General features: G+C 40.9%; 31 protein-coding genes and 1 pseudogene (1 of these 32 running past the window's edge). 23 read left to right on the top strand and 9 right to left on the bottom strand.

What is annotated here, in order from left to right:
* From GNF10_RS02510 to GNF10_RS02460, 11 genes are all read left to right on the top strand, one after another.
* Positions 1–2,141 carry the final stretch of a non-ribosomal peptide synthetase gene (locus tag GNF10_RS02510; RefSeq protein ID WP_185583655.1) on the top strand. The gene continues 2,374 nt to the left of window position 1, outside the view, so the window shows 2,141 of its 4,515 coding nt (coding positions 2,375–4,515); its start codon lies off the left edge, out of view; the stop codon is at positions 2,139–2,141.
* A 12-nt stretch (positions 2,142–2,153) separates the two neighbouring features.
* Positions 2,154–6,818: a non-ribosomal peptide synthetase gene (locus GNF10_RS02505; protein WP_185583657.1), complete on the top strand. Its 4,665-nt coding sequence runs from the start codon at positions 2,154–2,156 to the stop codon at positions 6,816–6,818.
* A gap of 21 nt (positions 6,819–6,839) precedes the next feature.
* Positions 6,840–7,892: a TauD/TfdA family dioxygenase gene (locus GNF10_RS02500; RefSeq protein WP_185583659.1), complete on the top strand. Its 1,053-nt coding sequence runs from the start codon at positions 6,840–6,842 to the stop codon at positions 7,890–7,892.
* Between the two features lie 92 nt (positions 7,893–7,984).
* Positions 7,985–12,571 carry a non-ribosomal peptide synthetase gene (locus GNF10_RS02495; RefSeq protein ID WP_260445803.1) on the top strand — a complete coding sequence of 1,529 codons (4,587 nt, stop codon included), beginning with the start codon at positions 7,985–7,987 and terminating at the stop codon, positions 12,569–12,571.
* Positions 12,572–12,582: 11 nt separating this feature from the next.
* Positions 12,583–15,816: a non-ribosomal peptide synthetase gene (locus GNF10_RS02490; protein WP_185580375.1), complete on the top strand. Its 3,234-nt coding sequence runs from the start codon at positions 12,583–12,585 to the stop codon at positions 15,814–15,816.
* A complete protein-coding gene (locus GNF10_RS02485; protein WP_185580374.1) occupies positions 15,813–20,516 on the top strand; it encodes a non-ribosomal peptide synthetase in 4,704 nt (1,567 codons plus the stop codon). Before GNF10_RS02490 ends, GNF10_RS02485 begins: the two co-directional genes overlap by 4 nt.
* Positions 20,517–20,533: 17 nt before the next feature.
* A complete protein-coding gene (locus GNF10_RS02480; RefSeq protein WP_185580373.1) occupies positions 20,534–28,105 on the top strand; it encodes a non-ribosomal peptide synthetase in 7,572 nt (2,523 codons plus the stop codon).
* A gap of 211 nt (positions 28,106–28,316) precedes the next feature.
* Positions 28,317–29,564: an aspartate aminotransferase family protein gene (locus GNF10_RS02475; RefSeq protein WP_311774095.1), complete on the top strand. Its 1,248-nt coding sequence runs from the start codon at positions 28,317–28,319 to the stop codon at positions 29,562–29,564.
* Between the two features lie 120 nt (positions 29,565–29,684).
* The gene (locus GNF10_RS02470; protein ID WP_185580371.1) at positions 29,685–30,485 is read left to right on the top strand and encodes a cupin-like domain-containing protein; all 801 of its coding nucleotides are present in this window, start codon (positions 29,685–29,687) and stop codon (positions 30,483–30,485) included.
* A 184-nt stretch (positions 30,486–30,669) separates the two neighbouring features.
* Positions 30,670–32,013 (top strand): MFS transporter, encoded by a 1,344-nt coding sequence (locus GNF10_RS02465; RefSeq protein WP_185585901.1) that lies wholly within the window; start codon positions 30,670–30,672, stop codon positions 32,011–32,013.
* Positions 31,979–32,359 carry a hypothetical protein gene (locus GNF10_RS02460; protein WP_185585903.1) on the top strand — a complete coding sequence of 127 codons (381 nt, stop codon included), beginning with the start codon at positions 31,979–31,981 and terminating at the stop codon, positions 32,357–32,359. Before GNF10_RS02465 ends, GNF10_RS02460 begins: the two co-directional genes overlap by 35 nt.
* A gap of 57 nt (positions 32,360–32,416) precedes the next feature.
* Here the strand turns inward: GNF10_RS02460 and GNF10_RS02455 are convergent, their stop codons facing one another.
* Positions 32,417–34,522, bottom strand: a complete 2,106-nt coding sequence (locus GNF10_RS02455) for an acylase (protein WP_185585902.1) — start codon at positions 34,520–34,522, stop codon at positions 32,417–32,419.
* Between the two features lie 1,044 nt (positions 34,523–35,566).
* On the opposite strand from GNF10_RS02455, the gene GNF10_RS02450 reads away from it, so the two are divergent.
* The 3 genes from GNF10_RS02450 to GNF10_RS02440 all read left to right on the top strand — a co-directional run bounded on the left by GNF10_RS02450 (position 35,567) and on the right by GNF10_RS02440 (position 37,283).
* A complete protein-coding gene (locus GNF10_RS02450; RefSeq protein ID WP_185585290.1) occupies positions 35,567–36,010 on the top strand; it encodes a pyridoxamine 5'-phosphate oxidase family protein in 444 nt (147 codons plus the stop codon).
* 470 nt (positions 36,011–36,480) lie between these two features.
* The gene (locus tag GNF10_RS02445) at positions 36,481–36,684 is read left to right on the top strand and encodes a ChaB family protein (RefSeq protein ID WP_185585289.1); all 204 of its coding nucleotides are present in this window, start codon (positions 36,481–36,483) and stop codon (positions 36,682–36,684) included.
* 65 nt (positions 36,685–36,749) lie between these two features.
* Positions 36,750–37,283 (top strand): hypothetical protein, encoded by a 534-nt coding sequence (locus tag GNF10_RS02440; RefSeq protein ID WP_185585288.1) that lies wholly within the window; start codon positions 36,750–36,752, stop codon positions 37,281–37,283.
* Here GNF10_RS02440 and GNF10_RS02435 read toward each other — a convergent pair.
* On the bottom strand, positions 37,280–38,029 hold the full coding sequence (locus tag GNF10_RS02435; RefSeq protein ID WP_185585292.1) for a Uma2 family endonuclease: 750 nt from the start codon (positions 38,027–38,029) through the stop codon (positions 37,280–37,282). The genes GNF10_RS02440 and GNF10_RS02435 overlap by 4 nt on opposite strands.
* Positions 38,030–38,091: 62 nt before the next feature.
* Positions 38,092–38,967, bottom strand: a complete 876-nt coding sequence (locus GNF10_RS02430) for a GNAT family N-acetyltransferase (RefSeq protein WP_185585287.1) — start codon at positions 38,965–38,967, stop codon at positions 38,092–38,094.
* An 887-nt stretch (positions 38,968–39,854) separates the two neighbouring features.
* Between GNF10_RS02430 and GNF10_RS02425 the strand changes: the two genes are divergently transcribed.
* The 9 genes from GNF10_RS02425 to GNF10_RS02385 all read left to right on the top strand — a co-directional run bounded on the left by GNF10_RS02425 (position 39,855) and on the right by GNF10_RS02385 (position 52,352).
* Positions 39,855–41,747, top strand: a complete 1,893-nt coding sequence (locus tag GNF10_RS02425; RefSeq protein WP_185585286.1) for a lipoxygenase family protein — start codon at positions 39,855–39,857, stop codon at positions 41,745–41,747.
* 39 nt (positions 41,748–41,786) lie between these two features.
* On the top strand, positions 41,787–43,151 hold the full coding sequence (locus tag GNF10_RS02420; protein WP_260446084.1) for a cytochrome P450: 1,365 nt from the start codon (positions 41,787–41,789) through the stop codon (positions 43,149–43,151).
* A gap of 123 nt (positions 43,152–43,274) precedes the next feature.
* Positions 43,275–43,871 (top strand): hypothetical protein, encoded by a 597-nt coding sequence (locus GNF10_RS02415; protein ID WP_185585285.1) that lies wholly within the window; start codon positions 43,275–43,277, stop codon positions 43,869–43,871.
* 15 nt (positions 43,872–43,886) lie between these two features.
* Entirely contained in the window at positions 43,887–45,563 is a 1,677-nt protein-coding gene (locus tag GNF10_RS02410) for an alpha/beta hydrolase (protein WP_185607109.1), read from the top strand.
* A 249-nt stretch (positions 45,564–45,812) separates the two neighbouring features.
* Positions 45,813–46,142: a ShlB/FhaC/HecB family hemolysin secretion/activation protein gene (locus tag GNF10_RS39455; RefSeq protein WP_369009405.1), complete on the top strand. Its 330-nt coding sequence runs from the start codon at positions 45,813–45,815 to the stop codon at positions 46,140–46,142.
* Positions 46,143–46,505: 363 nt separating this feature from the next.
* Positions 46,506–48,977, top strand: a complete 2,472-nt coding sequence (locus GNF10_RS02400; RefSeq protein ID WP_260446272.1) for an S-layer family protein — start codon at positions 46,506–46,508, stop codon at positions 48,975–48,977.
* 81 nt (positions 48,978–49,058) lie between these two features.
* On the top strand, positions 49,059–50,360 hold the full coding sequence (locus tag GNF10_RS02395) for a response regulator (RefSeq protein ID WP_185586060.1): 1,302 nt from the start codon (positions 49,059–49,061) through the stop codon (positions 50,358–50,360).
* A 96-nt stretch (positions 50,361–50,456) separates the two neighbouring features.
* Complete coding sequence (locus GNF10_RS02390; RefSeq protein WP_185586061.1) at positions 50,457–51,941, top strand: CIA30 family protein; 1,485 nt, start codon at positions 50,457–50,459, stop codon at positions 51,939–51,941.
* Positions 51,942–52,004: 63 nt separating this feature from the next.
* Complete coding sequence (locus GNF10_RS02385; RefSeq protein WP_185586062.1) at positions 52,005–52,352, top strand: hypothetical protein; 348 nt, start codon at positions 52,005–52,007, stop codon at positions 52,350–52,352.
* Between the two features lie 51 nt (positions 52,353–52,403).
* Here GNF10_RS02385 and GNF10_RS02380 read toward each other — a convergent pair whose 3' ends face one another.
* The 6 genes and pseudogenes from GNF10_RS02380 to GNF10_RS02355 form a co-directional block, all read right to left on the bottom strand.
* A complete protein-coding gene (locus GNF10_RS02380; protein WP_185586066.1) occupies positions 52,404–53,216 on the bottom strand; it encodes an alpha/beta fold hydrolase in 813 nt (270 codons plus the stop codon).
* 58 nt (positions 53,217–53,274) lie between these two features.
* Positions 53,275–53,667 carry a carboxymuconolactone decarboxylase family protein gene (locus GNF10_RS02375; RefSeq protein WP_012412753.1) on the bottom strand — a complete coding sequence of 131 codons (393 nt, stop codon included), beginning with the start codon at positions 53,665–53,667 and terminating at the stop codon, positions 53,275–53,277.
* Positions 53,668–53,692: 25 nt separating this feature from the next.
* Positions 53,693–54,241 carry a TIGR02281 family clan AA aspartic protease gene (locus GNF10_RS02370; RefSeq protein WP_260446114.1) on the bottom strand — a complete coding sequence of 183 codons (549 nt, stop codon included), beginning with the start codon at positions 54,239–54,241 and terminating at the stop codon, positions 53,693–53,695.
* Between the two features lie 268 nt (positions 54,242–54,509).
* Positions 54,510–55,292: a nucleoside phosphorylase gene (locus tag GNF10_RS02365; protein ID WP_185586064.1), complete on the bottom strand. Its 783-nt coding sequence runs from the start codon at positions 55,290–55,292 to the stop codon at positions 54,510–54,512.
* A gap of 132 nt (positions 55,293–55,424) precedes the next feature.
* The gene (locus GNF10_RS02360) at positions 55,425–56,552 is read right to left on the bottom strand and encodes a cyclopropane-fatty-acyl-phospholipid synthase family protein (RefSeq protein ID WP_185586065.1); all 1,128 of its coding nucleotides are present in this window, start codon (positions 56,550–56,552) and stop codon (positions 55,425–55,427) included.
* Positions 56,553–56,796: 244 nt separating this feature from the next.
* Positions 56,797–57,671 (bottom strand): annotated as a pseudogene (locus tag GNF10_RS02355) (hypothetical protein); the annotation flags it as partial.

Genomic DNA, 57,671 nt, shown 5'->3' with positions numbered 1-57,671 from the left:
TTGGTGGCGCAAACTTAGCGCGGGGCTACCTCAACCGTCCTGAGTTGACTAAAGAACGGTTTATTCCCAATCCTTTTAGTGAGAGAGAAGGGAGTCGTTTGTACAAAACTGGTGATTTAGCCCGCTATTTACCTGATGGCAACATTGAATTTTTGGGACGTAGCGATCGCCAAGTAAAAATTCACGGTTTCCGCATCGAACTAGAAGAAGTGGAAGCTATCTTGCGCCAACACCCAGGCATTAAGCAAGCTGTAGCCACTGTGCGCGAGGAACGCTTAGTTGCTTATGTGGTTTCCCTGTATATCTCTAGTAGCGACCTGCGGCGCTTTATGCAGGAAAGATTACCTGAGTACATGGTGCCGACTGCGTTTGTCATCCTTAATGCCATTCCTCTAACTAAAAACGGGAAGGTAGACTACAAGGCATTACCTGCACCAGAACTGGCATCAGAACTGGAAAAAACATATATCGCACCACGCACACCTCAAGAAGAACAGCTAGCAAAAATTTGGTCAGAAATTCTCGGTTTAAAGCAAGTAGGCATTGAGGATAACTTTTTTGAGTTAGGCGGCGACTCCATCCTCAGCATTCAGGTAATATCAAAAGCGAATCAGGCGGGTTTGCAACTTACTCCCAAGCAATTGTTTGAACATCAGACAATTGCTGAGTTAGCAGCAGTAGCTGAAACAACCGAATCTATAAAGACGGAAACAGGCTTAGTAACTGGAGAAGTACCTCTAACACCGATACAACATTGGTTTTTTGCCCAGAATTTGCCTGACCCTCATCACTGGAATCAGTCAGTATTACTAGAGGTACGGCAGGATTTAGACTTCCAGATATTGGAACAAGTAATCAAGCAGTTATTACAACATCACGATGCACTGCGATCGCGTTTTCAACCTACAGAAAATGGTTGGCAACAAATTAATGCTGCGCCTGACGAGATAATACCTGTTACTAAACTGGATTTATCAGGGCAATCAGCAGCAGAACAAGAAGAGGCTATAGCATCTACTGCTACTGAGTTACAAGCTAGCCTCAACCTTTCTGCTGGGCCTTTGATGCGGGTTGCTTATTTTGACTTCGGCAAAGATAAACTAGCTAGACTGTTAATTATCATTCACCACTTAGTAGTTGATGGTGTCTCCTGGCGAATTTTATTAGAAGATTTGCAGACAGCTTACCAACAACTTAGTCAAGGTGAGGAAATACAGCTACCTGCAAAAACCACAGCCTTTAAGCAATGGGCAGAAAAATTAAGTGAATATGCTCACTCTTCTGGGTTACAATTAGAACTTGAAGACTGGCAGAATCAAACCCAGAAACAAATTACTCATCTGCCAACAGATTTTCCAGAAAATCAAGATGCAAATACAGTAGCTTCTGTACAAACTGTATCAGTTTTACTCAGCAGTGAAGAAACTCAAGCGTTGTTACAAGAAGTACCAAAGGCTTATCAAACCCAAGTTAATGATGTCTTGCTGACAGCCCTAGTTCAGGCTTGCACCCAGTGGACAGGAGATAATTCACTATTACTCACTCTCGAAGGTCACGGACGGGAAGACATTTTCCCAGATGTTAACTTATCGCGCACAGTCGGTTGGTTTACTGCCCAGTTCCCAGTTCTGTTGAGCTTAGGCGATGCTTTCTCGTCAGGAGATGCCTTAAAAACCATTAAAGAGCAGTTACGTAATATTCCTGTTAATGGCATAAACTACGGTGTTTTAAAATACTTAAGCCAGAATAGGAACCTACAACTTGCACCTCAACCTCAGTTAAAATTCAACTATTTGGGGCAATTTGACCAAGTATTATCAGATAGTTCTATTTTTCAACTTGCTGCCCAAACAACTGGTTCAAACCGTAGCTTGCAAGGAAGCCGCAGCCATTTCCTAGAAATTGACGGAATGGTGACTGATGGCAAGCTGCGATTGGATTGGACATATAGCCAGAACATTCATCACCCCACCACTATTGAACGTTTGGCTACTCATTTCATAGAAGCACTACGCCGCTTAATTGCCCACTGTCAATCACAAGAAGCAGGGGGATACACACCTTCAGACTTTCCAGAAGCAGAACTGAACCAAACAGAACTTGACACGCTGCTTGCCAAAATTAGCCAAATGAGTAGGTAGGAACTGTATTTTATGAAAGCAGAGAACATCGAAGATATATACAAACTCTCACCTACACAGCAGGGATTGCTTTTTCATACCCTCTATGCTCCTGATTCGGGTGTGTATTGTGATCAATATAGCATCACCCTCAAAGGCAATCTCAATACTTTGGCTTTTGAGCAAGCTTGGCAGCAATTAGCAAAAAGGCACGCAGTTTTGCGTACTTCTTTCCACTGGGAAGAACTAGATGAACCAATGCAAGTGGTGCATCGACAAGTAAAATTACCACTAGAGCAACAAGACTGGCGGGGGATAAATTCAGGACAACAGCAGCAGCGACTAGAGTCTTTTTTGAAAACAGAGCAAAAGCGCGGCTTTGAACTTTCGCATCCGCCTTTAATGCGGTTAGTGTTGATTCAGTTAACTGATGACGTTTACCAATTCATCTGGAGTAACCATCACATACTGTGGGATGGCTGGTCGCGGGTTGTGCTGTTCAAAGAATTTCTGGAAATTTATCAAGCATTATGCACTAATCAAAATCCATATTTAAAACCTGCTTTTCCCTATCGCAAATATATTACTTGGTTGCGACAGCAAGATTTATCTCAAGCAGAGGCTTTTTGGCGAAATGCCCTCAAAGGATTTACTGCGCCTACACCCTTGGTTGTAGATAAATTTGTCGCCAATACATCCAGCCATCAAGAATATGATGAGCAAAAAATTGAGTTATCGGTAGCAACTACAGAAAAACTCAAATCTTTTGCACGCCAATATCAAATCACTGTCAATACTTTAGTACAAGGAGCTTGGGCTTTACTTCTGAGCCGATATTCTGGTGAAGATGATGTGGTTTTCGGGGCTAATACTTCTGGTCGTCCAGTTACTTTACCAGGAGTGGAATCAGCAGTTGGGTTATTTGTAAATACCTTGCCTGTGCGAGTGCGGGTGAATGGGAATGATGCTATTATTTCTTGGCTGAAAACACTTCAAACTGAACAAGCTCAAGCACGGCAGTATGAGTATAGTCCCTTGGTTCAAATTCAGGGATGGAGTGAAATCTCTAAGGGTGTACCTTTATTCCAAAGTTTCATTGCCTTTGAAAACTATCCTGTAGATTCTTCTTTACTCCAAGGCAAAGAAAACCTAGAGATTGATGGATTTAGTGCCGTTAATCGCAGCAACTATCCTCTCAGCCTCATTGTAGCCCCCCTAGTGCAGTTACAGCTTCAGATTAACAGCGATCGCCACTGCTTTGATGTTGCCACCATCACCAGAATGCTAGGACATTTGCAAACTGTGCTAGAGGGCATGGCTGCAAATCCAGAACGGCAGTTAAAAGATGTACCGTTGTTAACGGAGACTGAACAACATCAATGCCTAGTAGAGTGGAATAATACCCAAATTGAATATCCGGTAAACCTTTGCATACATCAGCTATTTGAAGCTCATGTAGAGAAAACACCAGATGCGATCGCACTCACATTTGCCGATCAACACCTAACTTACCATGAGCTAAATTGCCGTGCCAACCAACTGGCACACCACCTCCAGAAGTTAGGAGTCGGGTCAGAGGTACAGGTGGGAATTTGTGTTGAGCGTTCCTTGGAAATGGTGATTGGACTATTAGCCATCCTCAAAGCTGGTGGTGCTTATGTGCCAATAGATCCAAGTTATCCCCAGTCACGGCAAGGTTTCATCCTCAAAGATGCCCAAATTCGGGTATTACTTACCCAACAAGATGTAATAACCAAATTACCAGAACATCAAGCTCAGGTCATCTGCTTGGACTCCGACTGGATAACCATTTCCCAGGAAAGCACCAAAAATCCTGACAACAGCAATTTAACACCTGAAAACTTAGCATATATCATTTACACCTCTGGCTCTACAGGTCAGCCAAAGGGTGTATTGATACCTCATGCTAATGTTGTTCGTCTGTTACGAGCAACTCAATCATGGTTCCATTTCAACAAACATGATGTATGGACGCTTTTCCACTCATTCGCTTTCGACTTCTCAGTTTGGGAACTCTGGGGCGCTCTCTGCTATGGCGGACGAGTGGTAGTAGTTTCTTACTTGGTAAGCCGTACACCACAAGCTTTTTGTGACTTATTGTGTCAAGAGCGAGTAACTATTCTTAACCAAACACCGTCAGCTTTCCGGCAACTGATGCAGCAGGAACAATTATCTGGCAAGACCTTTGCTGATAACCTGCGCTTGGTAATCTTTGGTGGAGAAGCACTTGATATCCAAAGTTTAGCACCTTGGTTTGAGCGTCACGGAGAGCATTCTCCGCAATTGGTAAATATGTACGGTATTACTGAAACAACAGTACACGTCACCTATCGTCCCCTAACTTTAGCAGACCTGAGAACAGCAAGTGCTAGTGTCATAGGTCGTCCGATTCCAGACTTGCAAGTATATGTGCTGGATAAGCACAATTCACTACTGCCGATTGGTATTCCTGGCGAGATGTGTGTTGGTGGCGCTGGTTTAGCTAGAGGTTATCTCAACCGTCCCGAATTAACCAGCCAAAAGTTTATTCCCAACCCCTATAGTAACAAGCCAAGCGATCGCCTTTACAAATCAGGCGATTTAGCTCGCTACTTACCTAATGGAGAACTTGAATACTTAGGACGTATCGACCATCAAGTAAAAATCCGAGGCTTTCGCATTGAGCTAGGGGAAATTGAGGCACTACTGAGACAACACACAGATGTGCGAGAAACTGTAGTTTTACTCCGAGAGGATCAACTTGGTAATAAACAGTTGGTAGCTTACATTGTTGCCAACTCTGAGCAATTTCCAACAACCAGCGAATTGCGAAACTGGCTTAAAGTGCAACTGCCAGATTATATGGTACCTTCGGGATTCGTGTTGCTAGAAGCACTGCCTTTAACATCTAACGGAAAAGTTGATCGTCAGGCATTACCTACACCCAATACAGCTAGGCCAGAATTAGATGAAGCTTACATGGCTCCTTCCACGTTAGAAGAGAAGGCGCTGGTGGATATTTGGGTTCAAGTCCTTGATGTTGAACAAGTCGGCATTCACGATAACTTCTTTGCATTAGGTGGAGATTCAATTCGTAGTATCCAGGTATTAAGCAAAGCCAAGGAGCGTGGCTTGAGCCTTTCGTTACAGCAGATATTTCAACATCAAACAATTCATCAACTAGCTCAAGAACTCACAACTGCAAAAGCCAACATTGCTGTAATAGAACAAGTCCAACCGTTTAACCTGATATGTGAAGAGGATTTGTGTAAGTTACCCAACGATGTAGAGGATGCTTACCCCTTGACTATGCTCCAGGCGGGAATGCTGTTTCACAGTCAGTATAGTGTGAATACCAAAGCTTATCACAACGTTTCTAGCATTCATCTCAAAGCTCCTTTCGACTTTGAGAAATTGCATACCGCAATACAACAACTGGCAAACCGTCATCCGGTACTACGTACTTCATTTGATTTGAGTAATTTTAGCGAACCGTTGCAGTTAATCCATAAAACTGTTTCTGTCCCTTGCCAGCTTGAGGATTTGCGCCACCTCTCTGCTACTGAACAAGAAGAAACACTGACTGCTTCGTTTGAAGCCGAGAAAACCAACAAGTTTGACTGCACAATTGCACCGCTTTTGCGCTTTCAAATCCATCGTCGTAGCGAAGACACATTTCAGTTTAGCTTTACCGAACACCATGCTATTCTCGATGGTTGGAGTGTGGCTTCGATGCTGACTGAGTTGTTTGAACACTATTTCTTCCTGTTGGGCAAAAAAGTTTCTCCAATTCAGCCACCACCAGCAAACGCATTCCGTAATTTTGTAGCTTTGCAGAAACAAGCTCTCCAGTCGGAGGAATGCCAACGTTATTGGATGCAAAAGTTCAATGACAGTCCAACGACAACAATACCTCGCCGACCCGTTTCCCAAAGGTCTGCTGACAAAACTTCAGAAGTTCGTGTTGTGCAAGTACCTATCAATTCAGATATTTCGGAAAGGCTGAAGAAACTGGCTCAGTCTAATAAAGTTCCACTCAAGAGCGTGCTTTTTGCGGCACATCTAAGAGTAATCAATAAGCTGTGCCGTGAGTCAGAAGTAGTAACACTAGTTTCATCTAATGGGCGGCCAGAAACAACTGATGGTACTCGCTGTCTTGGGCTTTTCCTCAATCCTTTACCATTTCGGATGAAACTGCCTCAAGGCAATTGGACGGATTTGATAACCCAGGTTTTTCAAACTGAGCAGGAGTTATTACCCTTTCGATGGTATCCAATGGCTCAGATTCAAAAAGATTTAGGCGGGCAACGTCGCTTTGAAACTTGTTTTAATTTCACTCACTTTCATGTTTACCAGCGTATTGAAACATTAACTGATTTAGAGGTTTTAGATACAAAGGGATTTAACATTACAGACTTTGTTGTATTAGCTGAGTTCAGACTAAATGTAATTTCCTCTCAAATCGAACTTTCATTATGTTGTAATACTGCTGAATTATGTAACCAGCAAATAGAAGAAATTTCTAATGAGTACGCCCAGACTATTACAGCAATAGCTCAATTACCAGATGAAGAATACGAAATTTTTTATGGTGGTAACAATCAAGAATTTATCAATGAACGACAAGTAAAAGAGATAGATAAGTCAAGCATTCAAAAATTAAAACTTGCTAAACGTAAAACACTTCATGGGTTGTAATTTAAAAGATTAGCATATACTATGAAAAAAGAAGATGTTCAAATCCCCAGCCTCAAAAAGTTAGGTTATATCACTCGAAAAAGTTTCAAAATATCTCAAAATTCACTCATTGAGACAAAGCAGCTACTACCAGAAAGTACCATTCCTATGGTAGTGGAGCCTGCTATATCAGGAGTCAATTTATTAGAATGGGCTACGAGCAACAAGGAGGTTATTGAAACATTGTTGCTAAAGCATAGAGCCTTACTTTTCCGAAATTTTAATATTAATACAACAGTTCTGTTCAACGAGTTCGTCAAACTAACTTCTAGCGGACAGTTACTAGAATACCGCGATCGCTCCTCACCACGTCATGAAGTTGGTGATAAAATCTATACATCTACAGATTACCCTGCCGAGCAAAGTATTTTCTTACATAACGAGGGTACTTATTGGTTAACTTGGCCGCTCAAAATTTACTTTGGCTGTTTAATTGCAGCACAACAGGGCGGGGAAACTCCAATTGCTGACTGTCGTAATATTTTTCAGCGCATTCATCCTAAGATTCGGGAAAAATTTATAGAAAAACAAGTTTTGTATGTCCGTAACTATAATGATGGTTTTGGACTGACTTGGCAGACAGTTTTTCAAACTAGAGACAAAGCTGTAGTAGAAGAATATTGCCACAGAAATGCCATTAAATTTGAGTGGAAAGATGGTGAGCGTTTGCAGACTCGTCAAGTCCGTCAAGCAGTTGCTAAACACCCAAAAACTGGTGAATTAGTTTGGTTTAATCACGCTACTTTTTTTCACGTTTCTACACTTGAACCTACACTTAGAAATGCTTTATTAGCAGAGTTTAGAGAAGAAGATTTACCCAACAATACCTATTATGGTGATGGTTCGCCTATTGAACCAGAAGTTTTAGAAGAACTACGCACAGCCTATCAGCAAGAAATGGTTCTATTCACTTGGCAACCAGGAGATTTATTGATGTTAGATAATATGTCAGTCGCTCATGGTCGTTCGCCATTTGTTGGACAACGTAAGGTTGTAGTGGGGATGGCAGATCCGTTTACTAATCCTCTTTTTTAAACGCAGACGGGTGCGGAGGAAAGGAGAGGAATAAGAGAATAAGTTTCAGCTAAAAATAATTAAATAGAAACATTAGTTATAGGAATGTAGTTATGCAAATGCTCAATAATACATCGCTAGCAGAAGATGTAGCAGGTTATCGACTTTCTCCACAGCAAGAGCATTTATGGAAATTGCAGTCGGTTACTCAAGATAATTCTTATATTGCTCAGTGTGCTGTTTGTATTGATGGCAAATTTGATGTAGAGATTCTCAAGAAGTCTTTACAGAATGTTGTTAATCAGCATGAGATACTCCGCACGAGTTTTCGTTGTTTACCAGGAATGACGATTCCGTTACAGGTAATAGCTGATAGCCAAGATATATCAATTAATTATTATGACATAAGTGATTTTCCTGCTGAAGAGAAAGATAAAAACATAGAGTTATTTCTAACTCAATATAAGACTGATAATTTAAATTTTGAACAAATAGTTTTACAAATAGATTTAATTAAAGTTTTACCCAAACAGTATATATTGCTTGTAAGTGTACCAGCGATGATTTCTGATGGGATTGGACTTCGTAATTTGGTACATGAAATTAACCGTTTTTATGCAGCTACTATAAATAAGGAACAATTATCTGATGAAGTGCTGCAATATGCAGATATTGCTGAATGGCAACATGAATTACTGACAGCAGAAGAAGCTAATTTAGGAAAAGCATACTGGCAACAGCAAGAGCTTCCTAGTTCTTTTGGTGTTCAGCTTCCTTTTGAACAACAAGTTTCTGAAGATATTGCAGTTTTTCAATCTCAGGAATACAGATTGAAAATTGATAAAAATCTATTAGCTGATATTGAAAAAATATTCATATCACAAAAGGAAACGAATTATTTAGCTGAATTTTTATTAACTTGCTGGCAAATTGTCTTAGGGCGAAATCTCGGTAATCCTGAAATAGTTGTCGGTAAATTATATGATGGTCGTAAGTATGAAGAATTACAAGGTGCTATTGGGTTATTTGCTAAATATTTACCGATCGCATCTCGTTTACAGCCAGATTTGTCATTTAAAGAGACATGGCAACAAGTTCAAGAATTAGTTAGCCAAGGCTATCAATGGCAAGATTATTTTTCTTGGCAAGAGTATAGTAAAAATTTATCTATTTCTTTCTTACCATTCTGTTTTGAATTTACAGAGCAAGCACAGCAAGAATCTGCTAATACAGTTACATTTAATTTCTATAAAGAGTATGTAAATATTGACAGGTTTAAACTTAAACTATCTTGCCTTTGCCAAAAAGGTGATTTAGCTGTTGACTTGTATTATGATGCAAGTTTATTTAAAGCAGAGGATATTGAACGTTTAGCATTACAATTTCAGCAGTTATTATTTAGTGTTACTCGTAATCCTAATGCTGCGATTAGCGATTTAGAAATTTTGAGCGATCACGAGCTTGAAAAACTCCTATTTGAGTTTAACAACACTCAAATAAATTATGATCGTTCTCAATTAATTCATCAGCTATTTGAAGCGCAAGCAGAACGCACACCAGATAATATTGCGGTAGTATTTAATAACCAGCAATTAACCTATCGTGAATTGAATGAACGTGCTAATAAACTAGCTAATTATCTACAGAAATTAGGTGTTAAGCCAGAAGTATTAGTGGGGATTTGTGTAGAGCGATCGCTCTCAATGGCAATTGGTATTCTTGCCATTCTCAAAGCAGGTGGAGCTTATTTACCATTAGATCCAACCTATCCTTCAGAACGCCAGCAATTTATCCTTAAAGATACCCAAACGCCAGTATTATTAACTCAGCAATCTTTGCTGAAAAATTTACCAGAAAATACAGCAAAAATCATCTGCTTAGATATTGACTGGGAAACATTTGTATCTGAAAGCCACGGCAATCCTACTGTGGCAATGACATCTGCCAACTTAGCTTATATTATTTACACTTCTGGTTCTACAGGGAAACCTAAAGGTGTACAAATAACTCATCAAAATTTAGTCAACTCCACACAGGCACGCCTTAATTACTATCAAGAACCTGTTAGTAGTTTCTTATTACTTTCTTCCTTTGCATTTGATAGTTCTGTCGCAGGTATTTTCTGGACACTATGCTCTGGTGGAACTTTAGTATTTCCCCAAGCAGAGGTAGAGCAGGATATACCACAGTTACTAAATTTAATTACTCAAAATCAGGTAACTCATTTATTAAGTTTACCTTCCTTATATAAGGTTATTTTAGAACAAGCAACCAAACAAGAATTAGTTTCGCTGCAAAGTGCGATTGTTGCGGGTGAACCTTGCCCACCAGAACTGGTTGCTCGTCATTTAGAACAACTTCCTCACACATCTTTATTTAACGAATATGGCCCAACAGAAGCTACAGTTTGGAGCAGTGTTTATCATTGCTGTTCGCCAGAAATAGCCGCTTCAGTATCTATTGGTCGCCCAATTGCAAACGCACAAATTTATTTACTTGACCCTAATTTACATCCTGTTCCTTTGGGGGTGGCTGGTGAAGTATATATCGGTGGCGATGGTTTAGCTAGAGGCTACCTGAACCATCCTGATTTAACAGCAGAACGTTTTATTCCCAATCCATTTAGCAATAACCAAACGGGATTGCGCTTATATAAAACTGGTGATTTAGCCCGCTATTTACCAGACGGAAATATAGAATTTCTCGGTCGGATTGACCAGCAAGTAAAAATTCGGGGTTTCCGCATTGAATTAGGCGAAATTGAAGTCGCATTAGCCCAACATCCGAACATTAGGGCAAATGTAGTTGTAGCCAGAGAAGAAAAATCTGGTCAAAAACGTTTAGTAGCTTATATAGTTCCACAACCGGGACAAGTCGCTCCTACTTTGAGCGACTTGCGTCATTTTCTGGAAGAAAAGTTACCAGACTACATGGTGCCATCTACTTTTGTACGTATAAGCACTATACCCCGTCTCCCTAATGGCAAGATTGACTTAAAAGCTTTGCCAGATCCGGAATTGTCTGGAACTTTTGTGGCTCCTCGCACTGCTGTAGAGAAGATATTAGCTGACATTTGGGCGCAAGTATTACGGCTGGAAAAAGTTGGTATTCAGGACAATTTCTTTGAGTTAGGCGGCGATTCTATCCTGAGTATTCAAATTGTTGCCAAAGCTAATCAAGCAGGTTTTCAACTTACTCCTAAACAAGTTTTTGACCGCCCTACAATTGCAAAATTAGCAGAGGTAGTTAGTATTAATGAAAGCATCTCAGCAGAACAAGGGCTGATAACTGGTGAAGTACCCCTCACACCGATTCAACACTGGTTTTTTGCACAAAATCGACCCGATGTATACCATTGGAATCAGTCTTTATTGTTAGAAATACAGCAAGGACACAACCTCAGCCTATGGGAGCACGTGGTACAGCATTTAGTTGAACATCATGATGTACTCCGCCTGCGTTTTCATTGTCAAGCATCCGCCTGGGAACAAATTATCTCTGCTTCCGAAGCAACAGCGATATTTACACGTATAGATTTGTCAGCGCTACAAGAACTTGAGCAAAAAACAGCTATTGAAAAAACAGCTACCGAACTCCAAGCTAGCCTTAATTTATCAGATGGGCCGGTGGTGAAATTTGCTTTGTTTGAATTAGGCGCACAAACCAGCAGCCGCCTGTTAATTATCATCCACCACTTGGCTGTAGATGGTATTTCTTGGCGAATCTTACTAGAAGATTTGCAAACAGCATATCAGCAGTTAAATCAGGATGAGGCAATACATTTACCAAATAAGACGACCTCATTCCAAGAGTGGGCTTGTCGTTTGCAGGAATATGCTCAATCTCCAACGCTCAAGCAAGAGTTAAATTACTGGTTGACACAACTAGAAAAACCAATTTCGACCTTACCTGTAGACTATGCTGGAGGTAAAAATACGGTAGCTGAGGCTCGTACTATTGCAGTTTCCCTCAGCCAGCAAGAAACTCAAGCTTTGCTACAGGATGTGCATCAGGCTTATCACACCCAAATTAACGATGTGTTACTGACAGCACTGGTGCAAGCATTTGCAGAGCAAATGGGAGAAAATTCGCTGCTGCTGGAACTCGAAGGACACGGGCGTGAGGACATTTTCTCCGATGTGAACTTGTCGCGCACTGTTGGTTGGTTTACTACCCATTTTCCGGTGCTGCTGAATTTAGGAACTGTCAAAGATTTGGGAAATGCTTTGAAGGTTGTAAAAGAGCAACTGCGTTCTATCCCCAATCGCGGACTCGGCTATGGTGTACTGCGTTACCTCAGCGATGAGGGAGAAAAACTACAAGGCTTACCCCAAGCTGAGGTACTTTTTAACTATTTAGGGCAAACAGACCAAGTAATGTCGCAGTCTTCCCTGTTTGCACCTGCAAAAGAATCCACAGGTTCAGCCCGTAGCCTGCGGGGTAGCCGAGTTTATCTACTGGAAGTTGTAGCAATTGTGACTGGCAGTCAACTGCAAGTGAATTGGACTTACAGCGAAGCGATACATCAGCGAGCCACAGTTGAAAAATTAGCGAATAGTTTTATTAAAGCATTGCGATCGCTCATTACTCATTGCCAATCTCCTGAAGCTATTGGTTTCACGCCTTCAGACTTCCCCCAAGCCAAGTTGAATCAACAGGACTTGGACAAATTTTTGGCAAAAATCAACCAACAAGCTTAGGAGGCAAGTTAATGAATACAGCTAATATCGAAAATATCTACGAACTTTCCCCAGTCCAGCAGGGTATTCTCTTTCACAACTTGTATGAATCCGAATCTGGAGCCTATTTTGTGCAGTTGAGCTATGGCTTACGGGGAATGCTCAATATTGCCGCTTTTGAACGGGCTTGGGAAAGAGTCGTGGCTCACCACTCACCTTTGCGTACTAGTTTCCATTGGGAAGGACTTGACAAACCGCTACAAGTTGTCCATAAACAAGTCCAATTACCTCTAGAACAACTAGATTGGCGGGGAATAAATCCAGATGAACAGCAAGAGAAATTCCAGGCATTTTTGTTGAGCGATCGCCAACAGGGTTTTAACTTGTCTAATGAATCACTGTTGCGCCTAACTTTGATTTGTTTGGATGATCAGCATTACCACTTTATCTGGAGTTCCCATCACATTATCCTCGATGGCTGGTCAGGAGCTTTAGTATTCAAAGATTTTGTTTTACTTTACGAAGCGTTGTGTCGCGGTGAAGAAATCACCTTACAATCTAGCGATCGCTTCGCTGGATATATTGCTTGGTTACAACAGCAAGATTTATCTCAAGCCGAGGTCTTTTGGCGACAAACACTTCAAGGAGTCACAGCACCCACCCCCTTAACTAATCTCGAAGTTCACAGTTTATCGGCTCAAGCAGAAAAGTATCTTGAACAAAGGCTCAAACTCTCGCCTGCAACTACAACAGCCCTCAAATCGTGGGCAAAACAGCATCAACTGACCTTAAACACCATAGTTCAAGGGGCTTGGGCTTTGCTTCTTAGTCGATATAGCGGTGAAGATGAGGTAGTGTATGGTGTTACAGTTTCCGGTCGTCCAGTAGACCTACCAACTGCTGAGTCAATGGTAGGAATATTCATCAACACCCTACCTTTGCGGGTAAAGTTGGATGGTGAAATGTTGTTACTGCCTTGGCTTGAGCAGTTACAACGTCAATTGTTAGAAATCCGTCAGTATGAATATAGTCCACTGGTAGAAATTCAAGGTTGGAGTGAAATACCACGAGGTTTGCCGTTATTTGAAAGCATCGTGGTGTTTGAAAATTATCCTGTGGATCGGGCGTTGTCTGATTGGCAAAAAAACTTAGAAATTGAGACTCTCAGCGCCCTTGACCATACGAATTATCCCCTAACTATTAGCGTTATTCCAGGATCTGAGTTAGAAATCAGAATTGCTAGCGATCGCACTCGTTTTGATACCGCTACCATTACGCGAATGCTAGGTCATTTCCAGACATTGCTGGAAGGAATGGCGGCTAATCCAGAGGTGCGCCTTTACGAGTTACCACTTTTAACCGCAGCCGAGAAACATCAACTACTAGTAGAGTGGAATAAAACTCAAACTGATTATCCACAAAACCAATGCCTGCATCAGTTATTTGAGGCACAGGTAGAGAAAACACCAGATGCGGTAGCTGTAGTATTTGCAGAACAAAGCCTTACCTATCAACAACTGAATCAGCGCGCGAATCAGTTAGCACGCTATTTGCAACTGTTAGGGGTAAGCGCGGAAGTACCAGTGTGTATTTGTGCTGACCGTTCCATTGAAATGGTAGTGGGGTTATTAGGAATCTTAAAAGCTGGAGGTGCTTATGTACCGCTTGACCCGACTTATCCTCTAGAGCGTTTGGAATACATTCAGCAAGATGTGCGCTCACCAGTACTGCTGACCCAAAGCCAACTAACAGCACATCTGTCAAGCCAATCAGCACAAGTGGTTTGCCTAGATACAGACTGGGAAGAAATTAAACAACAAACTCCAGAAAACCTGACAACTGCAACCAAACCAAACAACCTGGCTTATGTGATTTACACGTCCGGTTCCACAGGGCAGCCTAAAGGAGTAGAAATCGCTCACAGCAATGTGGTCAACTTCTTATCTGCGATGCAACAATCTGTGGAATTGAATCAACAGGATGTACTAGTAGCAGTAACTACCTTAGCATTTGACATTGCTGCCTTAGAAATATTCTTGCCACTAACAATTGGTGCGCGTGTGGTCGTAGCCAGCCGAGAAGTTGCCAGAGATGGAGTACAACTTTCATCTCTGCTGACCAATTCTCAAGCCACCGTTATGCAAGCTACACCAGCTACCTGGCGCATATTACTTTCAGCAGGTTGGCAGGGTAGCAAGCACCTCAAGATCCTTTGTGGTGGGGAAGCCTTATCACGGCAATTAGCTAATCAGTTGTTGCCGCAGTGTCATCAAATGTGGAACTTGTATGGCCCAACAGAAACAACTATCTGGTCTACAGTCGAGCAGGTACAATGGGGCGAAGACACAGTAACTATTGGTCGCCCCATTAGCAACACTTACATATATATCTTAGACAACAACTTGCAGCCCACACCAATAGGCGTGCCAGGCGAACTGCATATTGGTGGTACTGGGGTAGCTCGTGGATATTGGCAACGTCCGGAATTGACTGCTCAAAAGTTTATCACTCATCCGTCCCAGCCCGACCAAAAACTTTACAAAACCGGTGATTTAGTTTGCTACAGGAGTGATGGCAAGATTGAATATATCGGTCGCCTTGATTATCAGGTAAAGATTCGGGGTTTTCGGATTGAATTGGCAGAAATCGAGGCAGTATTGGCAAAACACTCTGATGTGCAACAGGCGGTGGTGATTGCCAAGCAAGATTCTCTGATTGCCTATGCAGTGTTACGTTCTGGGCAAACAACCACAATTGGCGAACTACGAGATTTTCTCAAGCAGAAGTTGCCATACTATGTGGTGCCTCAGACATTTGTGTTATTGGACAGTCTGCCTTTGACTCCTAATGGCAAAGTCAACCGCAAAGCTTTAGCAGATGCCGATACAGCCATAGCTAATTTCAATGATGCTTTTGTGCCTCCTCATAACGCTATTGAGGAAGTATTAGCTGGAATTTGGGCAAAAATTCTCCTTGTTGAGCGAGTTGGCATTCACGACAACTTTTTTGACTTAGGGGGACACTCCTTGTTAGCTACTCAAGTTATCTCCCGCATTCGTGAAACTTTTAAATTAGACCTACCTCTGCGTTCTTTATTTGAGTCACCCACGGTAGCGGAATTATCCCCAAGACTAATTGCCCATGAAACTAAACCAGGAATGACGGCAAAGATAGCACAAATCTTGAAACAGCTAGAGGGTATGTCTGCCGAAGAGGCAAAACAAGCACTTGAGAACCGGAAAGCAAATAAACAAGTGAGGGCATGATGGACGCACAACAACTGGAACTACTTGCTTACTTGCTAGAAGAAGAAGGAATCGCATCTCCCGAAATGCAGACGATTTCTCCGAGGGAGAGTTCGGAGAATCTGCCACTATCTTTTGCACAACAACGTTTGTGGTTTCTCAATCAGTTAGAACCAGACAGCCCTTTTTATAACATTTCTGCTGCCTTACGCCTGAATGGTGTACTTAATGTCGCCGCGCTGGAACAGAGTTTTAACGAAATCATCCAGCGTCATGAGGTTTTGCGAACCACATTTAATGTTGTGGATGGAGAACCAATTCAGGTAATTAATCCCCAACAAAAGCTCACCATTAAGTTAATTAACTTGACAGCTTTACCAGCCCAAAAGCGAGAAACTGAGGCACAACAGTTAGTAAATAAAGAAGCTGGGCAACCTTTTGATTTAGCAACTGGGCCATTAGTGAGAAGTACGTTGCTATGTCTGGATGAAGCCGAACACATTTTACTGTTTACCATGCACCATATTATTAGTGATGGTTGGTCAACAGACATATTGGTGCGTGAAGTAGCAAATCTTTACGAATGTTATTGCAACGGCAAGCCTTCTCTACTGCCAGAATTGCCTATTCAATATGCTGACTATGCTGTTTGGCAGCGACAATGGTTACAAGGTGAAGTGTTGACAACTCATCTAGATTACTGGAAACAGCAATTAGGAGACAGCCTACCAGTTTTAGAGTTACCCACCGACCGACCTCGACCTCATGTCCAAAGTTACCAAGGGGCAGTGCAATCTTTCCAGTTACCGAAGGATGTGAAAGTTGCTTTAAAAACTTTGAGTCAGCAGGAAGGTTGCACCCTGTTTATGACTCTGTTAGCAGCTTTCAAAGTTCTGCTATATCGTTATACAAGTACTGAGGATATTGTAGTTGGTTCGCCAATTGCTAATCGCGATCGCTCTGAAATAGAAGGGTTAATTGGCTTTTTTGTCAATACATTAGTGTTGCGGACTAACTTATCAGATAACCCCACCTTCCGAGAACTGCTAGGTAGAGTGCGCGAAGTTACATTAGGAGCTTATGACCACCAAGATTTACCTTTCGATTTGTTAGTAGAAGAACTTAAGCCCCAGCGTGACTTGAGCCATACACCACTATTCCAAGTTATGTTTGTTCTCCAGAATGCGCCAATGTCGGCAGTGGAGTTATCGGGCTTAACCTTACAGGCTTTGCAAAGTGAATCTAGCACCGCCAAGTTTGATTTAACTTTATTGATGGAGGAAACAGAGTCAGGAATCAGAGGTGGTTTAGAATACAACACTGATTTGTTTGATGCTGCCACTATTGCCCGGATGGCAGAACATTTACAAACAATACTTGCAAGTATTGTTGCCAATCCTGAACAACAAATAGCACAACTGCCCTTACTAACGACAAATCAGCAGCATCAGTTATTGACGTGGAATTACACTCACGCAGAATATCCTTTAAATAAGTGTATTCATGAGTTATTTGAGGAGCAGGTAGAAAAAACACCTGATGCGGTAGCAGTAGTCTTTGAAGACCAACAATTAACCTACCAAGAGTTAAATACCAAAGCCAATCAACTCGCCCACTACTTGCAAAAGTTAGGTGTAGCTCCTGATGTCTTAGTCGGTATTTGCATTGAGCGTTCTTTAGAAATGGTCGTAGGATTGCTGGGCATTATCAAAGCAGGTGGCGCTTATGTACCGCTTGACCCTGCTTATCCTTCTGAACGCTTGGCATTTATGCTTTCTGATGCGGGCGTATCGGTGTTACTGGCTCAGAAATATCTACAAGATGTAATATCTCAAACATCAGCGCAGATAGTCTATTTAGACCAAGACTGGGATACCGTAGCCCAACATAGTAACGACACCCCAAACAGCACAGTTCAACCGGAAAACCTAGCTTATGTGATTTACACATCCGGTTCCACAGGGCAACCGAAAGGTGTGATGATTCCCCACCGCGCCCTCTGTAATCATACGCTGTGGATGCAAACAGAATTCCCCCTCACAGCGACAGACCGCGTTCTGCAAAAAACGCCGTTTAGCTTTGATGCTTCAGTTTGGGAATTCTATGCGCCTTTGTTAGCAGGTGGAAAGTTGATTTTAGCTGAACCTGGAGGACATAAAGATAATGCTTATCTTCTGGACTTGATTGTACAACAGCAGGTAAGTATTGTGCAATTTGTACCTTCACAGTTGCGATCGCTTTTAGCAGAACAAAAAATATACAACTGCCAAAGTCTGCGCCGAGTGTTTTGTGGTGGGGAAGTATTAACAATTGACCTGCAAGAACGCTTTTTTACAGTTCTGCCAAATGTGGAACTGTGCAATCTCTACGGCCCAACAGAGGCGACAATTGATACAACTTATTGGCGATGCCGACCAGAAGGTGAACAAAGATCAGTACCGATAGGAAAGGCGATCGCAAACGCTCAAATCTATCTGTTAGACTCGCACTTACAGTTAGTACCTGTGGGTGTGCCTGGTGAAATTTACATTGGTGGTGATGGTTTGGCACGGGGTTATCTCAACCAACCAGAGTTGACAGCACAAAAATTTATCGTTAATCCCTTTACTGGTGACACCCAACTATACAAAACAGGAGACTTAGGACGTTATTGCTCAGATGGTACGCTAGAGTTTCTTGGACGCATTGACAACCAAGTGAAACTCCGGGGTTTCCGAATTGAGTTAGCCGAGATAGAAGCACAGTTAAGTCAACACCCAGGAGTTAGACAAAATGTAGTTGTAGTGCGTGAAGACTTCCCTGGTCAACAGCATTTAGTTGCTTATATTGTCTCTCATCGGCAGCATTTCCCTACAGTTACCGAATTGCGTAGCTTCTTGAAACAGACTTTGCCAGACTATATGGTACCGTCAGTTTTTATTCCATTAGATGCCCTGCCAGTATTACCCAACGGCAAGGTAGATCATAAGTCTTTACCAATACCCGATACCAACAGACCAGAGTTAGCAGGAGATTTTGTTGCTCCACGCAATTTTATAGAAGAAAAGCTAGTCCAGATTTGGGGCGAAGTTATCCGAGTAGAAAATATTGGCATTTATGATAACTTCTTTGAGTTAGGTGGAGATTCTATCCTCAGCTTACAAGTAATTGCGAAAGCCAATCAAGCTGGTTTGCAACTGACACCCAAGCAACTATTTGAATACCAAACTATTGCTGAACTAGCAGGCGTAGCAAATACAACTACGGTATTACAGGCAGAACAAGGCATTGTTACGGGTTCTTTACCCTTGACTCCGATTCAGCATTGGTTCTTTGAACAGGCGCTTCCTGAACCTCACCACTGGAATCAGGCAGTTATATTAGAAGTGCCTGCGAACTCTGACCCCAGTCTTTGGGAGCAGGTTGTACAAAAATTACTTGTACATCATGATGCACTGCGTTCATGCTTTACACATCTCCCCAACTCTTGGAAACGCTACGCGAAGGGAGAATCGCAATTTGTGCAAACTGCATTTGGTTGGGATGCAAGTCACGTTGCTCCCGAACAAACCACACCTTTTTCAGTAGTAGATTTATCTGAACTACCCAATAATCAGCAAACAGAGGCAATTGAAGCCACAGCAGCATCATTGCAAAGTAGTTTAAACCTCTGCACAGGGCCACTGTTGCGAGTTGTTCTTTTCCAATTAGGGAGGCAACAACCTAGTCGCCTGCTAACAATCATTCATCATTTGGTAGTTGATGGGGTTTCCTGGCGGATTTTATTAGAAGATTTACAAACTGCTTACCTACAACTCAGCCAAGGACAGAAAATACAACTCCCAGCAAAAACAACTTCGTTTAAACAGTGGGCAGAAAGTCTTAGGGAATATGCCCAATCGCCGCTAGTAAAATCAGAATTAGATTATTGGCTAAGTAAACCATATAAGCAAATTTCTCCTTTACCTGTAGACTTAAATGGTGAAAATACAGTAGCTTCGGCTGCAAGTGTATCAGTTGCACTCACCCCTCAAGAAACCCAAGCTTTACTTCAGGAAGTCCCCTCTGCCTATCAAACCCAAATTAATGATGTATTACTAACAGCATTGGTACAAGCTTTTTACCAATGGACAGGGAAAAATTCTCTGTTGGTTGACTTAGAAGGGCACGGACGAGAAGACATAATTCCTCATGTTGACCTGTCACGCACAGTCGGCTGGTTTACTACTATCTTCCCGGCCTTTTTGGATTTAGAGCAAGCTGTTGATCCGGGAGAAGCATTAAAGACTATTAAAGAGCAGTTGCGGAGCATTCCCAACCGAGGAATTAATTACGCCATACTGCGCTATCTCAGCAATGATGAACAACTACAAAGCTTACCTCAAGCTGAAGTGATATTTAATTATTTAGGTCAATTCGATCAGGTACTTTCGGAGTCGTCAATATTTCGCCCTGCTCAAGAATCTACTGGCCCAATGCAGAGTCAGAAAGGAAACCGTAACTGTTTGTTGGAAGTGAACGGGCTGATTGTTGGGGGTCAGTTGCAACTGGATTGGACTTATAGCACAGCATTACATCAACAAGCCACTGTTGAAAAACTGGCTCAAGGATTTATTGAAGCATTGCGATCGCTAATTGTCCACTGTCAGTCCCCCAACGCTGGCGGGTTCACTCCCTCTGATTTTTCTCAGATGCAGTTTAGTCAACAAGAACTAGATCAATTAATGGCAGAACTCGGCTAATTCTTAGGTAATTAATAATGAACAAAAAAAATATTGAAAATATTTATCCGCTATCACCTACACAACAAGGCATACTCTTTCATACGCTTTACGCCCCAGAATCAGGCGTTTATGTAGTTCAAAGTTGTTATACCTTTAGTAAAAGTCTTAACATTGCAGCTTTTGTGCAAGCTTGGCAACAAGTCATAAATCAGCATCCTATTTTACGCACCTCTTTCTACTGGAAGCAGCACAAAGAGCCGTTTCAGGTAGTAAATAGAAATTTACAGTTACCTTGGCAACAGTACGACTGGCAAGAATTCCCCGTATCCGAACAGCCAAAACGCCTAGAAGCATTTTTACAAGCAGACCGTCAGCAAGGGTTTGATATTTCTCAAGCACCCCTGATGCGTTTGACTCTTATACAGGTAGCCAAAGAAACGTATCATTTTATTTGGAGCAGTCACCACCTAATTTTAGATGGCTGGTCTGGGGCTTTGGTGCTTCAGCAAGTATCTCAAGCTTACGAAGCACTATGTAATGGGCAAGTTATATCGTTACCGCGCTGTCGTTCTTATGCAGAATATATTGCTTGGTTACAGCAACAAGACTTATCACAAGCAGAAGCATTTTGGCGCAAAGCCCTGCAAGGTTTTACTGCTCCTACACAGTTGCGGATAAATAGTTCCGCAAATGGTGCAGCCGGATATAATGAGCAGTCACTAAAGCTATCATCAGCCACAACCGCCGCGCTGCAATCTTTAGCACGACAGCACAAGTTAACTGTAAATACTTTAGTACAAGGAGCTTGGGCTATACTCCTGAGTCGTTACAGTGGGGAGGAAGATGTTCTTTTTGGAGCTACTTCCGCCGGTCGTCCACCTGCATTAGTCGGTTCGGATTCAATGGTAGGGCTGTTTATCAACACCTTGCCAGTGCGGGTACAGGTTTCTGGGGGTGAGTTGCTGATTCCTTGGCTGCAAAAACTCCAGGCGCAACAGGTAGAGGTGCAGCAGTATGAATACAGCCCCTTGGTGCAAGTGCAGGGATGGAGTGAAGTTCCTAGAGATTTGCCTTTGTTCGAGAGTATTTTAGTGTTTGAGAACTACCCTGTAGACGCTTCTTTAAAAGAATGGGCTACAGGAATGCAGATTCTTAATGTACGGTCTGTAGAATCTACAAACTACCCGATTACTATTAGTGCCAATGTAAGTAGAGAGTTATCGTTAGAGATTTTATATGATGGCGATCGCTTCGATACAGCTACCATCACACGAGTGTTAGGTCATCTAAAAACATTATTAGAGGGTATAGCTACTAATCCTCACCAATCTCTCTCCTCGCTACCTTTGCTTACAGCAGCCGAAATCCACCAGCAATTAGTTGAGTGGAATAGTACGCAAACAGAGTATCCCAAAGATAAGTGCATCCATCAATTGTTTGAGGAACAAGCAGAAAAAACACCGGATGCAATAGCTGTAGTGTTTGAAAATGAACAACTCACTTATCGACAACTTAACCAACGAGCAAATCAACTAGCGCACTATTTACAAAAATTGGGTGTTTCTCCAGATGTATTGGTAGGCATTTGTGTAGAGCGCAGCCTGGAGATGATAATCGCAGTTTTGGGAGTTCTGAAAGCTGGTGGTGCTTATGTACCGCTAGATTCAAATCTACCTTCGCAGCGACTGGCTTTCATGTTGCAGGATGCAGATTGTCCAGTCCTATTGACTCAGACGAATTTGGTAGATATCTTGCCCTCTTATCAAGGAAATATCGTTTGTTTGGATGCAGAGTGGCAGTTGATTTTGCAGGAATTAGAATCTAATTTATCTAGTAGCACTGTTAAAGCTGAAAATTTAGCATACCTCATCTATACTTCAGGTTCAACGGGTCAAGCAAAGGGGGTGATGGTTGAGCATAGGAGCCTTGTCAACGCCTATTTTGGTTGGGAAGAAGCTTATCAACTGCGATCGCTAGTACATTCTCATCTGCAAATGGCTAGTTTCTCTTTTGATGTTTTTGTCGGTGATCTGAGTCGTGCTTTATGCTCTGGTGGCAAGTTAGTTTTGTGTCCTCATGATTTTTTACTAGAACCAAAGCAACTGTATGCTTACATCTGCCAACACAAAGTTGATTGTGCTGAATTTGTGCCGACTGTTTTAAATAACCTCATACAGTATTTAGAAAGCAGTCAACAGCGTCTCGGCTTTATGCAGTTGGTAATCTGTGGTTCTGATAGTTGGTATGGCTCAGAATACCGCAAATATCAAACCTTCCTTGGAGAAAAAACACGGCTAATTAACTCCTTTGGTTTAACTGAAGCCACAATTGACAGTTCCTACTTTGAAAGTACTACGGGGAACTTATCAACAGAGCAGTTAGTACCGATTGGGCGGCCCTTTTCTAACACCCAACTTTATATTTTAGATTCTTGCTTGCACCCAGTACCGATTGGTGTTTCTGGAGAACTTTACATTGGTGGTGTCGGTTTAGCAAGAGGTTATCATCATCGCCCAGAGTTAACTGAAGAGAAATTTATATTTAATATTTTTAGTAATGAGCCAGAAGCACGTCTATATAAAACTGGCGATTTAGCCTACTACCAACCTGATAGCAGCATTGTATTTATTGGTCGAACTGATAATCAAGTAAAAATTCGCGGTTTCCGCATCGAATTAGGAGAAATTGAGGCGATATTGGGAAAACACCAAGATGTGCAACAGACAGTTGTTATCGCCAAAGAAAATTCTCTTGTTGCTTACGTAGTTGCTAATTGTCAAGATACACCCACAGTTAGTCAACTGCGAGACTTCCTCAAGCAGCAGCTGCCATATTATATGGTTCCTAACACTTTTGTGTTCTTGGAAAACCTGCCTTTAACACCAAATGGCAAAGTTGACCGCAAAGCCTTGCCAGAAATCGATGCAACTGAACTAAACGAAATTAATGGCTCTGTTGCACCTCGTAACCCTGTAGAAGAAATGCTGGTGGAAATTTGGGCAAACATCCTGGGGCTAGGAAAAGTAAGTATTCACGATAACTTTTTTGAACTAGGTGGACACTCCTTATTAGCTACTCAGGTAATTTCCCAAGTGCGAAAAGCATTTCAGGTAGAAATGCCACTGAGAAATCTGTTTGAAAATCCGACAGTAGCAACCTTTAGCGATAACTTACAAACTATCCGGCAACAACAACTAGGCTTGCCATCTCAATCTCTACATGTGTGCGATCGCCCATCAGAACTACCCCTATCCTTTGCTCAAGCAAGGCTGTGGTTCTTGGATCAGCTAGAGTCGGAAAAATACGCCTACAATATGCCATCTGCGGTCAAATTAATCGGCAATCTCAGTATTGGCGCACTAGAGCAAAGCTTCAACGCAATTATCAACCGTCACGAAGCCTTACGCACTACCTTTGTCATGGGTAGCAAGCAACCCATACAGGTAATTGCAGCCCAACAGACACTGACATTAAAAATAGTGGCTCTGCAAGACTTAGCTGCTGATGAGCAAGAAGATCAAGTACAACGGTTGGCTTTAGAAGAAGCAAAACGTCCCTTTGACCTAATTACAGGGCCATTACTACGAGTGACCTTGTTACAGTTAAACGACACAGAAAATATCTTGCTGTTAACAATGCACCATATTGTTGGCGATGCTTGGTCAATGGAGGTGTTAGTTAGGGAAATAGCAGCATTATACGAAGGTTTTGTTTGCGGTAAGCAACCGCAACTGCCTGAACTACCGATTCAATATGCAGACTTTGCAGTTTGGCAGAGGCAATGGTTGCAAGCAGAGGTACTAGAAACTCAACTTGCCTACTGGAAACAGCAACTCAATGGCATTCCCGCGAGCTTGAATTTACCGACCGATAGACCTCGACCTCCTGTGCAGACTTTCCGGGGAGAAACCACTAGTTTTGCGCTGTCGGTTGAGCTATCTGAAGCTATCAAAACCTTCAGCCGCCAGGAGGGAGTGACATTATTTATGACCCTACTGGCAGTTTTCAAAGTGCTGTTATACCGCTACAGTAATACTGGCGATATTGTAGTCGGTTCACCAATTGCCAATCGTCATCATGCTGAATTGGAAGGATTAATTGGCTTTTTTGTCAATACCCTAGTGCTGCGAACTAACTTATCAGATAATCCGACTTTTCGAGAGTTACTCATTAGGGTGCGCGAAGTCAGCTTGGGAGCTTATGACCATCAAGATTTACCCTTTGATTTGCTGGTGGAAGAATTAAAACCGGAGCGAGACTTGAGCTACACTCCGCTATTCCAAGTCATGTTTATCCTCCAGAATGCACCAAGTTCGGGTATAGAGTTGTCAGGCTTATCTTTGCAGTCGGTGGCAAGTAGCAGCAAAACTGCTAAGTTTGACTTGACCATCTCAATTCAGGAGAATGAGTCAGGAATTAGTGGTGAGTTTGAATACAACAGCGATTTGTTTGATGCGGCAACTATTGCCCACATGGTGGAACATTTCCAAATATTGCTTGCGGGTATTGTGGCTCATCCCCAAGAGCGAGTTGCACAACTGCCTCTACTGACTCCATCAGAGAAACATCAGTTATTGGTGGAGTGGAATAGTACGCAAACAGAGTATCCCCAAGATAAGTGCATCCATCAATTATTTGAGGAACAGGTAGAAAAAACACCAGATGCAGTAGCTGTAGTGTTTGAAGACCAGCAACTAACCTACCGCCAGTTAAACCAGCGAGCAAATCAACTAGCTCACTATTTGCAAAAATGCGGTGTCGCCCCAGAAGTACCAGTTGGGATTTGTGTTGACCGTTCCATTGAGATGGTAGTTGGGTTGTTGGGGATATTAAAAGCTGGTGGTGCTTATGTCCCCCTCGACCCTGCTTATCCCCAGGAACGCTTGGCATATATCAAACAGGATGTGCGATCAGCTACGCTGGGCGTTTCGCGATCGCCACTGCTGCTGACTCAACACAAACTAAAAGTACAATTATTTGAAGAAGCAATACAAGCATTTTGCCTAGATACAGACTGGGAAGAAATTCAACACCATAGTCAAGAAAACCCCGTAATTTCTGCCAAAACAAATAACCTGGCTTATGTGATTTACACTTCAGGCTCAACAGGTAAGCCCAAGGGAGTAGAAATAGCTCATGGTAATGTTGTCAACTTCTTAAATGCCATGCACCAAACTGTGGAGTTGACGCAACAGGATATACTGCTAGCAGTCACTACTATTGCATTTGACATTGCAGCCTTGGAAATCTTCTTACCATTAATGGTTGGTGCAAGTGTCGTAGTAGCTAGCCGAGAAGTAGTAAGCGATGGCGTGCAACTGTCAGCCTTACTTGCCAATTCTCAAGCAACAATCATGCAAGCCACGCCAGCTACTTGGCGAATGCTGCTAGAAGTCGGTTGGCAGGGTAACAAGCAACTTAAGATACTTTGCGGTGGTGAAGCGTTGCCATTACAATTAGCTAATCAATTGTTGCAGCAGTGTCACAGTCTATGGAACTTGTATGGGCCAACAGAAACAACAATTTGGTCTACAGTACAGCAAATAGAGTTTGGCAATCAGCTTGTTTCTATTGGTCGTCCCATCGCCAACACTCAGTTGTATATCTTAGACAGCCACTTACAGCCCACACCAATTGGGGTTCCAGGTGAACTGTACATTGGAGGTATGGGAGTAGGGCGTGGTTATTGGCATCGACCAGAATTAACTTCTCAACGATTCATATCTAATCCTTTTACAGTCCACAAGGAACAAAGGCTGTATAAAACTGGTGACTTAGTTCGCTACTTAAGTGACGGCAAAATTGAATTTCTCGGTCGTCTCGATCATCAAGTAAAAATTCGCGGTTTCCGCATTGAACTCTTAGAAATTGAAGCAATATTGGCAAAATACCCAGATGTGCAACAGACAGTTGTTATTGCCAAGCAAGATTCACTCGTAGGCTATGTAGTTGCTAATTGTCAAGATACACCCACCGTTAGTCAACTGCGAGACTTCCTCAAGCAGCAATTGCCATATTATATGATTCCTAACACTTTTGTGTTCTTGGAAAGCCTGCCTTTAACACCGAATGGCAAGGTTGACCGAAAAGCTTTGCCAGTACCTGAAATAGCTAAACCAGAACATGAAAACAGCTTTATAACTCCTCGTACCCTGTTAGAAAAAGAATTAGTTGGTATCTGGAGTGATATTCTCAACATCCAGCAAGTTGGCATTGATGAGAACTTTTTCGATTTAGGTGGACATTCTTTGTTGATAGTCCAGTTATTTGCACGTATCCGAACCGCTTTCCAAATAGATTTACCCCTAAAGACTCTGTTTGAAGCACCAACCGTAGAAACTCTTGCAGCAAAACTGGAAATAGCCCATCAACCACAATCATCAACAGTTGCTATTACTAATCCTACTTTGGATCTCAAAGCTGAGGCTGTTCTTGATCCAGCAATTACTACTGAAGGTAAACCGATTGAATACATCACTGAACCAGCCTGTGTATTTCTTACAGGTGCAACAGGTTTCTTAGGTGCTTTCTTACTGGATGAACTTCTCCAACAGACACAAGCAGATATCTATTGCTTAGTACGTGCCGCCAATGCTGAGGAAGGTAAGCAGAAGATTCAGCACACTCTAGAATCGTACTTAATTTGGAATGAATCTCATAGCTCTAGAATTATCCCAGTTGTGGGAGATTTATCTCAGCCACTTTTGGGTCTTTCCCAAGCTCAGTTTACAGCACTAGCGAGAAAACTTGATGTTATATATCACAATGGCGCATGGGTGCATCATGCTTCTCCATACTCCAGACTTAAGGCTGCAAATGTGCTGGGAACCCAGGAAGTTTTGCGATTAGCCAGCCAAATAAAAATCAAGCCTGTACATTTTATTTCTACTATTAGCGTTTTCTCTGCACCTACGGGTAATGGAGTGCAGTTGATTCAAGAACAGTTCAGTCTTGATGATTACCCTCTACCAGAAGACGGCTATACTCAAAGTAAATGGGTTGCAGAAAAATTAGTTAGTATTGCCCGCGATCGCGGCTTACCAGTTTCTATTTACAGACCAGGAAGAATATCTGGGGATAGTAAAACAGGTGCGTTTAATCCCAATGACCTCTTATACAGGCTGCTGATAGGATGTATTCAGTTGGGAAGTATCCCAAATGGGAAATTTATACAGGGTTTATTACCTGTTGATTATGTCAGTAAAGCCATAGTCCATTTATCTCAGCAACAAAAATCCTTGGGAAAAGGTTTTCACTTACTTAATCCTCAGCTTCTTGATTTAAAGATGTTGTTTAATAGCATCCGTTCCTTTAGTTACTCACTGGAACAAATTTCTCATGAACAGTGGTATGCAGAATTAGTAAAAATATCTGAACATTCCCCAGACCATCCTTTATATCCACTGATCCCATTTTTTATTACCTCCAATCAAACTCAAAATTTAAAAGAATTAAAGTTCGATTGTGAAAATACAATCAATGAACTTGTTAGCAGTTCTATCTTTTGTCCACTGATAGATGAGAAATTGATCAATACCTATGTTTCCTACTTGATTCGTAGTGGTTTTATCCAAAACCCAAAGCAGCCAGCCGAAAATTACCCTTAATTAACTCACGCCAAGTATAACTATCATGCAAAAAAAGTTTTTTAGCTTACAACAAACCTTATCTACTGCTGATCCCGTACCTCAGAATGGGCAAGAAAATTATTTAGCTCAATTCATTGCTAACTATAACGCGAGAACAAAGACATCCAAACAAATTACACAAAACCATCGTTTTAACTTAGCTGATAGCCGCAATCCTGTGGGTTTTAGTTTGCCTTTAAAAGAGCTTTGCTATCCTATTATTACGAAAAAATCTCTAGGTTCGAGAATTTGGGATGTTGATGGTAATGAATATGTAGATGTTGTTATGGGTTTAGGTATAAATATCTTCGGACATAACCCACTTTTTATCAAAGCGGCGTTACTAGAACAACTAGAAGAAGGTATCCAAATTGGTCTACAAACAGAGTTGGCTGGCGAGGTAGCTGAGTTAATATGTGAAATGACCGGGATGGAGAGAGTTACTTTTAGCAATACAGGTACAGAAGCTGTAATGACAGCAATTCGTATAGCCAGAGCAGTAACAAATCGCTCTAAAATTGTCATATTTTCCGGCTCATATCACGGTCATTTTGATGGAACTTTAGTTAAGGTTAGAAAATTAGAGGGTAAATTGCAAACTGTTCCTTTAACTTGTGGTATACCACAAAGTCTTATAGAAGATGTTTTGGTTTTAGATTACGGAAACCCTGAATCATTAGAAGTAATAAAAGCTCACAAAAATGAATTAGCGGCGGTTTTAGTTGAACCTGTACAAGATAGCAACCTTAATTTACAACCTCAGGAATTTCTGCAACAATTGAGGCAATTAACAACAGAATTGGATATAGCCTTAATTTTCGATGAAATGATTACTGGTTTCCGTATTCATCCAGGTGGAGCGCAGGCATGGTTTGGCATTAAAGCAGATATAGCTACCTATGGAAAAATTCTAGGTGGAGGTATGCCAATTAGTGCCATTGCTGGTAAAGCGGCTTATATGGATAAAATCGATGGGGGAATGTGGAATTATGGAGATTCTTCTTTTCCTAAAGTAAAAACAACATTTTTTGCAGGCACATACTGCAAACATCCTTTATCTTTAGCAGCTGCACGAGCTGTACTGGAGCATCTCAAAGCTCAGGGAGAAAGTTTACAAAGACAGTTGAATCAACGAACATCACAGTTTGTTCAAACATTAAATGATTATTTTGAATCAGAAAACTTGCCTATAAAGATGGGACACTTTGGCTCGTTATTTGCCCCAGTTCCTGCTGGAAATTCTACACAATCAAAGGATGTATCCTCTTCAGGAGCAATGGGTTTAAATTTGTTATCTTATCATCTAATAGAAAAAGGTCTTTTGAGCAGGGGTGGTAGCGGTTTCTTTTCAACAGCCCATACAGATGAAGATATCAATTACATAATTCAGACTGTGAAAGATAGCATTAGTGATTTGCGCTCAGGAGGTTTGTTATAGGTTTTATTTTAGCAAAACCATCAGTAATATTCCCAAATTACACTTTAGACTACTCTGGATTGTCGCGCAACTTATTCCAGAGCGATCGCCTGAAAAATTCACTAGGAAAATTAAAATAATATGCAACTTAAACCTATTGAACGCATTGAAAAACCAACCGTGGAAGAATTCCAACATGAGTTTGTCATGCAAGACAAGCCAGTAATTATCTCTGGTGTAGCTAATGAGTGGCCAGCTTGTTCTCTGTGGAAGCCGGACACCTTGAAAAGTATGTTTGGAAATGTACGTGTTCCTGTGAGACAAAGTGACAATGAAATCAATGTATTCTTTGGTGAATCAACAGCACTAACAGAAATATCAGTTGCTGATTATATAGATAGCATTGAATTACTTAATACAGATAGCCAGCGTCCATCATATCTTGGCAATCTTTCTTTAACTTCACCCCTGGCTCAAGAATACTTTGATCACTTAAAGCCACATTTTGAATTTCCTAATTATTTCCCAGAAAATAGCGGATTTGATATTCGGATATGGATAGGAGCAGCTAATCAAAAATCAACAATCCATAACGATCCAGATGATAACTTTAATGCTCAAATATTTGGCAAGAAAGTATTTATTTTATTTGCACCAGAAGAATACGAAAAAATTTATGTAAAGAAAATTGACGATGAGCTTTGGTCAAGTCCTATTGATCCACAGCAACCAAACTTAGAAATGTTTCCCCTATTTAGTGAAGCTAATGGATTAGAAGCCGTTTTAAACGCAGGCGATATACTGTTTATTCCCGCTTTTTGGTGGCATCAAGCCCTATCTCTTACCACCACCATAAATATTAATATGTGGGTATATACCAATAAAATATGTAAAATTTGGGAACAACATCCTGTTTTTACTCAGAATTTTACTAAAGCTTGAACTTAATAATTACATAGTATTTTTTCTTAATCAGCTTAAACTTTTAAATCTGATTAGTTTTGATGCTTGGTTTAAAGCAATGTTCTGCTCTAGCTATCTTATTTTTTGTGCTGGTCAAGAAAGTTAACAGTATGTGCAATTAAAAAAGAGCAAAATTTTCTGTCATTGTGTTAGGAGTTTAACTTTGAAAGAAGAATATATTTCTCAACCCAACTTCCGCACCTTTTTACTTATCTGGGGCACTCAGGTGCTGTCAATGCTTGGCTCCGAAATGACTGATTTTGCTATTACACTATGGGCTTGGAATATTACAGGTAAAGCAACCTCCTTATCCTTAATTATCCTTTTTAACCAATTGCCCAGATTAATTACTACTCTATTTGCTGGCATAATTGTTGACCGTTGTAATCGCAAAGTTTTGATGATTTTAGGCGATGCAGCATCGGGTATCTCTACTATTAGTATCTTTTTACTTTTTTTAACTAACCACCTAGAAATTTGGCATATATACGCCTCTGCTGTCATACTTGGGCCTTTTCGTCACCTGCAATATTTCGCATTTTCAACTTCAATTTCTCTGGTTGTTCCTAAACAGCATTACACCAGAGCTGTTGTCATGAGTGAACAAATAGGTCAGTTTAGCTCGAATATCATAGCGCCAGGGCTAGCTGGGGCACTTTACTATGTAATAGGTCTGCAAGGTATTTTAGCCGTTGATATAGTTACATTTATACTGGCGATCGGTACCATCTGCATCGTACATATACCACAACCTTTACCAAGTGAGAAGGATTTAGAAGAGGCAAATATTTGGCAAGATTTGACATTTGGTTTACGCTACATTATTAAAAGCTCTGGTTTACTAAATCTTCTATTATTCTTATTCATATTTCACTCAATTGATTCTATTCTTTTTGGAATACATTCGTCTTTTCTGTTGGCTCGCAGTGGCAGCGATCCCGCAGTGTTTGCCAGCATCCAATCTGCTATTGGTTTAGGCGGTCTAGTTGGTGCTTTAGGGCTGAGTGTTTGGGGCGGTTTTAAACCCCGCATTCACGGTTTATTACTAGGCATCATATTGCATTACAGCATCATGATGGTCTTTAGCTTGGCAAATCTACCTTCAACTTGGATGATTACTGGCTTTTTGGCATCTGTATTTTGGCCGTGGGTTTCTAGTTCAAATCAAGTAATTTGGCTATCTAAAGTACCACCAAATGTGCAAGGACGAGTTTTTACTACTCGCTATCTATTCACTCTCATAGCTTCACCGTTAGGCTTGGCGATCGCTGGGCCTTTGGCGGATAATTTTTTCCGCCCAGCGATGATGCCTGAAGGTAGCCTAGCGCCTATATTCGGCAGTTTTTTTGGTACTGGTTCTAGTTCAGGGATGGCACTGCAATATACTCTGTTTTCGTTCTTGGGTGTACTTCTTGGTTTAGCTGGATATACTTGGCAAAGGCTGCGAAATGTAGAAAGTATTGTGCCTGACTATGATGCTGGAGAGCGATCGCCAAAGCAGGGTTAGTACGTCAAACCCTATTAACAAGGAAGCGATCGCATTTTATTGGATCTTAAGTAAGTCGGCTCCTGGTTACAAAGGTGTTCAGAAAGCTCTCAATCGCTTGATTGCTGAACTGACTTACCCAAACAAGAGCGTTTTTGACTTCGCCAACAGCATCGATTGCTCATTTACCTCCACTAATTTCCTGGAAGTTCTGCGTGATGGAGTGTTGAGGAATTTCACCTTGATCATCAATATTGAATTACTATATTGCACCCAACTGAGAACCGCTATATTTCTTGGATGCGATCGCCCCAGGCATTTCCAAAAACTAAGCTTAAGTCTAGACAGCATCAGCCTTATAGACTAATTATTGTCCCTGAAAAGTTTGTGGGTGATCGCAAACGCTAAAAGTAGACTATTGACCTCAGAATATTTTACGTTCTTCTAGATGAGCAAGAATATCTGAGCGATCGCGCCACACAGCCCGCAATTTTTTGTTAGCGAACATCTGTAACTGATCGCCAATGTGGGGCGATCCGGGTTGAGATGCATTACCGTAGCTGGTGAGTGCCATTGCTCGTACAGGGTTAGAAAATTCAATTGCAGCAACATAGGAATCACCTCCAACAGCTTGGAACTGCCCGTTTATTCCAGGAGCAGACTCTAGTACCCGAAAAATTCCCAGGTCGTCATCTCCACCATTACCAGGCAAATCGACATCACCTAACCGTAGCCGAAAAACCTGACCCCACGGTACATCAAGCGCTCCATAGGTCTTTTCTACTTCTGCTGCGACTGCTTGCAGAGTTGCAACTGCACTTTCAGGATTAGCTAAACCATCGGGTGTGGTGCGTGGAGAGTTTTCATTCCAGGGTTTACTAAACGTTTTATCTAAGTCCATCTGTTGCACCCAAAAAGCAAATAATACGGCCCCGCAACTATCTGCATTGGCTTGCCGATCCCAGGCTTCTAGGACATTGGCTGCTTTTTGTCCTAAACCCTGACCATATTTGCGTGCAGCCGGAATTAAATCATCCAAAATCCGATCGGCCAATTCCATACGAGTAGAGTGCTTGTATGCAACCATTTCATCAAAAGAGATTTTGTCATCCTCAGCCAGCATTCTTACAGAACGTTGGGAGCGAAAATCCATGAAACGAGGTGCCATGTAAGGCGGGTAATTATCTGCTTTAATGGCGGCTGGAAATGTAGTTGTCCAAGGTGGATCGTTTGTATTTTGCAACCAGCCACTCTTCGGGTCAACTATGCGCGGTAAATCTTGGTAAGGATGAAGTTTTGTCCACAAGGTTTTAGATGTATTTCCTGGGATTATGCCTTCCCAGTATTCAAAATCACCACTAGAGCGTACTGGAACTTGACCGTTAAATAGGTGCATAATATGCCCTTCTCGATCCGCATACATCACCGTAAACATCGGCAATTGCAAGCGCTGGAGTGTCTTTTCAAACTGGGCAAGATTTTTTGCTCGTGCCATATCCCACCACTCTTGGAGTACACCTGGTCGGTCAAGACCTGCAACTCTTAGCGCCACGGCTTTACCATTTTTCTCGGCTACCACAGGCCCGTGGACAGAACTTTTCACGACTAATGGTTGCTCTTGCAAGGAGCCATCTTTCTGCTTCACCTTTAAGGAGAGGGTTTTTGTCTGAAAGTTACGAACTTTGTCATCAAACTGGTATCCATTACCTGCCAGTGTGAGTTCATAAACATCCCAACCATCATAAGTATTGACGGTGTGAGTCCAACCTAAGTTGTTGTTAAAGGCGATCGCTAATACAGGAATACCTACAAGTGTTGCCCCATAAGCATCAATCCCTGGTGCGGTGATTTGGGCTTCATACCACAAAAATAAATTTGACCAAGGTAGGTGTGGGTTTGCTAGCAACATGGTATTCCCATTCGCAGAATGACTTGGTGCGATCGCCCAACCATTAGATCCTGCTTGCAACTTTTCTTTGCTCAGGTCTAATACTGACTCTGGATTTACCACAAAGGTGAAATTGACTACCCGATGTAAGTGAGCCATGACATCTTCTGCCCTGACTGGTAGCACTATCTCAACTTGATTGTCAATTAACTTCGGATTTTGTTTTGCATAAGCATTGATCCCAGCAGCAAAAGCATCAAGATAACTACGAAAAGTTGGACTCTGTGCTTTGTACCAAGTACTAGCGCGTTGTGGTACTCCCGCAGTCTGTACCCAACGATCTGACTCTAGGTATTCCTTTCCCCAATATTCGGCTGCGCGTCCCCGTGCTTGACCATAGAGACGCAAAAGTAAATCTCCATGACTTTGCATTTGTGCCCAACCAAAGGCATAAAATGCACTCTGGTTATCTTTCCCGTAAATATGCGGCACACCGTATGTATCCCATAATATCTCTGTGGATTTTGTTGGTACAGCTATAGTGCGGCTTCCGACAAACAAAACCAGTATCAAGCTGAGTATTAAGGGTAAAACGCGTATTGATTTTCTTTTGTAAACTCTGACTAAACTATCAATCCTCATTAACACCACCATTTACAGATGTAACGCTTGGTGACTAAAACTGCTTATTGGTCAAAAGACAAGCAGGAGAGAAGAGTTTTCCCTTTGCCCTTCTGCACCTCTACTAAGAAACTTCCAAATAAAAAAACATCCAACTCTTCTTGTGGGGTAGGCCAAAGAGCTAACCAGTAACTGAGGGCGGACAAGATGTCCACCCCACAAGTAGTAGTAAATTATTTCTTGGTCATTTCAAAGAGCAGCCTCTTGGTAACAAGGTAAAGCTGCACGCAAGTGACTTTGACAAAGCAGATTTAAGTTGATCTAACAATACCACTTTGTTGAGAAATTATATCAAAGCTAGAATTGCATCTTCTACTCAATTTAAAAAATGGGGGAAAGGCTACACGATCATGTAATCTATATATTTATCAAAAAAGATTATCAACTGTAATGATTACAAAGCTGTTAAATATTGAGACTGCCCATTGAAAAAACAACTAACCAGCAGAGCATAATATTTTCAAGTGACAGCAGGATCAAATGATAAAAGCGACTACACTTGCGAGCAATGCGATTTTGTGAGATGACCTCACCTGGAGAGCGATCGCTAATCAACTTTCACGTATAGACTTAGTATTTAATACAATAATTGTAGTAATCTTGCTTAGAAGATACAACTAGCCGACCTCACAAAATGGCATTGCTCCCGTAATACAAGCCAGAATGGACTACAACTAGCATCTTGTGGAGAAAATATGCAGTTGACAAAACCTCTGATAGAGAAGGCTTTACGCTATGCTAAGGACAAAAATTATAAAATTTATGCCTAAAGAAATAAGCATAAAGTTCACCTTACTATGACTAAATGTGTGTACACAGAATATTCACTCCCAATCAATATCTCTATAGATAGAAATAAAAAAGCTAATTTTAATAGAATTACACCTGTAGACTCACGCAATTTAAACTAAAAAAGCTAATACTAAAACATAACTTTACCATCCTACAAGCTGGTTGTAATCAAAAATTATAGTCCAGTAGTAAATAGAGAAAATAGTACAAACAATGGCAACTTCTACAGACCGCGCTCAAGAGATTCAAAAGCTGTATGAACTAATCAAAGATATTGATTATGGTATGTTTACCACAGTCGATGATGATGGAAGTTTGCATAGTTACCCCATGTCAAAAAGTGGTGAGATTAACGATGAAGCCACACTCTGGTTCTTTACTTACGCTGGTTCCCATAAGGTAGCTGAGATTGAACATCATGAGCAGGTCAATGTTAGTTTTTCGTCACCTCAACAGCAGCAATATGTTTCTATCTCAGGTACATCACAACTAGTGAAAGACCGCAACAAGATGCGAGAATTATGGAAGCCGGAACTTCAAACCTGGTTTCCTAAAGGATTGGATGAACCCGATATTGCCTTGATTGAGGTGAATATTAACCAGGTGAATTATTGGGATAGTGTATCGAGTTTTAAGCCACAAATAATTAGTTTTTAACACCATCACGACTTTAAAGAATTTGTACTTAATAATTACGAATTATTTAAGGTCGTGTAATTGTTGGAGTAAATTGGCAAAGACTAAATATTTTAAATTAAGAAAAATGTAATGACAGGTAAAAATAATGATGAATCCGCACAAAACCATCTGTCTTTAGAGGTAAAGCTAAAGCGGCGGCATTTTTTAAAAGGTACATCATAGCCCCCTCCTAGCTTGCTCTAAGCAGTGTGGTTTCATACAACCAGAGAAAAAACTAAAACTGGGTTTCAAAGCCTCTCCCCGAAACGGAGAGAGGTTTGGAGATGGGTAAAAAGCTATATCACAAAATGAGAAATCAAGACTTATATATTTTTATTTCTTCGTATGAAAGCACCTTGCCTTTCTAGCTTGCTCTTAGGGGGTTGGGTTATTAAGGGCCGAGAACAGCTATATTTAACATTACTCCATCAAGTAAGGAAAAGAAATTTATGCCTTACCAAGAGATTGCAGACTTACCTGATTCAGTCAAAGATCACTTACCCAAACACGCCCAAGAAATTTTTCGAGCTGCATTTAACAATGCTCAAGAAGAATATGATGAAGAGGAGCGTGCTTTTCGTGTTGCTTGGAGCGCTGTGAAACGCGATTATGAAAAAGGCAACGATGGGCAATGGCACAAAAAGCCAGAATAGCTCGGATCGTATTCAGCAGTTTTATTAATTTTGCACAAAAAATCTTTGTTAAAAAGGAAATCCTTATGAATTACCTTGTTGCAGTTTTACCAGATCGAATACAAGTAGAAGCCGCTTACTCTGCTCTGGAAAAAGCAGGCTTGCCAACTTCACAAGTGAATATTTTGGGAGATGGTTATCTAAGTGCTGATGAATTTGGAATGATTGATCCCGACAAGCAAGCCCGCAAACAATCAACTCGGCTCTTTGGGGGGCTTGTAATCTTTGGATTTGTTGCAGGTTATGCCTTCAACCATTTCACAGAAGTTGAACTATTTCCCCAGTTTGCTCGATTTGGCAATGAATTTCTTGCCGGCATTTTAGGAGCTATAGGCGGTGCTTTGGGGGCTGCTTTAATTGGTCGCGGAACCGGCATAACAGTTGGCAGTGGCGATGCTTTACCCTATCGTAACCGTCTGAATGCTGGTAAATACCTAATTGTAGTTACCGGAAATGAGGATTTAACACGCGAAGCTTCGCGTGTACTGGGTCAATTTGAACCAGAGAATATTCAAGGCTATACAGACTATTCTCAAAAGAGCAAACTTGTGAGGAATTAAGTATCTACATCGGGTTCAACGCCGAGCGCTCGTAGTTGTGCAATCAACCGTTCAGCCCGTTGTCTTTCTTGTTCAGCCCGTTGGCTTTCTTGTTCTGTAGAAGTCAATACCCAGGACCCTGTCCAATCATACCAGCGCAACCACGGCTGTTCTACGTTTTGATACTGTCCCTGCCACACACCCAAGCCTAATTCTAATTCCGGTATCCAAAAACGTGGCTCTGAGAGTGCTATCTCAGCATAACGACCACCTTCCAATTTAAATACTCTAAACTCATATTTGTACCGATCAAATACTACATAATAAGGAACACGTAGAATCCGTTCATATACTTCCCATTTTCCTGGCGGTTGCTTGATATCCCGCAATGTCTGTCCCAAGTCTTCCTTTTCAGTGCCTGGAGACAGCAATTCAACCACAATAAAAGGATGAACTCCCTCTTGCCAAACAACATAACTTAAGCGTAAATCTCGTTGTTCGTAGAGACGCGAAACACCTAAAACAGCAAACCAATCTGGCCGTTTATGCCACAGTGGATGGCGCGGATCGTAATAAAGATTCAGATCGCTAGCAACAAATATCTCATCACTAGGATAATTCTGTGGACGAAAGGTTTCGTCTAACAGACGAGGTTGCAATAAATGAAACTGATCGGGCAAACCAGGCTCCTCTGGGTCTTCACTGGGAAGATCATACATGGTCGGCAATACATCTTTTGGCGATCGCGGCGGGTCAGTTTGATACATCATAAAGCAGTCGTAATGATGAAACTCTCAGTTCTATTATGATTCAATTGTTTTTGAGTAACTTAACACCTTGCAGAACGAGGCAGCATAAATTTTTCCCCTTCTGCTGCAAAATTACCACGAACCATCAGCACAGTTTCGTCAAACGCATGGGTGAATGCTTGCACATCTTTAACATCTAAAAGTTCTGGACTAAAGTAAATCACTACTTCTTCAATCGGTTGAGATATCTTAGCAAGAATATTCTTCAAAGAGCATATCTGCGGTGTTACGAGATCAAAAAGATGAAGTCGGGTATCTTCTATCTCCATGCAGGCGATTAAATCTAAATCTTCTGCATAGTATAAAGTGCGACTTCCTTCATTGACACAGAACACAGGTTTTTCCTTGACTACGCCAACTATGTTAGAGACAGGGGCACGTGTTTCTAAAAGTCTGTGTAGCAATGTGTAATCTTTGGTATCTGTAAAATCCAGTGTTCTGAAGCCATCAGTGCTAGCTGTAGAGTCACATTTAACTTTGAAGATATGTTCTTCGACTACACGAAAGCCAAAAGGTAAGTAAAATTCTGGCTGTGGTGTTGTTAATACCAAGGTTTCGTAAATGCGATCGCAATATCTTAGCATTTCTTCCATTACTTCACGGTAATAACCTCTCCGGCGAAATTCTAGACGGGTAGCTACTCCATGAATTCCTCCGACAGTGAGCTTTTGTCCCATAATTTGCATAGGAATTTCTAACACTCCCACATGGGTAATAGCCATATCATCATGAAAGCGAATAAACGGAGTTGAAGCTGTTTCCCAGGATGCACCTAGTTTTCTTGCACATTCTGCTAAACTCGTGAGTCCGGGAAATGTGACTTCCATCAAGTCAAAAAGCTTATCGCTGATGCTGGGTTCAGCAGAGAATGACTGTTTGAAACGATACTGGCTCATAGTTTAAGTATTACCCTTAATTACATTTTGTATTACAAGATTAATTTCAGCAAATCCTGAAAAAGGAAAGCATAACTGGATAGCAGCGCGTAAGTGTTGCGCTTCCAACGTTCACCCCAACATTTCTTAGTTTAATTTTGATGGTTGTCGTACATACAGCTTCAATTCAAGACCGTGACGGCGCAAAGCTTGTAAGCTAACGCGCTTACATATTGCACTATTTTCCGTGTAGACCATCATTAGTCATTAGTCATTTGTGTGTTACCAAGGACAAAGGATAACCTCACCAGTTGATGTGCAATCTTATTTGCGTAACAGCTTATTCGACAAAATTGACCATTTATTTCCTAAACTACATTTTATTTGGGCTTCTGCCAAAAGTGGATGCTCCCGCAGAAGAAGAATCTCATAGTTGTCTTCCTGATGTTGTTTCAGTAGTTAAAATGTCAACTCCAACACAGTGCCTTAGTCCGAAAGTGTTAGTGGGGAATTGTTTCTAAATCTTGGCAAGTATCATTTGTAGCGCTAAATATTCCTTGCAAAATTTCGAAACATTTAGCATCTAGCTTAGAAGTTAAGAAATTCCAGAAAATTCCTTTAGAAAAATCAAAATTTCAAACTTGATTGCGATAATAAGTTTAGGTAAAGGCAATAGGCAACAGGTAAGAGGAAAGAGGGCAGGAGTTGGAAGGTAGTTAACCCGTCCAATACTATTGTCCCATTGGGACGGGGCTTCTGACCCGATGAAAAGTCGAGGGAACAAGATCCCCATCTAACCAAAAATCTTCACTGTTGCCCATTGCCTGTTCCTTCGGCTGAAAGTTAGTAACTCAAACCTGTTTATCCTCAAGTGTTAAATTTCCCAGTACTACACATGAGTAGAGCCAATGACTGCTTTATCACCAGATCATTCAATCAGTTCATCAAGTACTCATAATTTAGATATAGCTAGGCAAGAGTATCAATATAACTACAACCATATTCCATCTATTGCGATGGTGGATCAGCTTTCTATTACGGAAGAGTTCACCACTAATTGGTATTTTTTATTAGCCCAGCAGTTACGAGTTCTTTTTATCAATACCTTGATTGTCAACAGAGGCAATCAAGATTCTAAATCGATTCGTGATGATGTCGAAAGATTTGTTTTAGAAGCCTTGCTCAAGGGAGCAGTACCAGCCCGAATCAGCATTCTGGCAAGAATCTTGCAAATTATCCCTCAGCTTTTGCTCAAAGGGATATCTAAGGATTTTAGAGAACTCGATGAGCTTTTTCATTCTATTTTGAAAGAAAACGGACTTGTGATCCTTAGAGATGCTCTAAATAGGATAATTAACCTTCTATATGAAGGACAGCCTACAGGACATGCAACCAGTCTCAAAGACTACGAAAATTTGTTTCCGGTGATTAGTTTACCAGCCATCGCTAAAACTTACCAGGAAGATGAAGTATTTGCGTACATGAGAGTGGCTGGCTACAATCCCGTAATGATTGAGCGAGTAACTACTCTAAGCGATCGCTTCCCAGTCACAGACAAACATTACCAAGCAGTGATGGGAAATGACGATTCATTAGCAGCAGCAGGGCTTGAAGGCAGGCTCTACTTAGCTGACTATAAAATTTTAGATGGTGCGATCAACGGTACATTCCCACACGAGCAAAAATATCTCTATGCTCCCTTAGCACTATTTGCCTTACCCAAAGGTTCAGATCCCACCCGTCTATTGCGTCCGGTAGCCATTCAATGCGGTCAAACCCCAGACCCAGATTATCCAATTGTTACCCCTAACTCCGGTAAATACGCTTGGCTTTTTGCCAAAACAGTTGTCCAAATAGCAGATGCTAACACCCACGAAGCTGTTACTCACCTAGCAAGAACTCATCTTTTGATTGGTGTTTTTGCGATCGCCACCGCAAGACAATTGCCACTCACACATCCCCTGAGAATCCTGCTGCGCCCCCATTTTGAAAGCACCTTAGCAATTAACGATGCCGCCCAACGTACTCTCATTGCTCCAGGCGGTGGTGTCGATAGATTACTCTCAGCATCAATCGATAATTCTCGCGTTTTAGCGGTGCTAGGATTGCAAAGCTATAGTTTCAATAGTGCCATCTTACCTAAGCAATTCCAACAGCGTGGTGTGGATGATCCTAATCTTTTGCCTGTTTATCCTTACCGGGATGACGCATTATTAGTATGGGATGCTATTCATCAATGGGTTTGGGACTACTTAAACCTTTACTACACCACCGATGAAGACATTCATCAAGACACAGCCCTACAACCGTGGGCAGCTGAAATCTCAGCTTACGATGGTGGTCGTATCCCCGATTTTGGCGAAGATGGGGGCATCAAAACCCTAAATTACTTGATTGATGCCACTACACTGATTATTTTTACTGCCAGTGCCCAACATGCAGCCGTTAACTTTCCGCAAAAAGATTTGATGGGCTACGCCGCAGCTATACCAATGGCAGGTTATTTACCAGCCTCAACTCTTAAAAGAGAAGTTACTGAACAAGACTACCTTAATTTGCTCCCCCCTTTAGATCAAGCGCAACGGCAATACAACCTACTCAGCTTATTAGGGTCTGTATACTACAACAAGCTGGGCGAATATCAGCAAGGATATTTTACAGACCAAAAAGTAAAACCATTGCTACAAGCATTCCAAAGTAATCTTCAGCAGGTAGAAGATACCATCAAGCAACGTAATTTGCACCGTCCACCCTATGAGTATCTACTTCCTTCTAAAATTCCTCAGAGCATCAATATCTGAATTAGGGACAAATGGCAAATGACAAATGACCAATAACAAATGACAGTAAATATTATGACGCTTAAAGATAAAGTTCTCAAAGGTCACGATCGCCAGCTATGGCTTGCACCTATACTAGCCAAAGTAGGTTATGACACTGCGATCGGCAAGTTTCTGCGTTTGATTTTCTATTATACAGATGCCTCAATCATACTCAAAGCATGGCGGGACTTTCTCTATATCCGTAAGGACAATATTGGAGACAAATATTTTGCAGTAGACCAAGCAATTATGCATTCCTCTCACTCCCAGGTGAGGGAACTAATGCAAACCCAACCACAACTGCGGGGAAATGATTTAGGCATCATCAGAATATTAGCTCCTAGCTACCTGCTTGATAATCCTCTGAGCTTGGGAACGAACGGTAATGAACACACAGGACTACGTAGTGTAATCTTACAAGCCTTACCAGAACCGTCCCAAAAGATAGACTTCTTAGGGAATCTAGTTGAGCAAAGCTTGTTAGAAGCTGCTAAACAAGGCAAATTACACATCGGCAACGATTTGCCAAAGATCATGCTATCAGTTTTGCATCAACTGGTTTTTCAGATATCTTTATCTGAGGAAGAAATCACAGCATCCGATAGTTACATTAAAGGTTTAGCTCTCGCATCCTTGCCTAATTTTATTAACAAGTATCTGCTAGCAATATTAACAGCACCAAAAATTCGGCATCGTCAATATTTAACCAAGCAATATAAACAATCAGCTAAATGGGCATCTTACTTTGAAACAGGCGCTCAGTATCAATTGAATGAACACCAAATTGCTAATACCCTTTTCGATATGATTCATATCGCTGGTACTGCCGGCACGAGTGCGCTTTTAGGATCAGTTATTGGTGTTCTCTGCTTGAATAATGCCCTCAGAAATGATGTAGTATCAGAAGTGAATGCAGTCTGGAATGGTAAGAAAACTTTAAACCCAGACGCTCTAGAACAGTTAACACTTCTCAATCAAGTGATTCTAGAAACGGCTCGTCTCTATCCACCTGTGCGGTTTGTTAGCCAACTCACCACTGAAGGGGGTGAAGTTGAGATTGGAGAACAAAAATGTCCATTCCAAAAAGGTACTCGTTTGCTTGGCTCTATTTTTACGGCTAATCGGGATGCCAACAGATACCAAAATCCAAATGATTTTGACCTAACACGGAATTTTTCAGATATTTTATCTTGGAACGGTGAAGGGCATGAGCGAGCCTGTCCTGGTAAATCCTTATCAATTGGTTTTATCAAGATTTTTTGTTTACATCTCTTCCAGAACTATCAATGGGACTCAATTACAGAAGCCAAATGGGATTTTGAAAAAGTAAATGCCGTTACTCCTAATAATTTAGTGCTACAAGGTTTTACTCAACGACTGTAAGTAAAAAACTAGGAGTTTGTAGTTTTGAATTAGAGGATGTTTGTAAAGTGCTTTTTGAATGTGTATTAATTACGAATTACGTTAGCGTAGCGGGGTATAGCCCATTACGAATTAAAAATCACTATGGCTGAATTAATTGAAAAGAAGCAACTCGATAATATTGCAACCTGGATGATTCCAATTAAAGAAACAAACTTACCATCTATCCTGAAGGGTGTGTTCTTTATGGATGGGAATCCCCTTCCAGATACTTGCATTACTATGTACAATTTGGAATGGGACACACAGAACAGAACTTTGGTTTTACCAATTTTTTCACCGTTACAGTGGACTTTTCATAACTCGATTGCGGGTTGGATATTACTACGTTTAATTCAATGGTTTAAAGTAACTTACAAAATTCAATTTGAAGATGAAACGTTGCAACAAGCTCAAATCATCCCTATTTTGCTGGGAATCCCAATTTCAACATTGATTGTAAGTTGTACAATGTCCCAAGATAAAAATTTTATCAATGGAGATATTTGGCACAGAAATAACGTCTGGTTTGGCGGACTTTCTAGGGCTGGTGAGTATACTCTACGTAAGGTTGTTGATAAAGATGGTAGTTATACTCCTGCTTTTACCGATATGCTTTCCAGGGTGCAAAATGAGTGTTTAGTGATTGCACATCACTCAAATCAACAAAAAGCGATTACGATATCTAAACCTAAATCGTAAAAGGAAATAGACCTGATGAACTATTGTGATAATCAAAATCTGCCAGACAATCAACCGTATAAAATATACGAATTTAAAAAAACTAATCAGGAAAAAATCCCTGGCTATTTAGTAGTTAGTACTGCCAAACTGAACGTTGAAACAGAAGAACATAATTCTAATAGATATTTATCATTAGTTGCTAATAAAAAGCTTTTTAATATCAATGATAGACAAGCTGAACCTTCAACCCAAGAGATGATTGAGAAAATTGCTAAAACTTTGGAATCAAGCTCCGAACCAGAAATAATTATAAATATTCATGGATATAGTTCTACACCATCGGATACAGAGATAGGCTGCAAAAAGATTTATGAATATATTAATACGTCTATTCAGCAACCAAATAAGTATATTTTTATTGGATATAGATGGCCATCAGAAAATCCCACTAAAACCGATGAGTCTGGTTCTTTTGGGCAAAAGCTAATCAACGCACTTTCTTCTCTACCAATTTTACTAGCTATCAATTTAGCTCTGGGCTTAACAATTAGTATATGGTCTGCTATAGCTTTATTGTTCTTAAATATTTTGAGTAATAGCGCTGTTCACTTTTTCACAGTGATGTTAATCTTATCTGGCATTGTATCTACAATTATTTTTACATTAATTATTCTTAGGTTATCTACTTATTTTCGTGATACTTATAGAGCGACTAATTACGGAGTTACAGATTTAGTTGAATTGATTAGACAGCTTGATTATACGGTAAAACTGCCTCGAAATAAACGGATTAAATTATCTTTTATTAGTCATAGCATGGGATGTTTTGTAGTTACAAATGTAATTCGTATTCTCTCTGATGTTTTTGATGTAAAATCTATTAATAAAAAACCAGATTCGGATATTGGGAATGTATTTAGATTAGGCAGAATTGTGCTAGTTGCACCTGATATTCCTGTAGAAAGTATCTTCCCCGGACGTGCTAATTTTCTTCGTTCTTCTTTACGTCGTTGCGAAGAAGCTTATATATTTTGTAACGAGGGAGACTTAGCGTTACGATTTACCTCTACTGCCGCAAATTATTTTAGTTTTCCAGCGCGAACTCGTATTAGTGGATACAGGCTTGGTAATATAACAGTTAAGCATTTCAACAATAAAAATGATTTAGTGGGTCACGCACCCAGATATGGAGTTGTTAATTTGCAAAAGCAAGACTATGGCAAAGGTTATAGACTTGATAATCCTTATAAATATTTAGAGATCCGTTCTTCTAGTAGCGAACATAGAAAACTTGAAGAGATAACTAAAATGTCAGAAGAGTGGGTACAACCCGCAGATTTATTTACATATTTTGACTGTACAGATTATAAAGATGACCGGATGGATCAGATCGGAATTGTTAGTTCTGCCATCCAAAAGCCAGCGATAAATTTTGGGAATTATATTCTCCTAACCTTGGCATTTATTCGGAAGTCTATTAACAATAGAGATCCTCAAGGTATTGATACCCACACAGGCTATTTTGGAGGCGGTTTTAGTCAAAAAGCCATTTACGAATTAGCTTTTTTAGGATTTCAAGGATTTTTACGATCTTTGTCTATTGAAGGAGACGAGTCTGAGCAAATTAGCGTTTTTTCTCAAAGATGCCAAGAAAAGCAAATTCAAGTGATTCTTGCGCCGCAAATTTATCAACAAAAAACTCAACGTTAGACAAGAGATTCCGAAATCATTGGTGATAGGGGTTAGCAAACGCGACATCCTGACTATTCAAGATTACACCGCAGACACTAGAAGCAGGAACAGTAAAGATTCAGATAATCGAAGGCAGTCTGCAAGAAATCAAAATCATTGGTAACAGACGATTACGTAGTCAATACATTCGCGATCGCATCCAACTGGGTGCTGGCAAACCCCTAAACGTACCACGCCTCTTAGAAAAACTCCAACTACTCCGCCTCGATCCACGCATCCAAAACCTCTCAGCCGAATTACAAACAGGCGTACATCCGGGAAGCAATGTATTGCAAGTTGAGGTTGAAGAACTTAGTGCCTTTAGAGCAATTTGGTCTTGGTGGACAACTAAGTGTCTGGGGCTATCGCCAAGACGCATTACTTACAGATAATGGTCTGTTGTTTTCGGCAGAATTTCGAGTCCCCATTGTCCGCGCCAATAAGATTAACGGGGTGCTGCAACTGACTCCCTTCATTGATGTAGGTAAAGGTTGGAACGTCAACGGCAAAGATCCATCGCCTAGCACCCTTGTTAGTACTGGGTTGGGGCTGTTGTGAAAGCAGGGTGATGACTTATCGGCTCGTTTAGATTGGGGCATTCCTTTAATCTCAGTGGATGGTGAAAAGCGATCGCTCCAAGAAAATGGTTTGTACTTCTCACTGCGTTATTCGCCATTTTGACCTTGATTTCTCACTTGTGAGAAATCAAGGAGTGTGGGAGGTGTGGGAGGATGGGGAAAAAATCTGACCCCGCACACTCCCCACACTCCTCTGCCTACAGTATCGTGAGAAATCCGGGTTTGAGGCGATGTTTCAAAACTATACCGTTTTGGGCAACCTAAAGTGCAAGGTATAAATAAAGGCTTGGCAATGACAACGAACTCTATTTGGTTGAGTCTGTGCGCTGGAATAGTGCCGTTGATGGTAATGCCTGTGAGTGCCCAGGTAATTCCTGATAGCACTTTAAATACTGCTGTCTCTCAAAGTGGTAATAACTTTACCATCATTAACGGTAATCGAGTTGGCAACAATTTATTCCACAGCTTCAGCCAATTTTCAGTTCCTAGTAACGGCTCGGCTTTTTTCAACAATGCCGCAGATGTGCAAAATATTTTTTCTCGCGTCACTGGAAATAGTGTTTCCAACATTGATGGTTTAATTAAAGCCAATGGTAGCGCTAATCTGTTTTTGCTCAATCCCAGTGGGATTATTTTCGGTGCGAATGCCCAACTTAATATTGGCGGTTCCTTTTTTGGGACAACTGCTCAGAGCATTAAATTTAGCGATGGTGCTGAATTTAGCGCAATTAGTCCTCAAAAAGCTCCATTGTTGAGCATCAATGTTCCCATTGGTTTGCAGATGGGTAGTAATCCAGGTGCAATTGTTGTCCAAGGGTCAGGACACAATGCCCAGTTAGGCGAATCACTTCAGGTTTCTGGATTAAACCTCGGTACGAGAGGATTACAGTTGCAATCTGGAAAGACACTGGCATTGCTGGGTGGGAATGTTGCCTTAGCTGGAGGATTGCTCTCCGCACCAGGAGGGCAAATAGAACTCGGTAGCATTACTAACGGAAGCGTCGCCCTCAGTTCCATCGCTGAAGGATTTGCGTTGAGTTATCCTAATACTTCGAGTTTTGGCAATATTCAGATAACCCAACGAGCTTTAGCATCTACACGCGACCTCACTGGGCAAAGGGGAGGAGCCATTCAAATTCAGGGTAAACAGGTCAGCATCCGAGATGGTTCACTGATATTAGTGCAAAATCGCAGCAACCAAACTGCTGGTGATATTGCAATCAATGCCACAGAGTCCCTCCAGATTATCGGCAAGTCTCCTGATTTTAAAAGTTCCAGCAGTTTAATTAATGAAACTATATCCCCAGGTGCGGCAGGGAATATTATTGTTACCACCCCAAAATTGAATATTGATGGGGGTGGGTATATCTTAAACCGTACCTTTAGCACAGCACCGGGTGGCAATATTGCAATAAATACTGATGAAATGCGGGTGAATGGTTTTGCATTTGGTGATCCTAATACTTTTCGATCAGTCAGCCAGATATTAGCTGCTTCCTATGGGACTGGGAAAGGTGGAGATATCAATATTTCCACTCAAAACCTGTCTATCTTAGCTGGCGGCAATATAGCAGCAAGACCCTACCGTTTCGGTAATGGCGGCGATCTCATTGTCAAGGCAGATACAATTCAGGTGACAAATGAGGGAGCGCCAAAAGGTTTGTATTTTAGTCTGTTGTCTACTGCCACATTCGGGTTTGGTAATGCCGGGGATTTGAAAATCGATACCCGCAAGCTGTCGCTTCAAGCTGGCGGCAGAGTATCAGCTTCTAGCATAGTTTTAGGAAATGCGGGTTCACTGACTATCAATGCATCTGAATCGATTGATGTGAATGGTGTCAAAGATGCAGCAAATCCCAGCTATATTGGTAGTGCTGTTCGTCCTGTTTTTGGAGTTTCCAGCGCTACTTCAGGTAACACCACGATTAACACCCCACTTCTTAACATTAGTAATGGTGCAACAGTTTTTGTCCAAAACCTTGGCTCCGGTAAAGCTGGTACTTTAAACATTCAGGCGAACACCCTACGACTCGATAATGGGGCCAGCATTTCAGCATCCACAAAAGCAGGTGGTGGTGGTAACACTAATTTACAACTACGGGATCTACTACTGATGCGTCATGGTAGCTTTATCAGTGCAGAAGCAGAGGGCAATGGTAATGGTGGCAATATCACGCTTAATGCTCCCAACATCGTGGGTTTAGAAAACAGTGACATTATAGCCAATGCAGTCCAAGGAAAAGGTGGCAATATTCAAATCACTACCCAAGGAATTATTGGGCTGAAATATCGTCCTCAACTGACTCCCGAAAACGACATCACTGCCAGTTCCCAGTTTGGGGTCAACGGTACGGTTCAAGTTAATAATATTGGTGTCGATCCCAATTCTGGCTTAGTGGAACTACCAGCGAATGTCACTGATTCATCACAGCAAATAGCCAGTGGTTGTTCTCCAAACCAAGGCAGCCGATTTATCGTAACGGGTCGGGGTGGTGTACCGCAAAATCCCAATCAGGAAATGACGAGCGATCGCACTTGGTCTGACATCCGCGATATCTCTGCATACCGTAAAACTGGCAATGTCACAGCACAACTTCCAACTACCCCAGAAACTCTCCTCCAAGCCACAGGCTGGGGACGCAATGCTCAAGGTAAAATCGAGTTAGTTGCAAATCAAGCTTCTACAAGAATACAACCATCTTTAACCTGTGCGGTACTTCCTAAGAAAAATTTAGGTCAGATCCCCGATTTTTTCAAAAGTTCGGCGATCGCACAGCCATCAATTGTTGCCGATCTATATACATCGAAATTATAGAGTTAGAGAGGATAAGTTTACTTATCCTTTAAGCTCTTATACTGTGAGTAATTTTTATTTTGTAACAACTAAATCACATCAATGATGCTCGAACCTATGTTGAAGTCAATGCATATCCTTTTGGTAGATGACAATCCCAATAATCTCAAAGTTCTATCACAAGCAATTCAAGGATGTGGTTGGAAAATACTCATGGCAACCGATGGAGAATCGGCCATTGAACAAGCAGAATACTGTGATCCCAACCTCATTCTCCTGGATGTAATGATGCCGGATATTGATGGATTTGAAATTTGCCGCCGACTGAAAGCCAATTTTATCACTAAGAATATTCCGGTCATTTTTATGACTGCTTTATGCGATGCCACAGATAAAGTAAAAGGACTAGAAATTGGTGCAGTTGATTACATTACCAAACCTTTTCAAAAAGAAGAACTCATTGCTCGATTAAAGTTACATTTGAACATCTCCCATCTTACTCATACCCTCGAACAAAGAGTGGAAGAACGCACCATAGAATTAACTCAATCTCTACAAAAGTTACAAAATACCCAACTACAACTAATTCAAAGTGAGAAAATGTCCACCCTTGGACAACTTGTTGCAGGCATAGGTCATGAGATTAATAACCCAATTGGTTTTATTAGTGGAAGTTGCTCTCATATTGAAGAATATATGAATGATCTCCTGCGTTTGGTGAATCTCCAACAGCAAAAGTTACCACACCCAGACCCGGAAATTGAAGAACTCATTGAAGAAATTGACTTAGAGTATCTGGCTAAAGATTTACCAAAAATTATGGAATCAATGCACCAGGGAATCGATCGTCTTAAGGATATTAGCCTCTCTCTAAGAACCTTTGCTCGATCTGATACTTTATCTCTGGTCGAGTTTCAAATTCATGAAGGAATTGAGAGTACCTTAATGCTCTTAAAACATCGACTTAAAGATCAGGGAGATCGCCCTACAATCGAGGTTGTCAAAAAATATGGGGCGCTACCTCTAATTACTTGCTATCCTGGTCAACTAAATCAAGTATTTATGAATTTAATAGCAAATGCTATAGATGCATTGGATGAATCAAATACAGGTTGGAGTTGTGAGAAAATTAAATCTAATCCTAACCGAATTACAATTACCACTTCCTTGAAAGAGTTAAATGTTGAGGTGAAAATTGCTGATAATGGAATTGGCATGAGCGAATCAGTCAAACAAAAAATATTTGACCACTTATTTACTACCAAAAGTGTTGGTAAAGGTACAGGATTAGGGCTGGCGATCGCTCGACAAATTATAGTGGAAAAGCATGGTGGTTCAATCGAGTGCAACTCTTCTACAGAGCAAGGTACAGAATTTGTGATCTTAATTCCAGTTCGACAGTAAGCGGCAAAAATATACTATTAAAAGTGTGGGGATTGGCTTAGAGACAACATAACTAGCTCATTGGGCTAGACTGAAGAAAGTTATGAGGACGCAAATATGACTGACAAAAATCGTTCTCAATGGGACTTAGGCAGGTTTCTCGAAACCCTGACTTACTTTGAGGTAATTCCTTTCCTTAACTGGGTACAGCAGTTAAGGAAAGGCCGTCCAAAGGATAATCAAGATAGACCCAATGGAGGGAGAAACGTGGGTGTAATACTAGTAGCAGGTGCAACAGGTGGTGTAGGTAAACGAGTGGTGCAGCGATCGCTCCAACGGGGTTATAAAGTTCGCGCCCTAGTTCGAGACATTGACAAAGCACGATCGATTCTAGGCAATGATATAGACTTAGTAGTTGCGGATATTACAAAACCAGAAACTTTAACTCCTTTAGTTATGGCTGATATCCAAGCTGTAGTTTGCTGCACAGCAGTGCGCGTGCAACCAGTTGAGGGAGACACAGCCGATAGAGCCAAATATTATCAAGGTGTTAAATTTTACCAGCCAGAAATTGTTGGCGACACCCCAGAAAATGTAGAATATCAAGGTGTCAAAAACTTAGTCCAAGCAGCCGCGAAATATCTACCCCAAGCAAATGAAAAACCGATATTTGATTTCACCAAGCCATCAGCAGAATTAAAAGATAACTGGGGGGCGTTGGATGATGTCGTCATGGGTGGCGTGAGTGCTAGCAATATCCAATTAGTAGAAAATACAGCTTTGTTTGCTGGTAATGTCTCCACCGCTAACTCTGGCGGATTTGCATCTGTTAGAACTAAGAATTTTGATCCGCCCTTCAACTTATCCGGTTATGAAGGTGTAAAATTGCGCGTCAAAGGTGATGGACAACGTTATAAAATCTTCCTACGAACAGATACAAAATGGGATGGCATTGGCTATAGCTATTCTTTTGACACAGTAGCTAATACTTGGATAGATGTTCACATTCCCTTTGCAGATTTGATTCCCGTCTTTCGGGCAAAAGTTGTCAAAGATGCGCCACCTATTGAGCAGACTAGAATTTGTTCATTCCAATTGATGTTGAGCAAATTTGAATATGATGGGGCTTTGAATCCCAAATTTTCCCCTGGTGGTTTTACTTTGCAATTGGAATCAATTAAAGCTTACGGCGGCACAACTTTACCACAATTTATCCTAGTCAGTTCAGCAGGCGTAACTCGTCCCGGCCGCCCTGGCATTAATTTAGATGAAGAACCGCCAGCAGTTAAATTAAATGACCAATTAGGAGGAATTCTAACTTGGAAGTTGAAGGGAGAAGATAGTTTAAGAGAAAGCGGAATTCCTTATACGATTATTAGACCTTGTGCTTTAACTGAAGAAGCAGGGGGTAAGGAATTAATATTGGAGCAAGGCGATAATATTAAGGGCAAAATCAGCCGTGAAGATGTGGCAGAACTTTGCGTGCAAGCGCTAAAAATAGCGAAAGCTTGTAATGTCACCTTTGAGGTAAAACAGACAGATAATACTGTTAACTCTATCGATTGGCAGAAGCTATTTCCTAATTTAGTCAAGGATAAATAAGTTAAGTGGCTATAGATTTATACTCTGTAGCCATACCAATAGATGCTGTCTAAATAGACTGTTATGAAAAAAAATCAAGTGTTAATAGTTGCTGGGATTTTAGCAACTATTATCTGGGGCGGATTATTTGGAAAAACTGCTTTATCGCAGCAAGTGCAGTCTCGCATCAGTAACCTGGAAGCGGACTTGAATCGTGTGGAGTCACGATTAAACCAGATAGAATCTCAACTTGGTCAAGGCCGCCAATCTCCATCTCGAAGAACGACACTTACCCCACGACAGTCAAGTGGTTCCAGAGGAAATTTATCACAGCAAGATCCGATGTTTGATCGGCTGGCAACTTTGGTGGTTGAATTGAAGCAACAAGTCAATAAATTAGAGGGGCGAGTTTCTAAATTAGAAAATCGCTGAGTATTTAAATTATCTTATCTAGCTTTCGGAACTTAACACCTTATGCTGTGATTACATCGTGTAAGCTGGCTTCAATTTCCGCAGGAACTTAAGCATGGCTGAAATCACAGTATCCGGCGACTCAATTAAGAAGCCATGACCCCCACCTTCGAGAATTACAAGTTCAGAGTTGGGAATGCCTTGAGCAAGTTGCTGGGAAAACTTTAGCGGGGTGAGAATGTCTTGTTTGCCAACTAGAACTAGGGTAGGACAATGAATTTTTTGAAGGCAATCTGTTGTGTCAAAGTCAAGCATGGCTTGGCTGTGATGATGTAGTGAATGAGTCGGTGGTGGGAAAGGATATCTGATTGCAAATTCGATCAGACCTTCGATCATGCCAGGAATCGAGTAGAAGGTATCTGTAAATATCCAGGGTAATACGACTTTTTCATAAAGTTTCAGGTCTACATTAGCGCAGAGTTCGCCCCAAGTCTCAATGATGCTGTTGAATAATTCATCACCCTTTGCCAGTGACGAAAGCAGCATTAAACTTTGCACTTTTTCAGGATATGCTAACACTAATTCTTGAGCTATCTGACCTCCCATTGAATGACCTACTAGATGCACCTTATTGATCGCAAGATGATCGAGCAATGCTGCAACGTCATTAGCCATCTGCTTCAGACTATAGGGGGTTTTGGGAGCAGAACTTCGTCCCATACCTCGGTTATCTAAGCGAATAACTTGATACTGCGAAATCAGCGATGGCATAATTAACGACCAATAGGCATGATCGCAAAGGAAGCCAGCTATTAATAGCAAAGGCTCACCCGTTCCCTTAATGTCGTAGAACAAATCAATCCCGTTAACCTGAAGCTTTGGCATAGTCAATAATTCTGCTAAACCCGATCGATCTGAAGCAGGGATAGACAACGCTACACTCCTAAGTCTTAAATCTCTCGTCCACCGGAATTTGATAGCCGTTGGCGAGGCGATTGGTCATGTTGGCAGTAGCTGCGATCGCCATGAGTTCCCCGAACATGGTATCATTCATCCCCTTGGCCCGCGCTCCTGCTGTGTGCGAGGCAATACAATACTCACAGCCATTTGTCGCACTCACAGCGATATAAATTAGTTCTCGCATCAGTGGATCAATTTCACCAGGGCTAGTCATCACTTCTTTCACCGCTTGCCAAGTTCGTTGCAAGGTAGGGGGATGATTAGCTATGGCTTTCCAAAAGTTATTGATATAGTCATTCTGGCGGGTGACGCGGATATCGTCATATACTGCCCGGATTTCATCGCTGGCTTCTTCGTATTCAATCAGCTTAGTCATGTTTCTATGTTTTTACTTCCAACCATTAGCGGTGATGAAATTCGACCTCTCTCTCCAGAATCTTAATATCATAGTTGCCGAAGAAATCGTGGCCCAGTAAGCCGATGCTGGCTTTGGGTGCGATCGCTACCTGAAGATTATTGGCTGTAACTCCACCTGCTGCAATAGATTTTACCTTACTGGTTGGAAATTCTACTTCGCTACCATCGGCAATTTGGGCTTGCATTGTACCTGTAGTCTGGAGTTTAAGTGTATTCGCCATACTTTGTGTGATAATAGTCCCGCTAGCACCAGTATCTACAATCATTTCAAAGGTTTTTTTGTCATTGAAGGTAACGTCAATCACAGGAGTTCCACCAAAGCGGCGTTTAATTGAAACTCGAAAAACTCTATCGTCTGAAGGTGCGGCTATATTGCCACAAAGCCTTTCTAATCCAACGGTTTTACCGGAGGAAGTTACCATGTAACATGCTCCTGGATCGTCTGCTATTACTCGATGAGAGAATCCTAAAAATATCAGCGTTGGGATTAGTGCGTAGGCGTAGCTCGTCCTAGACATCACAGTTGAAGTCATAGTTTTAATCCCATGCCTAAAAATATTATTCATATTAGCTTTTACTCCCTTTTTTCAATATTTATTGAAATCTAAATTGCTGACAATATTTACTTTTAATAGCTTAAATAATGTGTTTATTTTTAGGATAATTATGGTGATTTTTTATATGTTTTTATAATATGAAATACTGTTCTGTAAACTATATTAGCTAGAATTACTGAGTGAAAAATTAAAGATTGGGTGAAGACATGATGAAACTACTGAGAGTTAACTTATCAAGTAAATATTAATTGTCTGACTCAAAAGTTGCTGCTGTATTTACAGCAATTTCGATCGCATTTTTCACAGCAATATTCCTCTGTTCTAAGATGATATTTTCACTTACAGTACGCCCAGCAACTACACCGCAAATAGTAGCAGCAGCAAAATTATACACACCTGCCATTTTGAATAGTGTGCCGGATTCCATCTCATAATTCAAGATATTTAAGCGCCGATATTCTTCAGTGATGCCATGCAGCGATCGCATTAAATTTAGATTTGCGGAATCTGTGCGTTCTTGCCCTTCGTAAAAAGTATCAACTGATGCCGTAATTCCGATGTAATGTTCAATCTTTAATTTTCGCGCAGCTTGAACCAAAGCTACTGTCAGAAACGGATCGGCTGCGGCTGGATATTCCATAGGCGCAATGTCATAAGCTGCACCTTGGCGACATAATGCTGCACTGCTAATAACAACGCTACCGACTGGTATATAAGGTTGAATTGCTCCGCAAGTTCCAATACGAATAATTTGCCGAATTCCTACTTGTATCAACTCGTTGACAACAATACTTAATGAAGGCGCACCCATACCACTAGTAGCTGATAAGATGCTGCGGCCATTTGGTAAGTATCCTACATAGCTATTTAGACCGCGATTTTCCGATAATAAGCGGACATCTTGGAAATAAGTTTGGGCAATTAAGCGCGATCGCTCTGGATCGCCCGATAATAGGGCAATGCTGGGAGGGGATGAACCTAAATCATCTTGCCCAAAGCCAATATGATAAAAGCGTTTATTTGCCATTCAATGCTACTCGCACGCGTATTCGCAGATCGGAGCGTTTCTTATTGCTGGCTCCTACAACTAAGGAACCAAGAATTGCTCTTGATATGGTTGGGCGATCGCTAAATTATTAGGACTTATACAATTAACTTGTCACGCATGAACCAACAAGTATTGACCGTTACCAAGAATTTCACCATCACAACCGTCAAAATACACAATGCACAAAAGCAAATAAAGTCTCCACATCCGGCAGAACTTGCCATAGTCCATACCATAATTTAAATCTGGGACTTTTGTTTGATTCTGGTCAAAATTCATCAACCAATTTATCAGAGTCTTTGAGTAGTTAGCACCATTTAAATACCATTGATTAATAGTTTTCAGTCCTGTATTAACCTTTGGGATGACATCATAATTCCATACCCGCATGTTTGGAAAAACATATTTGTCTATAAAAGGATGGGTTATATCATAAGGTAATCTGGTTGTGATTATGTGAATTAACACCTTGCCGTCATCTTTGAGGAGAGAAGCCAGTTTTTTAAATGATTTCGTTAAATTACCTACATGCTCAAACAGGCCAATCGCTATAATTTTATCAAACTTATTCTCAAAATCAATATCATTAAAGTCCTTTTCATATAGAGTGAATCTATCTGAACTGAAGTAACTGGTAGGGTTTCGCATTTTTTTACGCATATATTCACATTGCCCGTGGCTCAAATTAAGAGCTGTTACTTTCACATGCGGAAACCGGGAAAGAATGTAATTTGATGCAGAACCCCAACCGCATCCCAAATCTAAGATTTCGTCTCCGTCTTCGATGCCTGCTTTTGCAATCACATCATCGAGCATGTCCATTTGAGCTTGCTCAAGGTTAGATGCTCCTTTTTCCCATAGAGCCATTGTGTATTTAGGATATAAAAGTTCTGTCTCTTTTAACATCAGACAGAACATTTCTTCAGGCAGGTTGTATTGAACCTTCATTAGTTCGTGTGACCCCTCTGCAAGGCGATCGCTTTCTTGCAACAGCCATTCATAAGGAACTAAAAGAGAAGGAAAATATTTGTAGCTGATTTGCATAGAGAGATTTAAAAGGGATTTAAGCAGAGGATCGGGGATTTTTAGCCCATTGATATAAGCCTCTGCTCCTACCATTAAGATTGCATTGAATGCAGCGATCGCTGTGCGGTTAGCTTGGTAAGCAATTCGGTTTTTGTTATTCACATCTACAAAAAGAGTATGTTTTTGGATTTTGTCTGTAATGCTGGAAGTCATGTATACATTACCTTAGATTTTTAGTTATATATATTAAATTTATGACAAAACTAAATACTCGTCTTTTACAATTTTTGCTTGCGATAAATTCAAAACTCCCATAAAATCAAGGACTTATAACTCACGGATGCTATTTAAAGTGGTAAAAATTGAGAAATAAAACTTAAAGTTAGAAAATGATTTCATGTATTAAAAATTAACATTTTTTCATGAAACTTAATAAGAATTTTTTATTTTGTTGAGATTAGCGATCGCCTTGGTTAAGGTCTAAATCATCTACACCATTTAGTGAATCACTGCTATCTACTTGCTTCGGCAATGTATTTAAAATAACTGCACTGTTAGTTAGTTTCTTTTCTGGCATATTTAAACTATCTACATCAATTGATAATTCATTAGTAACTGGTTTATATTCAGGATTCTCTCGATTTCCACTTGCTATTTCTTCTGCTTTACCGATAAAATCTTTTGCAAGTCGTTCACTAAAGCCAACAACAAATGCTATGACAAAAATCAAAGACCTTTGTTGGTCTTGAGATGATTCTTGATTCGTAGTTGGATTTAGCTTGAAGATGCTAGGATTAATAAACATTGATATTAGCCCAGAGTTAATTAAGGCTAAAAATAAAACAGCAAATGCTCCTCCAATCATTGGTTTAAAAGCACCAACAAGAAATGGAGTTAATGGATCGGAATATTTCTTTTTTTGAAATTCTTCAATTCTAATTAAAATACTGATAATACTACCTAATGTTCCTGCCGAAATAGCTAAACTGAGTTGGAGAAGAAATTCATTATATTTCTGATTTACAGATTGCCTTTTGCTATATTGTGCATTTAATTCGGCAAGGTTACTATTTAGAATTGTCAATTCTGTACTCTTGAACTCCGCATTTTTTTGTGATATTGTATTTAACTCTTTAATTTCTTCCTTGGTTGTTTTTAATTTGCTAACATCATTTACCGATGCAGAATTTGTGTTATCAGATTGATTTTTTGCTTCAGCTTGATTTTGAATTTCTTCTACTCGGTTATTTGTATATTTTTGAATCTCTTTGATTTCGCTTTGTAAAAAAATCTTACTAAGATTATAATTATTGTTATTATAATGATTAATAA

This window comes from Nostoc sp. UCD121, from assembly GCF_014222285.1.
In the GTDB taxonomy this organism is placed as follows: Bacteria; Cyanobacteriota; Cyanobacteriia; order Cyanobacteriales; family Nostocaceae; genus Nostoc.
Note: the sequence above shows the minus strand (reverse complement) of the source record. Positions and strands in the feature narration are given on the sequence as shown.

Coding starts and splice junctions, on each gene's coding strand:
- GNF10_RS02505 (WP_185583657.1), top strand. CDS start 2,154: ATGAAAGCAGAGAACATCGAAGATATATACAAACTCTCACCTACACAG.
- GNF10_RS02500 (WP_185583659.1), top strand. CDS start 6,840: ATGAAAAAAGAAGATGTTCAAATCCCCAGCCTCAAAAAGTTAGGTTAT.
- GNF10_RS02495 (WP_260445803.1), top strand. CDS start 7,985: ATGCAAATGCTCAATAATACATCGCTAGCAGAAGATGTAGCAGGTTAT.
- GNF10_RS02490 (WP_185580375.1), top strand. CDS start 12,583: ATGAATACAGCTAATATCGAAAATATCTACGAACTTTCCCCAGTCCAG.
- GNF10_RS02485 (WP_185580374.1), top strand. CDS start 15,813: ATGATGGACGCACAACAACTGGAACTACTTGCTTACTTGCTAGAAGAA.
- GNF10_RS02480 (WP_185580373.1), top strand. CDS start 20,534: ATGAACAAAAAAAATATTGAAAATATTTATCCGCTATCACCTACACAA.
- GNF10_RS02470 (WP_185580371.1), top strand. CDS start 29,685: ATGCAACTTAAACCTATTGAACGCATTGAAAAACCAACCGTGGAAGAA.
- GNF10_RS02460 (WP_185585903.1), top strand. CDS start 31,979: ATGATGCTGGAGAGCGATCGCCAAAGCAGGGTTAGTACGTCAAACCCT.
- GNF10_RS02455 (WP_185585902.1), bottom strand. CDS start 34,522: ATGAGGATTGATAGTTTAGTCAGAGTTTACAAAAGAAAATCAATACGC.
- GNF10_RS02450 (WP_185585290.1), top strand. CDS start 35,567: ATGGCAACTTCTACAGACCGCGCTCAAGAGATTCAAAAGCTGTATGAA.
- GNF10_RS02445 (WP_185585289.1), top strand. CDS start 36,481: ATGCCTTACCAAGAGATTGCAGACTTACCTGATTCAGTCAAAGATCAC.
- GNF10_RS02440 (WP_185585288.1), top strand. CDS start 36,750: ATGAATTACCTTGTTGCAGTTTTACCAGATCGAATACAAGTAGAAGCC.
- GNF10_RS02435 (WP_185585292.1), bottom strand. CDS start 38,029: ATGTATCAAACTGACCCGCCGCGATCGCCAAAAGATGTATTGCCGACC.
- GNF10_RS02430 (WP_185585287.1), bottom strand. CDS start 38,967: ATGAGCCAGTATCGTTTCAAACAGTCATTCTCTGCTGAACCCAGCATC.
- GNF10_RS02425 (WP_185585286.1), top strand. CDS start 39,855: ATGACTGCTTTATCACCAGATCATTCAATCAGTTCATCAAGTACTCAT.
- GNF10_RS02420 (WP_260446084.1), top strand. CDS start 41,787: ATGACAGTAAATATTATGACGCTTAAAGATAAAGTTCTCAAAGGTCAC.
- GNF10_RS02415 (WP_185585285.1), top strand. CDS start 43,275: ATGGCTGAATTAATTGAAAAGAAGCAACTCGATAATATTGCAACCTGG.
- GNF10_RS02410 (WP_185607109.1), top strand. CDS start 43,887: ATGAACTATTGTGATAATCAAAATCTGCCAGACAATCAACCGTATAAA.
- GNF10_RS02400 (WP_260446272.1), top strand. CDS start 46,506: ATGGTAATGCCTGTGAGTGCCCAGGTAATTCCTGATAGCACTTTAAAT.
- GNF10_RS02395 (WP_185586060.1), top strand. CDS start 49,059: ATGATGCTCGAACCTATGTTGAAGTCAATGCATATCCTTTTGGTAGAT.
- GNF10_RS02390 (WP_185586061.1), top strand. CDS start 50,457: ATGACTGACAAAAATCGTTCTCAATGGGACTTAGGCAGGTTTCTCGAA.
- GNF10_RS02385 (WP_185586062.1), top strand. CDS start 52,005: ATGAAAAAAAATCAAGTGTTAATAGTTGCTGGGATTTTAGCAACTATT.
- GNF10_RS02380 (WP_185586066.1), bottom strand. CDS start 53,216: ATGCCAAAGCTTCAGGTTAACGGGATTGATTTGTTCTACGACATTAAG.
- GNF10_RS02375 (WP_012412753.1), bottom strand. CDS start 53,667: ATGACTAAGCTGATTGAATACGAAGAAGCCAGCGATGAAATCCGGGCA.
- GNF10_RS02370 (WP_260446114.1), bottom strand. CDS start 54,241: ATGACTTCAACTGTGATGTCTAGGACGAGCTACGCCTACGCACTAATC.
- GNF10_RS02365 (WP_185586064.1), bottom strand. CDS start 55,292: ATGGCAAATAAACGCTTTTATCATATTGGCTTTGGGCAAGATGATTTA.
- GNF10_RS02360 (WP_185586065.1), bottom strand. CDS start 56,552: ATGACTTCCAGCATTACAGACAAAATCCAAAAACATACTCTTTTTGTA.